Origin of the sequence: Clostridium sp. LS (genome assembly GCF_002760435.1) — a bacterium.
Taxonomy (GTDB): domain Bacteria; phylum Bacillota; class Clostridia; order Clostridiales; family Clostridiaceae; genus Clostridium.
The window spans coordinates 1-40,731 of record NZ_AUUU01000030.1 but is presented as its reverse complement, the minus strand read 5'-3'; the positions used below and the strand labels follow the sequence as shown (position 1 = coordinate 40,731).

37 protein-coding genes and 2 riboswitches are annotated in these 40,731 nt (G+C 28.9%); of the genes, 8 read left to right on the top strand and 29 right to left on the bottom strand.

Annotated elements, in window-relative coordinates; genetic code table 11:
• Window positions 1–204 precede the first annotated feature (204 nt).
• Window positions 205–756, bottom strand: a complete 552-nt coding sequence (locus tag COL3_RS07945; protein ID WP_008425661.1) for a hypothetical protein — start codon at window positions 754–756, stop codon at window positions 205–207.
• A 256-nt stretch (window positions 757–1,012) separates the two neighbouring features.
• On the opposite strand from COL3_RS07945, the gene COL3_RS07940 reads away from it, so the two are divergent.
• Complete coding sequence (locus COL3_RS07940) at window positions 1,013–1,816, top strand: MBL fold metallo-hydrolase (RefSeq protein ID WP_008425659.1); 804 nt, start codon at window positions 1,013–1,015, stop codon at window positions 1,814–1,816.
• Between the two features lie 230 nt (window positions 1,817–2,046).
• Here COL3_RS07940 and COL3_RS07935 read toward each other — a convergent pair whose 3' ends face one another.
• From COL3_RS07935 to COL3_RS07910, 6 genes are all read right to left on the bottom strand, one after another.
• Entirely contained in the window at window positions 2,047–4,455 is a 2,409-nt protein-coding gene (locus COL3_RS07935; protein WP_035283749.1) for a homocysteine S-methyltransferase family protein, read from the bottom strand.
• Entirely contained in the window at window positions 4,445–5,119 is a 675-nt protein-coding gene (locus COL3_RS07930; protein ID WP_035283739.1) for a methionine synthase, read from the bottom strand. The genes COL3_RS07935 and COL3_RS07930 overlap by 11 nt, the downstream gene beginning before the upstream one ends.
• A gap of 76 nt (window positions 5,120–5,195) precedes the next feature.
• A riboswitch (SAM riboswitch) is annotated at window positions 5,196–5,308 on the bottom strand.
• A gap of 136 nt (window positions 5,309–5,444) precedes the next feature.
• On the bottom strand, window positions 5,445–6,395 hold the full coding sequence (locus COL3_RS07925) for an MraY family glycosyltransferase (RefSeq protein ID WP_008425652.1): 951 nt from the start codon (window positions 6,393–6,395) through the stop codon (window positions 5,445–5,447).
• 183 nt (window positions 6,396–6,578) lie between these two features.
• Window positions 6,579–7,601: a DUF1646 family protein gene (locus COL3_RS07920; protein WP_008425650.1), complete on the bottom strand. Its 1,023-nt coding sequence runs from the start codon at window positions 7,599–7,601 to the stop codon at window positions 6,579–6,581.
• Window positions 7,602–7,978: 377 nt separating this feature from the next.
• Window positions 7,979–8,404, bottom strand: coding sequence for a GNAT family N-acetyltransferase (locus COL3_RS07915; RefSeq protein ID WP_008425647.1), 426 nt, complete (start codon window positions 8,402–8,404; stop codon window positions 7,979–7,981).
• Window positions 8,405–8,553: 149 nt separating this feature from the next.
• On the bottom strand, window positions 8,554–8,709 hold the full coding sequence (locus COL3_RS07910) for a zinc-ribbon domain-containing protein (RefSeq protein WP_008425645.1): 156 nt from the start codon (window positions 8,707–8,709) through the stop codon (window positions 8,554–8,556).
• A 461-nt stretch (window positions 8,710–9,170) separates the two neighbouring features.
• On the opposite strand from COL3_RS07910, the gene COL3_RS07905 reads away from it, so the two are divergent.
• Complete coding sequence (locus COL3_RS07905; protein ID WP_008425638.1) at window positions 9,171–9,977, top strand: hypothetical protein; 807 nt, start codon at window positions 9,171–9,173, stop codon at window positions 9,975–9,977.
• A 98-nt stretch (window positions 9,978–10,075) separates the two neighbouring features.
• On the opposite strand, the gene COL3_RS07900 is transcribed toward COL3_RS07905, so the two are convergent.
• From COL3_RS07900 to COL3_RS07890, 3 genes are all read right to left on the bottom strand, one after another.
• Window positions 10,076–11,734: a B12-binding domain-containing radical SAM protein gene (locus tag COL3_RS07900; protein WP_008425637.1), complete on the bottom strand. Its 1,659-nt coding sequence runs from the start codon at window positions 11,732–11,734 to the stop codon at window positions 10,076–10,078.
• Window positions 11,709–12,263, bottom strand: coding sequence for a hypothetical protein (locus COL3_RS07895; RefSeq protein ID WP_008425636.1), 555 nt, complete (start codon window positions 12,261–12,263; stop codon window positions 11,709–11,711). Before COL3_RS07895 ends, COL3_RS07900 begins: the two co-directional genes overlap by 26 nt.
• Before the next feature lie 132 nt (window positions 12,264–12,395).
• Entirely contained in the window at window positions 12,396–13,703 is a 1,308-nt protein-coding gene (locus COL3_RS07890; protein ID WP_008425635.1) for a PQQ-dependent sugar dehydrogenase, read from the bottom strand.
• 227 nt (window positions 13,704–13,930) lie between these two features.
• Here COL3_RS07890 and spoVB point away from each other — a divergent pair, with 227 nt between their 5' ends.
• A complete protein-coding gene (gene spoVB / locus COL3_RS07885) occupies window positions 13,931–15,430 on the top strand; it encodes a stage V sporulation protein B (protein ID WP_008425634.1) in 1,500 nt (499 codons plus the stop codon).
• 111 nt (window positions 15,431–15,541) lie between these two features.
• Here spoVB and COL3_RS07880 read toward each other — a convergent pair whose 3' ends face one another.
• From COL3_RS07880 to COL3_RS07865, 4 genes are all read right to left on the bottom strand, one after another.
• A complete protein-coding gene (locus COL3_RS07880) occupies window positions 15,542–17,161 on the bottom strand; it encodes a polysaccharide biosynthesis protein (RefSeq protein WP_008425633.1) in 1,620 nt (539 codons plus the stop codon).
• A 9-nt stretch (window positions 17,162–17,170) separates the two neighbouring features.
• Window positions 17,171–18,145, bottom strand: coding sequence for an RluA family pseudouridine synthase (locus COL3_RS07875; protein WP_008425632.1), 975 nt, complete (start codon window positions 18,143–18,145; stop codon window positions 17,171–17,173).
• A gap of 91 nt (window positions 18,146–18,236) precedes the next feature.
• Window positions 18,237–19,418, bottom strand: coding sequence for an amidohydrolase (locus tag COL3_RS07870; RefSeq protein ID WP_008425631.1), 1,182 nt, complete (start codon window positions 19,416–19,418; stop codon window positions 18,237–18,239).
• Between the two features lie 53 nt (window positions 19,419–19,471).
• The gene (locus tag COL3_RS07865) at window positions 19,472–21,580 is read right to left on the bottom strand and encodes a cell division protein FtsA (RefSeq protein ID WP_035283735.1); all 2,109 of its coding nucleotides are present in this window, start codon (window positions 21,578–21,580) and stop codon (window positions 19,472–19,474) included.
• Between the two features lie 360 nt (window positions 21,581–21,940).
• Between COL3_RS07865 and COL3_RS07860 the strand changes: the two genes are divergently transcribed.
• A complete protein-coding gene (locus COL3_RS07860) occupies window positions 21,941–22,570 on the top strand; it encodes a hypothetical protein (protein ID WP_008425626.1) in 630 nt (209 codons plus the stop codon).
• Window positions 22,571–22,656: 86 nt separating this feature from the next.
• On the opposite strand, the gene COL3_RS07855 is transcribed toward COL3_RS07860, so the two are convergent.
• Both COL3_RS07855 and COL3_RS07850 read right to left on the bottom strand, forming a co-directional pair.
• Window positions 22,657–23,190: a YbhB/YbcL family Raf kinase inhibitor-like protein gene (locus COL3_RS07855; protein WP_035283747.1), complete on the bottom strand. Its 534-nt coding sequence runs from the start codon at window positions 23,188–23,190 to the stop codon at window positions 22,657–22,659.
• A gap of 137 nt (window positions 23,191–23,327) precedes the next feature.
• Window positions 23,328–23,690 carry a helix-turn-helix domain-containing protein gene (locus tag COL3_RS07850; protein ID WP_008425622.1) on the bottom strand — a complete coding sequence of 121 codons (363 nt, stop codon included), beginning with the start codon at window positions 23,688–23,690 and terminating at the stop codon, window positions 23,328–23,330.
• A gap of 265 nt (window positions 23,691–23,955) precedes the next feature.
• On the opposite strand from COL3_RS07850, the gene COL3_RS07845 reads away from it, so the two are divergent.
• On the top strand, window positions 23,956–25,029 hold the full coding sequence (locus tag COL3_RS07845) for a glycoside hydrolase family 16 protein (RefSeq protein ID WP_008425621.1): 1,074 nt from the start codon (window positions 23,956–23,958) through the stop codon (window positions 25,027–25,029).
• Window positions 25,030–25,068: 39 nt separating this feature from the next.
• On the opposite strand, the gene COL3_RS07840 is transcribed toward COL3_RS07845, so the two are convergent.
• From COL3_RS07840 to COL3_RS07825, 6 genes are all read right to left on the bottom strand, one after another.
• Complete coding sequence (locus COL3_RS07840; protein ID WP_143327529.1) at window positions 25,069–25,356, bottom strand: hypothetical protein; 288 nt, start codon at window positions 25,354–25,356, stop codon at window positions 25,069–25,071.
• Window positions 25,357–25,691: 335 nt separating this feature from the next.
• Window positions 25,692–26,531, bottom strand: coding sequence for a L,D-transpeptidase family protein (locus tag COL3_RS07835; RefSeq protein ID WP_008425615.1), 840 nt, complete (start codon window positions 26,529–26,531; stop codon window positions 25,692–25,694).
• 225 nt (window positions 26,532–26,756) lie between these two features.
• Complete coding sequence (locus COL3_RS07830; RefSeq protein ID WP_008425613.1) at window positions 26,757–27,203, bottom strand: hypothetical protein; 447 nt, start codon at window positions 27,201–27,203, stop codon at window positions 26,757–26,759.
• Between the two features lie 551 nt (window positions 27,204–27,754).
• A complete protein-coding gene (locus COL3_RS28635) occupies window positions 27,755–27,925 on the bottom strand; it encodes a hypothetical protein (protein WP_008425611.1) in 171 nt (56 codons plus the stop codon).
• A 338-nt stretch (window positions 27,926–28,263) separates the two neighbouring features.
• Window positions 28,264–28,416, bottom strand: coding sequence for a hypothetical protein (locus tag COL3_RS28630; protein WP_180277924.1), 153 nt, complete (start codon window positions 28,414–28,416; stop codon window positions 28,264–28,266).
• Between the two features lie 31 nt (window positions 28,417–28,447).
• Window positions 28,448–28,531, bottom strand: a riboswitch (cyclic di-GMP riboswitch).
• A 413-nt stretch (window positions 28,532–28,944) separates the two neighbouring features.
• Window positions 28,945–30,975 (bottom strand): ATP-dependent helicase, encoded by a 2,031-nt coding sequence (locus COL3_RS07825; RefSeq protein ID WP_008425610.1) that lies wholly within the window; start codon window positions 30,973–30,975, stop codon window positions 28,945–28,947.
• 300 nt (window positions 30,976–31,275) lie between these two features.
• Between COL3_RS07825 and COL3_RS07820 the strand changes: the two genes are divergently transcribed.
• The gene (locus tag COL3_RS07820; RefSeq protein WP_008425608.1) at window positions 31,276–32,760 is read left to right on the top strand and encodes a nicotinate phosphoribosyltransferase; all 1,485 of its coding nucleotides are present in this window, start codon (window positions 31,276–31,278) and stop codon (window positions 32,758–32,760) included.
• Between the two features lie 274 nt (window positions 32,761–33,034).
• On the opposite strand, the gene COL3_RS07815 is transcribed toward COL3_RS07820, so the two are convergent.
• On the bottom strand, window positions 33,035–33,259 hold the full coding sequence (locus tag COL3_RS07815; protein ID WP_008425606.1) for a hypothetical protein: 225 nt from the start codon (window positions 33,257–33,259) through the stop codon (window positions 33,035–33,037).
• Window positions 33,260–33,450: 191 nt separating this feature from the next.
• Window positions 33,451–33,771 (bottom strand): hypothetical protein, encoded by a 321-nt coding sequence (locus COL3_RS07810; RefSeq protein WP_008425604.1) that lies wholly within the window; start codon window positions 33,769–33,771, stop codon window positions 33,451–33,453.
• A 380-nt stretch (window positions 33,772–34,151) separates the two neighbouring features.
• Here COL3_RS07810 and COL3_RS07805 point away from each other — a divergent pair, with 380 nt between their 5' ends.
• Window positions 34,152–34,559: a Fur family transcriptional regulator gene (locus COL3_RS07805; protein ID WP_008425602.1), complete on the top strand. Its 408-nt coding sequence runs from the start codon at window positions 34,152–34,154 to the stop codon at window positions 34,557–34,559.
• 143 nt (window positions 34,560–34,702) lie between these two features.
• Complete coding sequence (locus COL3_RS07800; protein ID WP_008425600.1) at window positions 34,703–35,629, top strand: hypothetical protein; 927 nt, start codon at window positions 34,703–34,705, stop codon at window positions 35,627–35,629.
• 168 nt (window positions 35,630–35,797) lie between these two features.
• Here COL3_RS07800 and COL3_RS07795 read toward each other — a convergent pair whose 3' ends face one another.
• From COL3_RS07795 to lon, 5 genes are all read right to left on the bottom strand, one after another.
• A complete protein-coding gene (locus COL3_RS07795; RefSeq protein ID WP_008425597.1) occupies window positions 35,798–36,343 on the bottom strand; it encodes a hypothetical protein in 546 nt (181 codons plus the stop codon).
• A 112-nt stretch (window positions 36,344–36,455) separates the two neighbouring features.
• Window positions 36,456–36,713 carry a hypothetical protein gene (locus tag COL3_RS07790; protein ID WP_008425596.1) on the bottom strand — a complete coding sequence of 86 codons (258 nt, stop codon included), beginning with the start codon at window positions 36,711–36,713 and terminating at the stop codon, window positions 36,456–36,458.
• A gap of 31 nt (window positions 36,714–36,744) precedes the next feature.
• The gene (locus tag COL3_RS07785; protein ID WP_008425594.1) at window positions 36,745–37,233 is read right to left on the bottom strand and encodes a hypothetical protein; all 489 of its coding nucleotides are present in this window, start codon (window positions 37,231–37,233) and stop codon (window positions 36,745–36,747) included.
• Between the two features lie 255 nt (window positions 37,234–37,488).
• The gene (gene yihA, locus COL3_RS07780; RefSeq protein WP_008425592.1) at window positions 37,489–38,085 is read right to left on the bottom strand and encodes a ribosome biogenesis GTP-binding protein YihA/YsxC; all 597 of its coding nucleotides are present in this window, start codon (window positions 38,083–38,085) and stop codon (window positions 37,489–37,491) included.
• Window positions 38,075–40,405 (bottom strand): endopeptidase La, encoded by a 2,331-nt coding sequence (lon, locus tag COL3_RS07775; protein ID WP_008425590.1) that lies wholly within the window; start codon window positions 40,403–40,405, stop codon window positions 38,075–38,077. The genes yihA and lon overlap by 11 nt, the downstream gene beginning before the upstream one ends.
• Window positions 40,406–40,731 lie beyond the last annotated feature (326 nt).

Genomic DNA, 40,731 nt, shown 5'->3' with positions numbered 1-40,731 from the left:
GGCAGGCGAATAAGATTTCTTTTTTATTCTTTTTCCATACAAAACCTAATTAAACATTCTTTTAAATAAGTTATGCCAGATTTTACTGCAGTATAAATCCCTAAAGAATAAAAAAGCCCACTACATATTTATATATGCAAATGAGCTTTTAGATAGAAAATTTTCAATTTATGGTTAATCATTATTATATTTTAATTGGAATCACTATTTCATACAACTATATTGCTGTTTTCTAAATTCTCCAAAAACATTATAAATGCTTTTGTTTCTTGCTTTTGCAACTGCCTTAACTATTGCATAGGCAATAATACTATCTGCTGAATGATGTAACATTGCACCAACAACTGTGGTTATTAATATTATATAAACACTAGGCCCAAATCCTACAAAAGGTATTGTTACTAAAGCTTCTAAAATTCCATGAATAGGCGCTGTAATTGCTACTGCTTTAACGTAGCTTTTACTTTTCATAATTATCAGCGCTCCAACACCTCCAACTACAATGTGTGTTGCCGCTCTTGCCACTACAGGTGCTGGTGTTCCTGCTATTAAAAAGCCGATTGTTGAACCTATTCCAACTACCACTGCTACAAACGGTGATATTAACATAGATAACATCATTGGAACATGTGCAGCCAATGTTGCTGTAAAGTATGGTGGAATAACTATCTTTAAAAATCCAAATTGAATAGGAATTATAATTGCTAATGCTGTGAGCAATCCTGCATATACCATTTGTCTTATCTTATTATTCATTTATCTTGTTCCCTCCTCGCTCAATTGTCTGTATATACACTAGTATATATCATGTATAGGCATAAGTAAATCCTTTTGATTAATTTTATGGACAAACTTTTAGAATGAAAAACCGTATATAGTACTTGTAATTATCCTATATAATTTTTATAATTATAACTAAATTAAATTAAATTAACAACTAATGATTTTAGATAAGAAATACCCTTAATTATATTATCTTTTATATTCTTATCTTTATGCGAGGAGATTGAAGATGGAAAAAATAAATATACTCGGTACAGGCTCTGCAATGGTTACAAAATGTTATAATACATGTTTTACTTTATCAAAGGATGATGAACACTTCCTTATTGATGCAGGCGGTGGTAACACTATACTTGCTAATTTAGAGAAATTAAATATCTCTATTAATCAAATTCATAATATGTTTATATCTCATAATCATAATGATCATATATTGGGCAGTGTTTGGGTTATTCGTGCTGCGGCTCAAAGTATTTTAAATGATAAATACACTGGAAACTTAAATATTTATTGTCATGAAACATCTATAGATGCTATAAAAACAATATGCTCATTTGTCCTTCAGAAAAAATTTTTAAAGCTATTTGACAATAGAATAGTATTTAATAAAATAGACGATAGTTATTCAACATCTATCTTAGATAGACCTATAACTTTTTTTGATATACATAGCACAAAGGATCTTCAATATGGATTTAAAACTTTACTTTTAAACGGTAAATCTTTAACCTTTTTAGGGGATGAACCTTACCGTGAAACTGTTAAAACTTATTGCGAGAATGTAGATTACTTACTTCATGAAGCATTTTGCCTTTATTCCCAAAGGGACATATTTAAACCTTACGAAAAACATCATGCTACCGCAAAAGATGCCTGCAAGAACGCTCAAGAATTGAATGTAAAAAATGTTATTCTATATCATACAGAGGATAAAGATTTAGAGAATAGAAAAAAATTATACATAGCAGAAGGTAAAGAAGAATTTCACGGAAACATATATATGCCAGATGATTTAGATGTGATTACGTTATAACAACTGATAATTTTGTTCTCTGCTTGTGATTTTTATTGCATGTGGATTGAGAAATTAGTGATAAGTTATAAGAGCTAAATTATAAGTTAAGGAAGAAAAGCCAAAGGCTTTTCATAAAATAACATTTCTTTAAGAAATTCCAGGGAATTTCCTCCTTAACTTATAACTTGCATCTTGCTTCTGCCTTTCGGCTGCTTAAGTTATAATTTAAATTAATCCTTACTTAAATATTATCCTAATACTTCTCTTGCTATTTCTACAGATTCTTTTGCATCTTTTGCATAGAAATCAGCTCCAATTCTCTCAGCTGTATCTTTAGTAAGTACTGCTCCTCCAACAAACACTTTTCCTACATACCCATCTTCTTTTAAGGCTTGTATTGTTTCTTCCATACTCTTAAGGGTTGTTGTCATAAGTGCACTTAGCCCAATTAAGGATACATTATGATTTTTAGCCTCTTCTACAACAGTTTTAATAGGAACATCTTTTCCTAAGTCTATCATCTCATATCCATAATTTTCCAAAATAACTTTAACTATATTCTTTCCTATATCATGGATATCACCTTTTACAGTTGCCACTATTATTTTTCCCTTTGAAATGGTCTTTGAATTATTCTTTACAATTTCAGCTTTTAAAATACCAAAAGAATTTTTTACTGTTTCAGCAGCTTGTATTAGTTGAGGTAAAAACAATTCACCTTTTTCATATTTAATTCCAACTTCATCTAGGGCTGGAATTAAATATTCATTAACTATTTCAAGCTCGTTCTTTTCTTTTAAAAGTTCAATTGTAGCCTGCTTGGCTTCTTCTTTTAAGCCTTTAACAACAATATATTTTAAATCATGTTCTTCGTTTGAAGTACTATTATTCTTAGCAGTCCCATTACCCTTAACAGTAACTTCTGTTGCTAACTCTACATTAGCATAATTATTAATGTATACTTCTGCACCTTTGTCATAGTTATATAAAACATTATAAGAATCAATAACTCTTGTCATTCCACTTACATTAGGATTGATTATAGGTAAATCTAGTCCATTTGCAAGAGCTAAAGCTAGGAAAGTTTCATTAATTAATTCTCTATTTGGAAGTCCAAAAGATATATTCGAAACTCCAAGTACTGTTTTGACTCCTAACTTTTCCTTAACCATCCTTACAGCTTTTAAGGTTTCTTGAACTTCTTCTTGCTGTGCTGATACAGTTAAAACTAAACAGTCAATAAATACATCTTCTTTCTTAATTCCATATTCTGCTGCTCTACTTATAATTTTCTTAGCAATTTCAAATCTTTCTTCTGCTTTCGCAGGTATACCTCTCTCATCTAAAGTTAACCCTACAACACTTGCACCATATTTTTTAACTAAAGGAAGAATTTTATCTAGCACTTCATCTTCGCCATTAACAGAATTTAATATAGGTTTTCCATTATAATATCTAAGTCCAGTTTCTATTGCTTTATGATCAGATGAATCTATTTGAAGCGGTGTATCCATTATACCTTGTATTTCTTTTATAACCTTATGCATCATGCTTGGTTCATCAATTTCAGGCAGTCCAACATTTACATCTAAAATATGTGCACCCGCTTCAATTTGAGAAACAGCTTGATTTAAAATATAATCTAAATCTCCATTTTTTAATGCTTCTTTAAATATTTTTTTACCTGTTGGATTAATTCTTTCACCTATTATTCTAACTCCATCTATTCTAACAACCTTTGATGGTGTGCAAACTGCAGAATAGTAGTTGTTTCTTTCTACTGGGGTAACTACTTTGTCTTTAACTATTTTACTTAATTCCTTTATATAATCTGGAGTTGTTCCGCAACAGCCTCCAATTACTCTAACACCTAAATCAATAAAGCTGCATACAGTATCTGCAAATTCCTCTTTAGTCACATCATATTTTGTTTCATTTCCTATTGATAAAGTTGGAAGTCCAGCATTTGGCTGAATCATTACTGGAATATGTGCTAAACTGCATATTTCCTCTATAACAGGTTTTAATTGTTTTGGACCAAGAGAACAATTAACACCAAGAGCGTCTACTCCTAATCCCTCTAATACAAGTACCATTGCCTCAGGTGAGCACCCGGTAAATGTTCTTAAGTTTTCTTCAAAAGTCATTGTGCAAAATACAGGCAGATCTGAATTTTCCTTTGCTGCAAGTATAGCTGCTTTAAGTTCATATAAATCAGTCATTGTTTCAATTAAAATTATATCTGCACCAGATTTAGTACCTTGAACTACTTGACGTTTAAAAATTTCATATGCTCTTTCAAAGCTTAGCGTTCCCATTGGCTCTAAAAGTTCTCCAATTGGTCCAATATCTAAAGCAATGTATGTGTTGCTGCTTCCCTTTGCCTTTTTTGCTATTTTAACTGCTGCATCTACTGCATCTTCAACTTCCAAATTGCAAAGTTTTAACTTAAGTTCATTTGCTCCAAAAGTATTAGTTGTTATTACATTTGCACCACTTTCTATATACTCTTTATGGATTTCTTCTATTATATCTGGTTCTTTAATATTTAGAAGTTCTGGATTTTCTCCAAGTTTTAATCCTTTCCTCTGAAGCATAGTTCCCATTGCTCCATCAAATATTAATATGTTATTTTTTATATATTCTTTAATCTCCACAACTTTCGCCCTCTCTTCTAAAGCTGCAATTTTCATAATTACTGCACTCTTTACAGCTTCTTTTATTTTTTTTATTTCTACTCTCTACAATTCCAATTATTGCAGTGACAGATTTTCTAGGGAATAATAAATTGTTTTCTGATGCTGTAAGCCCTATCTTTTTTTGTGCATCTAATGCTCTTAAAAAGTTACTTTGAATATCTAAAGATAAATCTCCATATCCTGGGCTATACCTATAGGTTATGTCCATGCCCTCTGCAAGAGCCTTTTCTTTAATTTCTTCTTCTACTGCATCACAAATTTCTTCAACTGCCGTTGTAGCACAAGCATCAAAAATAAGTGCTTTTGTTAAATTAATCTTTTCATATAATCTAGTTCTTTTTTCTACATCATTTCCTAAGGTTACGGCCATTAATACACATACCTTTGAATCTTTTAAGTGCTCTGTTATATCCTTACCTTTTAAAATTAGATTAGTAGAAATAACTTCTATACCCTCACTATTTGATTTTATTTCTTTATAGCTATAAATGACTCTGGGAGTTATAATTTTTTTAATTTCTTCCCTGCATTCATCAATTATTGTACTTAAATTTTCGTCTATGTGCTGTCCTTTATACCCTAGATATCTAAGTACTTCATCTTTATTTATCTCTATTTCTATCCCCCCATTTATTTATTGTTTTTAGCTAATAAAAAAAGCCTAAAGGCATTCCCTTAGGCTTAACATTCCCTAAAACACCTTATCTTTCAGCTCTTACGCTGCTGGATTTAGCACCAAGTATACTTTATACTAAAATACACCGGTTGCTGGGTTTCTTCGGGCCAGTCCCTCCACCGCTCTTGATAAGTTCTTATTATTAGTCATTATATATTATAAAATCTTCTTTGTAAAGATTTTATGTTTATAATAAAACTCAAAGTTGTTAAAAGATAGAAACATATACAATTACTTTTTAATATTACTTTTTCTTCAACTACCAATTGTATTACCGCTTTATTAATAACAAAATTATAGAAGCTATACTAAAGGTTAAACTTATTAACATTATGTAATTAATAACTTGAACTTTTGTAAAACCTCTTTCTTCTAATCTAAAGTGTATTTGACTTCTATCTGCTTGATATACAGGTTTTCCTTCAAGAAATCTTTTAAAGATCACAAACAAATTATCAAAAATAGGTACTGCTAAAGCTAATATAGGTATAAATAAGCTCATAACTGTTGCTTGCTTAAAGGCACCGTCCAAGGCAGTAATGCTTAAGATGAAGCCTAAAAAATTTGCTCCTGAATCTCCCATGAATACTTTTGCAGGAAACTTATTATAATATAAAAATCCCAGAATGGTTCCAATTAAAATTACTGATACTAATGCTGATTGATTTTGATTTAATATAATTGCTGCTAAAAAAAATGTAATTGCTGATATTAATGATAAACCTCCTGCTAATCCATCCATACCATCAGACCAGTTTATCACTGTTGTTACTCCAAATATCCATGTTATTGTAAGAATAAATTGTATAGTTGAATTTAGTTCTACATAATAACCTGTAAAAGGATTAGTAAACCCCACAAAAGCGATATTTGCTTTAAATACTAAAATTGCCGATAATAATTGAATAACTAATCTTGGAAATATAGCAAATTCTTTTCCTCTTGATTTATACCAATCATCTATTAATCCAATTAATACTATCATAGTTGCTGCTACAAATATTGTTATCTGCTGATTTGTATCATCTTTATAAAATATAAAATACGGGATAAAAAAACCAATATATAAAGCTACACCTCCACATAGTGGTGTTGGTGCCTTATGCTGCTTTCTTTTGTTAGGCTTATCTGTAAAATGCAATTTATTAGATAGTTTCATAAGAAATGGCATGGCAATTAGTGCAATTATAAGCGAAACTACCATTGCTAAAATATAATCCATATTTCCTACTCCTTAGTAAAGTATCTGGAAGTAAATTATATCCAAGTATGCCATATACGTTTACTTCCTATTTGATTATACTATTAAAGATATCTTATATCAATTACAAAATTATTAAGGTTACTTTATACTAAGCAAAATCAGAGATGCTTAGTATAAAGTAACCTTAATCTTAATCATGTTCTATATAACAAATAAAATTGCATAGTAAATAATCATAATAAAGAGCCCAAGTGGAACACCTAATTTAATCCATTCATTGCTCTTGATTTTTAATTTCCCAGCGGAAATAATATTAGGTATATTGCCTGGAATCATCATTCCCCCACTAATAAGCAGTCCCATCAGTACCGCTTTAATTTGTAATTCTGACATTTTAACACTTACCTCAGCAGCAGCTAATGTTGCATTATCTAAAACAGCAGAACACATATTAGCCCAATATAAATAGCGAGTGTCAAGAGCTATTATATATGTATCAATAATAGGTTTAAATCCTTCACCAAGTAAATCTAACGCTATTACAAATAATAAAATTTTAAGTGCTCTTACCACTATAGTTTTATTTGTTTCTTTGAAAATAACCTCTTCGCCTTTTTCTTCCTGAATTTTCTCTTCCTTAGCAAACAACATTCCTAGTATGCCCAAAATTAGTATTCCAGGAATAATATAAACACCAAACTCACTAAATAGAAACCAGAAATCTGCATTAAGCTTTGAAACTAGAATTGTTGCCAATGGTTCGCCTATAGGAGTTAATACTGCACCGAGACCAATTGAAAAACAAGAAATTATATTAATATTTATTTTATTTTTTTTGCTAATAGGAAGCATACTGATTATTTCCACTAGGAAAAGTGATGCTATAATTGCAGTTATTACACTTGATAGGATTCCCAAAAACACAATAACTAAAAAAACAAAAATTTTTAGTGGGATATATTTTAACACATTTGTTAATACCAGATTTATATGATCAGTAAGTTCTTTAAATAAAAATCCACCTATTAATACAGCTGCTACTATTGCGTACATAAATTTATTTTGAAAAATATTAATAAATAGATCTTTACTTAAAACTCCTGATGTGATAGCCGCAAAAATCCCTATCAAAAACAAAAAGGGTTCAAGATTCTCCTCAACCTTCTTTGATATAATTGGTAACACAAAAGTTATTAATAAAAGCAGAATCAACACGTACAACATTATTTTCTCTCCCCTATTTTAGACATACGCTACTTTATTCTGTTTATTGTACATGCTATAATTATTTTTTTCAATGGTTTTAAGTTCAAAGTTTTAATAAAGTTATTTTATTAAGATAAGTTCCTTATAAATACGTTAATCAAATTCCATCTTATTTACTTTTTTAATAATATTTACACATATTCCTATAAAACTATATTTCTAGAAAAATATAATTAAAGATTTCTATGTACATATTTAAATAGAAAAGTATTAAAATATATACATATATAAATATTTATAGTAAGCATCAAGGTTAAAGACCTCAACAGGTCAAAATTATATACCAATCTTATCCAAATGAACTAAATATTACACTGATTCTTAAAACTCCAATATCATACTTCAAATTGGAGTTTATTAGGAATTACAACCCAGCCTATAGAATTAAAAGTTTCATCCATATCATGGGTATTACTTTGTGTAAATATAAACCCCTTTTTTATACCGGCTTCTTTGAGTTTTGATAAAGAACGCTCTAACATTCTGTTAGTAATTTCATTAACCTTATATTCATCATGTACTGCAATATGATAGATAAATCCCCTTATCCCATCATGACCACATAATAAGACTCCAATTACTTTTCCATCATCTGCACATGCTACTGAGCTAACATCTGGATTTCTTTCAATATACTGTATCAACTCTTCTTTTGTAACAGAACTTTGTAAAAATGAAGAGTTCAATATTTTGTTCCATAACTCTATTACTTGATCTATATCTGACTCTTTCATTGCTTGAATTACTATCTCATCATTCATTTTCTCTCCCCCATCTCGTTTATTTACATATCATTTTTTCTAAAATACATCTGATAATTATATTGCGTATTTTTTATATATTTAATACTTTGAAATTATATGCAAAAAAGAGTTATAAGAAAATCTTATAACTCTTAAAATAACAAAAACTATCTTCTATTATTTTGTTGCTTTCTAGCTCTTCTACAATCAGGACATCTTACAGGTTCGTTATCGAAACCTTTTTCTTTGTAGAATTCTTGTTCTCCAGTTGTGAAAACAAATTCATTTCCGCAATCTTTACATACTAAAGTCTTATCTTGCATATTTAATTCCTCCTTTTAAAATTCAAAGATTAATATCGATTCATATAATTCTCTAAAAGGAGAAATGCATAATATCTATAAAAAACCTTTTTTATTACAATATTTATTGTATCAGCTTTTCTTTTAAATAGCAACCTTTTTTTATTAAAATTTATTTTATATTTCTTAGTTTCCTAATATTTGTAATTTATGAATGATTAAATTATAGAAAAAGATTGTAAGATAACTCTTAATATAATACATTATAAATAGTATTTTAAACATTCATAAATTTATTGTAGTATACACTATATTTTGCTTAAAGTATAGTATTTTTATATGGAAATCCTATATAAATTTCTGTCTTTAAAATTTTATAAGTAAGTAAGTTTAATTAATCTAACTTTTTTATTTATGCTCTGTCAAGTAATATAACAAGTCTTAATTTAACAAACTTGTATAAAGAAAGGATGTGCTTTAGCATGAAAGAAAAAATCACTAACATGATACGAAACTTTGTCAAAGAATACGAGGGTAAAAATGATATTTCAACTAAATGGGGTGAGCCATTAGTAGGCTTTGCTGATGCCAATCATCCTTACATTTTAAATTTAAAAGAACTCATTACACCAACTCATTGCCTACCTACCGATATAATATCTGATGCATCAATTGTAATAGCATATTTTGTCCCATTCACTAAGGAATTGGCTAATACAAATAAAACTCCTGGAGATATTGCCTCCCCTGAATGGGCTCTAGCCTATGAAGAAACTAATGCAATGTTTGTTAAGTTGAATGAACATGTAATTTCAGAACTGCGGAAACTTGGATATCATGCAAATGTTTCGCCAGAAGCTTCTACCTTTGACCAAAAGATATTAAAAAGTAATTGGTCTCATAGGCATTTTGCAAAAGTTGCTGGCCTCGGAACCTTTGGTATTAATAATATGCTTATAACTAAGGTTGGATGCTGTGGAAGATATAGTACCATTGTAACCAATCTAGATATTAAAGCAGATTCACCTTTAGAAGATAACCTTTGCTTATATAAAAAGAATGGAAGCTGCGGAGTATGTGTAAAACACTGTCCATCAGGCGCATTGAGCTTAGATGGATATGACAGGCATAAATGCTATGTGGTACTTTTGAAAAATGCAGAATTATATACAGAGTTCGGAAGCTCTTATACCGATGAATCTGGAGAAAAGCCAAATAGTGTAGGCAGTGATGTATGTGGAAAGTGTGTAGTAAATACACCATGTACATTTTTCCATAGAAAATTTTGATTATGAATTATATGATATATAAAAATACCTGATAATATCTTATTTAGCAACCATCAGGTATTTTACTTCTTATATTTTTAAACCTACACTCAAATTTATTAAATGCATCTAATATAATCAGCTTTATCATTAAATAGATAGTAAGTATTCTCTTCTAATATTTCTCCTGCCTCAATATATTTTTCTATGTCAATATTAAATTTCTCCAAATGATATTCTTTAAAAGAATATTGCTCTTTAAGGTTTTCCTTAATGCTCTTTTCCTCTTCTTTTTCCATATCACTTCTCAAAAAGTCAGGTAATCCACGCTTCTTATTAAATATTAAGTAATTAAATCTAATAATTTCTTTTAAATATTCATTGCTTTCTTCTAATACATTTTCATTAAAATCTAAAAATACTTTATAATATTCTGCATTTCCTATATTTTTGCTAAAGTATCCTTGCTTTTCAAAAAACATGCCTAAGCTATAATAAAAATCAAAGGGTTTCTCAAATTTATTTTCAAAATACTTAATTATAAGCTTAAACTTTTGAGAATTGTAATACTTATCAACCATTTCTTCTACTTTCTTAAGCTTTAATAGTTCCTCATAAGAAAGTTTATCAGTTCTTAAAATTTCATATGGAGGGTATGGTGAATATTCCATTCCATATTTATCTGCATCTTCTCTCATGGAAGACCCCTTTAATAACTTTAAGAAACCAAGTTGTATTTCTTCTGGTTTTATTTCATACATATCATTAAAAGACTTTTTAAAAGATTCATAATCTTCTCCTGGAAGTCCTGCTATTAAATCTAAATGTTGGTCTATATTTCTTAACGCTTCAATTTCTAAAACTTTTTCTTTTATATCACTAAAATTAACAAACCTATTTATATTTCTTAAAACTTCGTCATTAGTTGTTTGCACTCCAACTTCAAATCTAAATCTTCCTTTTGGAGCCTTTGATAAAAGTTCTATTTCCTGAGGCTTTAATATATCTGCTGATATCTCAAAATGAAATTGAGTATTTGTATCTTGATTTATTAAAAAGTCCCATATAGCCATAGCAAATTTAGAATTACAGTTAAATGTACGATCAACAAATTTAACCAATCTAACTTTCTTATTTATAAAGTACATTAAGTCATTTAATACTCTATTAATATCTAAAAATCTAACTCCATGACTTGTAGACGATAGGCAGTATTTGCAATTGAAGGGACATCCCCTTGAAGCCTCATAATAAACAATTTTATTGCTTAAATCTTCATCTTCCTCATATGGAAATACTATTTCATCCATAGACATAAGAGGACGCTTTTCATTTGAATAAACCTCATCATTAATTTTATAATGAATGCCTCTAACATCTTCTAACTTAATTTTACCTAATTTATATAAAATGAAGTCCCTATAAGTCTTTTCCCCTTCACCTTCAATAACATATTCTCCTACATTATTCTTTAGAAAGCTTCTTGAATCAAATGAAACTTCTGGCCCACCATATAAAATTTCTATATTAGAATCTACTCTTTTAATTAAATTAGCAACTCTTGAAATAAGTTCAACATTCCAAATGTAAGTTGAAAATGCTACTATATCTGGCTTTTCTTTAATTATTTCTTCTAATATTCTTCCTTCTCTATCATTTATAGTAAATTCTTTTATCTTTCCTTCATAGTCAAGATCCTTAGTAAAATTCTTTAAATATCTAACAGCTAAATTACTATGAATGAATTTAGAGTCAATTGCTGTAATTAATACCTTCATAATTAACTTTCTCCTCTACTTTAACTTTTGTCTTCAATTTCTTTCCTTTTATAAAAAAAACATCTTCCCATGCTTTAGTTTCTTCTATTTCGAAATATTTTTCAAGAATTTTTTTTATTTCTTCAATATTCGAACTTGAAAGTATGTTTAAATTTTTAAACATAAATTCTTTGACTTTTTCATTTGGTAATATAACCTTTATTTTATTGTTAAATACTTTTCCTCTTTCCTTATTTATATCCCAAATATATATTTCGCCATCTTCTTTCAAATATGAACTTATTTCTTTAATCAATTTTTCTTTTTCTAAACTGGTCCACATTTTGTTTAAATCAAAAAAGAATGTGCAAGCATCATATTCTCTGCTTTTTAATTCTATCTTAGTATCACTAGATACGTAGTCTAGTGATAATTCATCCTCCACTTCTTTTGATATGCTATATATAATCCCAAGATTTTTTTCCCCTACATCTAATACATCACCTTGTAAAACAACATCTTCTAAATTTATTACTAATGTTTTGCCCATAGTTATTCCTCCATACTTCTCAATATTGATAATTATATTTTACCACTATTTTCCATAACTTTAACTATGAAACCTTTTAAAATTTCAAATAAAGCTGCTCTAAAAATATATTTTTTAAAGCAGCTTTATAATTTATTTAGTTATTTTCATTTTTCGGGAATACAATTTATAAATAATCAAACAAGTTAATATAAATAGAAATACAAAAATAAATATCCAAATCGACATTGGTAAGTTAAACTTTAGATTCAAATTCTCTGATTGTAATTTATATATACAGCCAACTCCACTGTCTAATATATAAATATCCCCTTCTGAATATTTTATTCCTTTTATGTCGCTTATATCTTTTAATTTTAATAAGTTATATACAACATTATTTGTACCAATTGAAGCTATAACATTTTCCTTACTATCATAATATATTTTTGAATTTTTATCTAATATTCTGCCTTCTTTATCTATAGCCAAATATCTTATTATCCCTACATCTGAATATTGATAAACAGGTGCTTGAACAATCTTATTGGGAGGATTAGATATAAGATTAGAAACTAACTTATCACCTTTAAACCTAGGGGAAGTAATAGGATCTCCGCCGCTAAAATCCGGCCATCCATACCATTTACCTTTATCTATTCTATAAAGATAATCTGAGTCTCTATTAATAGGCCTTTCTCCAGTGTTCTCCATACCTCCTACAATACCATATAAAACTCCTTCACTGTCTAAATCCCAGCCTTTAATATTTCTTATTCCCGAAGAATATAATGCTGCCTTATTATTACTTAAATTTATTTCGACAATACAAGCATTGGCTAAACTTTGCGCTTTTATTCGTTGTCCCTGCTCACTGGAATTCCCGTATGGCATAAAAGCACCTGTTTTCTTTTCTCCATAATTAAATCCATTTAATGTAATATCTATTGAACTTTTATCATAAGGAATCTTATCAGGGGAATACTTGCTGTCATAGGTAGCCACACCTGAATTTGTAGCGCTTCCTATGGATAAAAGAAGTTTTGAATCTTTAATAATTAGGTTTCTATCCAGATATTTTCCTTCAGAAGGTATCTTATCCAAAATTGATTTTAAATTTTTACTTCCTAAATCATATTCATATAAGCTAGAATTTGAAATAAAGTATAACTTACTCTTATAATAAATTATATTTTCTATTTTTAAGGATTTATCTTGCAGTAAAGTTTCTTCTCTTCCGTCATCTCTAATGACCTTAATATAATTATCATAAGCTACATAGGTGTTTTTATTTTCATCCTTATCGAAAGCTACAGAATTTTTACAGTTTTTATATGCAACACTCCAACTAATGTTATTTTTTAATGTGTTCATTCTATATTCATTAGAAAATCTAAATACTCCAAATGCTACTACAACGATTATGACCGAAACACTTAAAAATTTTAGAAACCTTCTCACTTCACTCTCCCCTTACTGCTTTAATGTAATTATGTAATTTTGTAACAAATAAAAATTTCCTATTAAATTTATATTGTAAATCTATCAAAATAAGACCTCCCTTTTCTAATAACTTAAAAGATTTAATTATGAAAACTTAAGTAAATTAATTTATTTCGTAAAGGTCTCATATTTAACACATTATTTGAATATGTTTATAGTGGTTTAAAGGAAGGAGGGAGTGAGCCGTGGATAAAGATAATTTTGTTAAGAATTCTTTTTTATTAATATCATCAAATGTTACTACTGGTATATTGGGCTTTATTTTTTCAATATATCTATCTAAAGTCTTAGGTGCTGAAGGAATGGGACTTTATAATTTGGTCATGCCTATTTACAATTTATTTATATGTCTTATGACAGCAGGTATAGTTGCATCCATTTCTAAAATAACCGCTGTTTATTCTCAGAATGGTGACCATAATAATATAGTGAAAACTATTAGAGTTGTATCTTTATTTAACATATCTTGGGCATTTTTAATAGGAATTATAGTATTTCTTTGCGCTCCGTTACTTGGAAAATACGGTGTGAACGATGCAAGAACTATAAATGCCATAAAAGTTATCTGCCCAGCTATGGTTTGCATAGCAATTTCAAATATACTTAAGGGATATTTTTATGGAACCTCTAAAATCACAGTACCTGCCATAATTGATATTTGCGAAAAAGCCATGAGGATTTTAACTGTAAGTTTACTTATTTATTTAACTAATGCTCAAACCTTAGAGGGCATGGTAACCCTAGCTACTGTTGCACTATGCATAGGAGAATTTCAAAGCTTAATTTTTCTTTATATTTATTATAAGTATTCTATAAACAAAATGCCGAGTTCTCACGAAGTACCTGAAAGTGGTTTTCAGCTTCTCTTTGATGTTGTAATTATTGCAATACCACTTTGCTTAAATGGTTTCTTAACTAATATTTTAGGAACACTATCTACCTTAATTGTTCCCAGGCGATTACTAGTTGCTGGTTTTAATTATACTGAGGCTCTAAGTATGATAGGAAAATATACAGGTATGGCACTTAGCATAATAACCATACCATTAATTGTGGTTTCTACAATTAATACATTGCTAATTCCTGATCTCTCACAATCTCTAGTACTCGGAAAACAATACGAAGCTTCTGTCAGAATAAGAAAAGTACTCAAAGTCGCATTTTTACTTGGAATAGCAACTACAATTATTTGTAACGTAATTCCAAATTCTCTAGGTGAAATGTTTTATGGAAGAAATGATTTAGGTCAATATATTAGATTTGCTTCACTTACAGCACCAATATTTTTTCCAGCTGTAACTATGTTCGGGGTATTGAACGGTCTTAATAGGCAAAGTATAATTCTCAGGAACTCATTAATTGAAGCTGTGATTGAATTAATATGTTTATACATATTTACTGCTATTCATTCTATAAATATATTTGGATACAGCTTAACTATGCTGATTGCATGCACAATAGGCTTTATTCTTAATATGTATGAAGTAAATAAACATATTGAACTTAATTTAAGTCAGTCAAATATCGTAATCTATATACTGCTTGGCCTTCTTATCTTCTTAATTATAAATATATTTTCAAAGCACATGTTAACCCACTCGCTAATTATTAACAATTTTGTTATCATGGGTCTTGTGTTCTCGGCTTTTGCATATCTTGGAACTTTTGGAGAAAGCGGAGACTAAGCAAGTACCTGTTCCTCTACTATAAAAGAAATAATACTCTATTGCGTATCGTTGCAAAATAATTTACAACGACACACAATAGAGTACTATTTTCTTTCAATTATTAAATAATTATTTTAACTTTTTTCTTAAAAATCTAGGTAAGTAGGTAAAAATGCGAGATGACACACTAGCAATATCGCTCTTTATAATCCCCCCTAATAATACCATTAAGTATAAATATACGAATCCTCCAGCAGAAATCATTATTAAAGTCGAGATTCCCTTTATAATAATATTTTGATTGGTTATTATTAGTATTTCTGATACAGGTACTCTTATTGCTAATATTGTTCCAGCCATTACTATTGAAGCTGCAAGTGGTTTTATTATATTTCTTAACATTGGTATTTTTACTCTAAGTGCTTTTTTTAAAGCCCTTTGGTTTAAGATAAACGGTATAGCAAACCATAAGAAATTCCCTACTACTACTCCTAAAATATTTATATCTGGCATTCCTACTAATATATAATTAGCTACTATTTTAGCAATAATACCTATGCTAAATGTACCAAGAACAAAATAAAGTTTATTCATACTCTGAAGTATAACAGTTTGAATAGATACAACGGCCATAAGAATTAATACTACTGATCCCCATACCATCAATTCAAAGCCTTGGGTTGTTCCATATAATAATTCAAAAACTTCTTGAGCTAAACACGCAAGCCCTACTGCTGCAGGTATTGTAATTATAAACGTTATTCTAAAAGCAAAAGTAGTTTTTCTTCTTACTTCTTTTTTATCTTTTAATGCCATAGCAGCAGCTACAGCTGGCAACACGGTTGTCCCAAGGGCTGTCACTATTATTAGAGGTACAGAAAGTAAAGTTTTATATCTTCCTAAAACTCCATATAGGACATGAGATTGCTCTGCGGTGAATCCTGCAAATGCTAATCTGCTGTTAACATTCACCATATCTACTAAGCTACCGAAGTTCTGAAGCCCAGAACTCAAAGTAATCGGTAGTCCGTATTTTATTAATTTCCTAATTATATGCTTAGTCCTTACTCTCTTGGTATTATTATTATGTTGAGCTTCTATAGCTTCTTCTTCAAAATTATTCTTACCATAAATATAAACCATATAAAGACATGCAATAAGAGCGCCTATTGAAGTACCTACAGTACCTCCAGCACTGCCATATTCAACACTTACTTTCATTAAAATATAAGCGCATGCCAAACTAATTACAATATTTATAACTTGCTCTAATACTTGAGATACAGCGATAGCCGTCATACTATTTCTACCTTGGAAGTACCCCCTATAAGATGATAAAAGTGATGTAACAAATATGCTTGGAGCAAGCATTAAAATTCCATAAGATGCTGAAGGGTTGCCTATCGCTTTCCCAATAGGAAATGCAAATATCATTAAGAAAATTGTTAATATAGCACCAGCTAAAGCCAAAAGAGTTCTAGATATCTTAAGTGCCCTTATAGCATCATTAGGTTTTTCTAGAGCCGTAAGTTCTGCTACTACTTTTGCGATAGCTGGCTGAGTTCCTAAATTTGTAACTGCATATACAAATAAAAATACTTCATAACAATTTTGATATATACCATATCCATCAAGACCTATTATTCTTTGAAGGAGTGGTATATAAAATACTGATATTACTTTAGATAAAATCCCCGCTACTGAAAGAATTAAAAAGCCTCTATTACTACTGGCTGATCTTTCCTCCATAATTACCTCCTATCTAAGCGAAAACTTAAACACATCTTGTTTTATTTTTTTTAACATTGGAGGTAATGCAACTGCTATAGTCTTATTTTTTAGATATTCAAGCTTACCATTAATTTTTCTAAAATTTAATTTATAAGCATATAAATATTGATAATTTAGACCATATTTATTCTCAAAAAATGAATTTAATTTCTTATCTCCATATTTATTATCTCCAATTATCGGATTTCCTAAATGCGCCAAGTGCGCCCTAATTTGATGGCTTCGTCCTGTTATTAAATTAATATCTATAAGTGAATATGCACCATTTGTTTCTACTGTAGTTATTTCCATTGCTATTTTTTTAGAATTCTCAACTTCACTGTCATAAATCTTAGATACATTAGTTTCTGGATTTTTTACTATGTACGCTTCATAAAGTCCGTTTCTTATTTTGCCTTTTGCTAAAGTATAATAATACTTCTTTATTTCATCTTCTCTTATAGCTTCATTGATACATTTCAATCCTTCAAAAGTTTTTCCAAAAACAACAATACCAGCTGTATTTCTGTCTAACCTATTGCAAGCTGCTGGTGTAAAAGTCAATTCATTTTCTGGTACATAAGCTCCCTTATCATTCAAATATGATAGTACATAATCTGTAAGTGTTGGTTCCTCGCTTTCCTTGGTATCTGAATGAACCAAGATATTAGGCCATTTTTCAAGCACTAATATATTTTCATCTTCATATGCAATTTTAATTCCTTTTGCATTAACTTTGATAAACTTGTCAGTTTTATCTTCCTTTTTGCTTTGAATGTATCTAATTTCTACTATATCTCCTTCTTGCAAAAAGTATTTTTCATTTTCTTTTTTATCATTAACTCTTATATCTTTTTTTCTCAAAGCTTTAAAGATTGCACTCAATGGTACATCCTTTAATAATTTTCTTAAAAATTTATCTAATCTCTGACCTGCTTCATTTGGACCTATTTCTATCTTCAAATACAATCACTCCTAATTTTATTACCCTTAGCATTATCTAGTTTTTTAAGGATATTGTCAATTTTATTTACAACAATACCCTTAAATGTAACTAATCTGTCAAATAATTAAATGCTGCTAAGGCTTGAATAGAAGCTCCAATTGGAAGGCAATCTTCATCAATATCAAATAAATTACTGTGTGCAGGCTCTGTAGTTCCTTTATTTTTATTTCCACTACCTAAGAAATAAAACGCACTTGGCCTTTCATTAGCAAAATACGCAAAGCTTTCAACTCCCATTTTAGGTGCTTTTTGCTCTAAAACATTTTCTTTACCTAAAATCACACTTGCGCTATCACTAACTAAATCTACAAATTCATCACTATTATAAAGACAAGGATAGCTTTCCTCTATCTTAATTTCCGCCTTAGCTCTCGACATTGTTGCAATTCCATTCACAATTTCATTTAATCTTTGTATAGCAAATGCCCTATCCTCTTTTGTCATAGTCCTAATCATTCCGCTTAAAGCTGCTTCCCCTGGAATAATATTTTGAGCAGTCCCTGCATGTAACGTTCCAACAGTTATAACTATAGGATTTACGGGGGCTATTTCTCTACTTACTATTGTCTGAAGGGCCACTACAATATGACTTGCAATAACTATGGGGTCAACAGTTGTATGAGGTGATGCCCCATGACCTCCCTGACCTGTAATTTTTATACTAAATGGATTAGAAGCCGCATTAACAACACCTTTTTTTATTTTTATAGTTCCACATTCTGTTTCTTCATCTACGTGAAGACCAAGAATGCAATCAACTTTAGGATTTTCTAAAATCCCTTCATCTATCATTGGAGTTGCTCCACCTGTAGTTTCTTCTGCAGGTTCAAATAGTAATTTTACAGTTCCCGAAAACTTATCTTTATTATCATTTAATATCTTTCCAGCACCCATAAGTATTGTAGTATGAGCATCATGACCACAAGCATGCATCCTGCCATCTATCTTAGATTTAAATTCACAAGTTTTCATATCTTTAATAGGAAGACCATCTATATCCCCTCTTAATGCTATAGTTTTATTATTTCCTTCTTTTGTTCCTTTTATAATTCCACATACTCCTGTTTTTGCTACTTCAATATATGGAATATTATTAGCTTCCAAGAAATCTTTAATTACCTTCGATGTTCTTACTTCTTCAAATCCAAGTTCTGGATGTTCATGTAAGTCCCTTCTTATCTTTATAAGTTCCTCTTTTATTAAGTTAGCTTCTTTCTTAAAATCTATCACTTTCTTGGTTCCTCCATAATTACATTAATCTTTCAAACTAAAATTTGGGGTAATTAATTATCACTCCAAAAAACCTCAATAATATCTCCCTCTTTTATTATGGCAGTATAAGCTGCTTTTTCTCCATTTAGCTTTAAATTTATTATGCCTTTTGCCACAGTTAAATCAAAATCTATATAATTAAATATATCAACAATAAGATATTGTGTTTTATCTTTTAATGTTACATTATTTCCATTTACAACTACTGTTATACTAGGTAATTCTTCTTTTGTAACTGCAATCTCCTTTTGTCTTTCATCAATATTGTTGTCTGACTTATCTTCATTATTTAGATCAGCATATTCACTAGCATTTTCTTTATTTATTTCTTTTATAGTGTCCTCTTCAACTATAATTTTTTCATTAATCTTATTTTCTTCTTGTACCTTAGCTTCTTTTATTAAATAGCTCCCTTCTGATATTTCATAATCATCTTCAAGAAGGTTACCATCCATATAAATATTTACATCTTCATTTAAAATATATCTTTTGAAGTCGTGAGCTTTACATGGTAAAAATACATTTACTTCGTCACCATTTTTTATTATATAATCTAAATCTTCTCTTTCACCATTAACAAGTATAATTGGTTCAATATTAATTATTTCTTTATCTAAATATACTGATATAGAGTTTATATTCCTAATATTCTCTGATAATTTTGGAGCCGCATCTTTTCCATTTTGGGCATATTCTAGAATTATGTTATCATTTGCCTTAACTTCAGTTTCAAGTGTAGCCTCCTGCCCATTAATTGTAATCTTTGCATTAACTCCATATTCGCCAAAAACAATTCTTTTACATCCATTATAAGTAAACCTTACACTTTTCCCATTCTTGCTTATGAGTAAAGAAGGATTTATTCCAGCTTGAAGCAGTACATCCATTATAGTATGTTTGTGAGAGTTAAATAAACTAATTGGATCATTATTTAAATTTACATCAATAAAATCATTTCCTAAGCTTCTTATTGCAGCTAGTGCTATTCCAAGTACAGTAACTCCAGCAGAGCCCAATTTATTATCTGAAATGCATTCAGTCACTGATTGCCTATCTTTTATTGCAATTCTTTGTGCAGGAAGCTTTAGTTTCTCAGAAATTGCCTCCAATATTCCTGGTGTATGTGCTCCTCCCCCTACTAAAAATACAGCACTAGGTGCCTTGTCGCCATTTAATTCTAAGATCTTTTTAGATATTTCTTCTGCAGTTTTTGAAACAATATTGTTAATTAGTTTAAACACATTTTCTGAAGCTAATATATTTTCTAATCCTAAAACATCAATATATGTCACTTCTTTTTCTTTTACTATAGATCTTTTTATATTTTCAGCAGTATTAAAATCTACTAAATATTCTTGAACAATGGCTTCAGTAATCTCATCTCCTGCCATTGGCACCATTCCATAAGCAGAAATGCTTTCCTTTGAGCTTATGGCTATATCTGAAGTACCTGCACCAATATCTACTAAGGCAATATTTAATAAACGCAAGTTCTTTGGTATGGCAGCTTCCATTGCTGCTATTGGTTCTAGAGTTAAGTTTACCACCTTTAAATTTACCCTATTCATTACAGCATAAAGAGAGTCAATTACGGATCTTGGTAAAAATGTTGCTATTACTTCTGCACCAATATTCTCACCTTTGTGTCCTATTAGATTAGATATTAAGAAACCATTTAAATAGAAGTTCTTTACTGAATATCCTACGCAGTATAATTTACCTTCAGTTGTAGCAGATATTTCTTCCTCTGCTTTTTTCACAGCACTTAATTCCAAGCTTCTTACTATTTCTTTATTTACCTCTTCATCTTCATTAAGATCAATATCTGATCTTACGTCAATTGTTCTTAAGAATCTACCCGCAGCTGCAATAGATACTTCATTTAATTGTATTTGCAGTTCTTCTTCAAGATAGTTCTTAACTTTTTGAACAACAGAAGCAACTAACGTGATATCATGTATTTGACCGTCCACCATAGCTCTTTCTTCATGTTCTAAATATTTTTCGCACACTACTTGGAACTTCTTATCTTTTATAATGCCTACTGTTCCTATAATAGATCTTGTTCCTATATCTAATGCAAAAATTATATCTTTTTGATTAAATCTTTTTAATTCCATAATAAACACAACCTTTATTGTTTTATTTATCGGAAGTATGCACTCCATTTGAAAATTCTAAATTAATATTCTTAAACTTTTACATAAATATACTATAAATTATATATTATAAGCTAATTTCATACAATGTCTTAAAATATTTGTTTGGATTTTTTATTAAGATATAATTAAAAATAACAACAAGTTCATTTACCGAGCCTATCTTTAATTATGGCTTTTTGGACTTGTTATTTTCTTTATGTAACTAGAGTTAGCTTGTTTACTTATTCCCTTACCTCTGCTAAAATGATATGGGATATAATGTTTAACTACAAAATTATATAAATACTGCAAACATTACAAATTTAAGAGGTGGATAATATGCAAAGCAGACCTGATATATCTTTACTTAAAAATACTTATCTTGAAACTTACCGTTCAATAGAAGCTTGTTTAATACAAAATAACTTTAGCCTTCTGCTGCCAAAAAAAGTAGAATCTCAAGTTTTTGATATTGTATTTACAGCTCAAAAACAAAAGGTTCCACCAAAAAAACTCGAATGTAATAAAGACTTAAATAAATTCTGTAATAATTTAATTTATGAATATAATAAATCTGTTTCGGTACTCCAACAAATATTTGAAGGAATATTTATTTATTCCTTAATTATCTTCTTTTTTTCGTTATTGGATATATTTTTTGAGAAAGGCATATTAATAAATACTTTAATAATTTGTACTTTAATTTTTATAGGATATTTTGTGTCCTTTTCAGTTCTACGACATAAAAATACCTATAATCCTAAATTGCGTTCACTCTTAGTTTTTGGGCTTATATTAATGCCATTTGTATTGATGACTTTTCTAAAATCTAAAGTTGATTTTCTTAATTCTACTGTTCCTTTTACATACAGTTTATTATTAGTTTTATTAACTTGTGTAATAGCAGTAATTTCTTATACAATACTTTCGAAAAAATACGATTTATTTGTGTTCATCAAAAGTAGATAATTATATAATTTCTTATACTATGTAATCATTTAAATAAATAAAGGCTAGGGATTATTCTCTAGCCTTTGAAATATTCTTCTTTTTGCCTAATTAAAATAAGTTGCAGATACCGTTTCTACATCAATTACATGTCCCTCCATAGCTGTAAATAATTCATTTACAAAGAAACCATTTTGGAGTTCTAATGTTGTATCAAGAGCGTAAACACTAATGTGGTACTTATGAGGCTTATCAGGTGGCGTCATTCCTCCATAACCTATAGCAATTTCTCTATCAAATCCACCTGCCGCTCCATACCAGCTGTTTACTCCTTGAATAAAATCTTTAGCAACTACACTTTCATTTTCCTCAATTACATTTCTTGTAAGATTTGCGACAGACCAATGTATCCATGAAAATCCACATACTGGTATTGCATCTTTATCTTCTATAAAAATGCAATATGACACAGTATTATTAGGTGCTTCCTCAATTTTTATAGGAATAGACCTTACAGGCATACAGGCATCTTCATCAAATTGTTGTTTCATTTCACCTTGTTTATTTTTAAATTCTTGTCCTCTTTTACCGTACTTATCTTGGATAATTCCATTTACTATAGCTGAACTTGTTATTTTCATAATCATCTTTCCCTTCATAATTATTTGCTCTGGTTTATTAAATACTCCTTAGAATATCTAAATTATAAATTAGGGTCAGCTACTCGTAAATTACCCACTTTTTTGTATGTATTTAAGCATATTAAAAGTTTATGTTTCTATAGTTTAAACCACATTTCTCTAATGCTTTCTTTTTGCCCCTTTTCAACCATATAACTCATTCCTATTTCCTGCAAAATTTCTAAGCATTCTATCATCTTTGTTCCTTTTTCAGGTGTTAAAAAGTATTCTACTTTTAATGGATACCCCTCATACTTTACTTTATCAACTAGGCCATATTCCATTAATTCATTAATATGCTGAATCAACATTTTTTGAGTTATGCCTTTAATATCCTTTTCTAATTTAGCTAATGATGTCCTGCCAAGGCGCAGTCTCCATAAAATAATAGGCTTCCATTTTCCTTTTATCATGTCATGAGCTAATTCTAAAGGACATGTAAATTCTTCTCTTAATATCATATCTTTAATATCCTTTCTAAAAATATTAATTTGTTGTTATGATGCAATTTTACCATTTTTTATAAGCGCAAAAAATAGAAAAATAAATTTTTATCATTTAATATATTTATAAACATCAATTTCACCATCATTTTACTTTCAATAATATATTTGGTAAAATTGTATAAAGATAATATGTAAACCCAACTATAAATACAACTTAATTCCAAGCCTGTAAGTCTACACATTAAATTATTTATTATACCTAAAAATGAAAGGGGACATTATGAAATTATCTAAACTATCATTAATTGCAACTGCGTTATTTTTAATTAATAATATACAATTTAAATCTTTAGAGGCCTATGCCCAAACTACCCCTGATAAATGGGATCTTACTTGGAGCGATGAGTTTGATGGAAGTGAAATTAATTCTTCAAATTGGACCTATGATATTGATGGACATGGATGGGGAAATAACGAACTTGAATATTATACTAACAGGCCTGAAAATGCTAGAATTGAGGATGGAAACCTTGTTATTGAGGCAAGAAAAGAATCCTATAACGGCAGTCAATACACTTCAGCACGCTTAAAAAGTGAAGGTTTGCAGAATTTTCTTTATGGTAAAGTTGAAGCAAGAATGAAACTTCCAGAAGGTCAAGGTTTTTGGCCTGCATTTTGGATGTTAGGATCAAATATGGCCTCCGTAAAATGGCCCGATTGCGGTGAAATTGATATTATGGAACATATAAACGATGCAAAAAATGTTTTGGGAACTCTTCACTGGAATGCACATAATGGAAATATGTATGAGTCCCATGGCGGACAAACAAATATAGATGTGAGCCAATATCATAATTACTCAATTGAATGGAGCCCTAATTATATAAAATGGTTTGTTGATGATAATGAATATTTTGAATATGATATTACTAATAATGTTAACGGAACTGAATCACTTCATAAACCGTTTTTCATAGTTTTAAATTTGGCTGTAGGTGGAAACCTGCCTCAAAATCCAGATGCATCTACAAATTTCCCTGCAAAGATGTATGTTGATTATGTTAGAGTATATAACAGGCATTCGGATTCTATCTCAATTAGTAAACCAAGAAATGCATGGTATAAAGATAAAAGCAATGGCTATAATTATTACCTAGATGGTGATGGAAATCCTTATAAAGGTTGGCTATATCTCAAGGATTATTGGTACTATTTAGATTCGGATGGAAAAATGAAAACTGGCTGGCTAAATGATAGCGGAAATTGGTATTATCTTAATGAGCAAGGTATTATGCTAAAAAATACAACTATTGATGGCTATACTTTAGATTCAAATGGAGTTTGGATTTATTAAAATTATGAAGACTAAGATTACTCCTAGTCTTCATAATTTTTATTTTTTACTAAAAAAATTCTTTTTTAAAATTTCTGCTATAGTTACTTTCTTTACTTTCTCGCTATTGTCCTTAGCAATTGGATTTTCTTCTTTTTCTAATACTTTTGTTTTATTTATGATATCTTTATTATTAATATTTAATAGTTGATCAATAGTTTCTACAAAATCATTTAGTTCTTTTTGACTATTGATTTTTCCTTGTAATATTTCATTATCCTTCCTTAAAATTTCATTTTCTTTTTTCAATGAACCATTTTCCTTAGAAATCTCTATTATTTTATTCATAAGTTTAGTATTCATTTGAACTATATTTCTCCTTTTGCAATCTATTGGGTGAGAACTCGTTTGAATTCTATTTATCTACCCTAATAGTTGTTATATGCAATAGTATTTCTTATGGTTAATAAGAAAATGACTTAACAAATAGTTTGTCAGTTAATTATTATTTAAAAATTTATATTTTTGTAACACATTTGTAATATTTACGGTTTATAATAAAAATTGTAAAGTAGTTAAAGCATTATTATTTACCCTTATTAAAAAATACTTATAAACTAAAAAGAATGACTTATTCCCCTAAGTAAGTCATTCTTTTTAGTTTATTTACGAATCGATATTTTTTATTCAATTATTTTAATACTAGTTCCTGCTGGTATAGTATCATAGATATATTTAGCATCCTCTAAAGAAAGTCTAACACATCCGTGTGATACTTCTTCACCAAAACAATCATCAATAGCTTCTCCAATTTCATTATAAGGAACACTATGAAACAAATAATTACCACTTATTTGTGTGAAGTATTTTACGTAAGTTTCATTTATTCTTAGCTCTTTGCCTTTTAATCCACTATAAAAATCCCCTTCTATAGTTGGGCTTCCAGGCGCTCCTATATTACATGAAAATGCTTTTATATTTACCCATGAATCAATTTCTTTATGATAAATATATACTTCTCTTTGAGATTTACTTACAGCTATAAAATAATTAGTATCTGAATTTATTTCTTTTAAATTTAGTTTGGAATTTATTATTTCCTTTACGTTTGTTACCTTTACTTTTTCTAACCCGTTTCCTATTTTTGAATTTACAATATTTATTTCAGGTTTAGTATTAATGCTCAATAATTTATCTGCTGTTTGTTTACCTACAATACCATCCTGTTTTAATCCATTTTTTGCTTGAAATTTAGTTATAGCATTATATGTTTCAGCTCCATATATTCCATCTTCCTGAATATTATAACCTTCCAATGAATTCAGTAATCGCTGGATGCTTCTAACAATACTACCTTTGGAACCTATAGATATTATTTTTCCACTTCCTTGCAGTGTAGATATTGTAGCTATGCCATTAGAAGTATCATTAGTATTTGAAATGGTTACAGCATGTGCCTTTGATTGCATACTGCAGCTTATTATAACTTCTGCTACTGCTAAACTTAAAATTGTTTTTTTCATAATCATTTTTCCTTTTCTCTTTTGCTCTTTTATGTATTCTTGGAATCTTCCTTTGTATAATAAAACTTCACGTAAATAAATAATTAAGTAAGACTCAACATTAATATATTTCGTAACTTTATGAAAAAATCTGACAAAATAAATGGTAAATTAAGATAACTTTTTTGAGTAATAAAAAAAGAACTTTAAAAGTTCTTAGCTATTTTTCAATACTATATGCATTTATTATCTTCCCAAAATCAAATCTATATAAATCTTAATAAAACTTACCGGCTTATCCTCACCATAAATCCAATAAGTCAAATAGCTATCAAGGCTTATAATCATTGGTGTTATTATAAATGGCCACTCCAATGAAGTCTCTAAAGATATTTGGTGCATAAAGTTAATTCCAGTATAATGCCATATATTCATTTGAAATAAATATACATTAAATATTAACCCAAAGCACAATTCAGCAAAAGTTATTATACTTCCTCCTATCAATAACTTTTGCCATACTTTTAGTTCAAAATATTTATCGTTATCTAACAAATATGCTATTATCAATGATAATATTCCACTTAATATCCCCATATAAATAGAGGTATATCCCATTAAAGAATAATATTTAATCCCATCAAATCCAACCATACTTCCATGTACTGCCCTCATTAAAACTTCAATATTCATATATAGACTTCCGAATATAAAAAAATGAATTATTTTATTTTTTATATACTTCAACTTAGATCACTTCCTATTCCATATTCAAATATTTCAAAAAACTTATTATGTATCTATTGAAGTATATTTTAATTTCATGAATATATTCTTTTTCTTTTAAATTTTTTCTTTATATTTTGCCATAATATTGTCACGAATTTTATTTATAATAATATCATAAACATTTTTCATTAATTGTTCTCCTATTATAAATCAGTATCCGGATAACTTATTTGCGTATTATAAGTTATCCTTTTTATTTTTAGCTATTCTACAAAACTTATCAACTGCCTTAAATTTGCCACAGCTTTGTAATAATTCCGTTATAATTTTAAATTATAATATTATTGTAAAGTAGTTAAAGCATTATTATTTACTCTTATTAAAATGCTAACAAACCCCTAAGACAACCTATTCCCCTAAGTAGGTTGCCTTTTTTATGTACTAAATATATATTCAACAATAAAAGAAAAGAGTAATTAACATCATTTTGACTGTTAATTACTCTTTATAACCAATTATTTAGCTTGTAAAAACTTTTCATAACTTTCGATTTTATCCTCTCTGTGAGTCTTTTGTAACCAGTTATTATAATTTGAAATATTTGCTTCTAAATTTTTTAAATCTAGTATATATCCTTTTCTTTTATTTAAATCAGCATATATATTTATCTTTATTAAATTTCCCATTCTCATTCCCTCCTTTAAGTATCGTATTTAATACTATTTAATCTTAAGTAAATTATAACATTTTATTATATAATAATCAATATTAATTAATAAAAGTTTTATCGATAATTTTAATTGCTTTAATTTCTCTCATCTAACACCATATGAATTAATAACATAATATTTAATTCAACCAAAAATTAAAGGTAAATTAAGTATTTCTACCTAATCTACCTTTAATTTTGATTGAAACTTATGTTTTAATTATAACTCTTGTTGCAAGCGGATTGCTGTACATTAAATTTTTCTGTAGCACAACATTATAGACTTTAGATTATTTTGCTAAATTCTAACTTTTATTAACAATATCTTTTGAAATCTTTACTACTATTTTTATCCATACTGTTAACATAAAGAATATAATTATTAATGTTATCTTCCAACTTATTATCTTCTATCCATATCAAGTATCTAGTAAATAGCTCTAACACTTTAAACTCTATCTTTTCCAAAATAATACCTCCAATAATAATTAGTAACAAACTCATTATTGGCCGGTTGCACCACTAACTCCAAATTCCCCAGGTGCCCAAATAAAGAGAATTTTTCACAGTTTCCAATTTTAATTCTATTAATGTTACGAACATATGCATGACTTATATTTTTTACAACTTTATTATCATATGTATAATATTAACATCAATGTATTTATTATTCAACACACATCCACAACACAATTCCACATAATTTTTATTTTATTGTAAATAAATTACATATTCACACTTCCCAAAATATATACAATCCAATTTTCTCTTGAAATAATGGAAATTATATACAATACCAAAGCTATACTTTTAATCAAAGGTTTAATATTAATTTAAAATAAAGAATATTCCTTACAGTTTATTTTTTAACATAATTTGACAACAAAATATTATCTTAACATAACTTTAATACATTTTTTACATTTTTCAATTCTTCCTATTACCTACGTAAGGATTTGCTAAACGAAAAAAGGCACCTTTTTAAAAAGCGCTTTCTTAATATGCTCCCTGATTAGCTTTATGAATAAGGTTATTATCAATCAAAACCTTCAAAGAAAAGCTCCTAAAGGTTCCATCACCAAATTTAAGCTTAATCTTATCTTTATCCTTTTCATCAAATTCTTCTACCTCTGCTATACCATAAGCTTTATGATCAACCTTATTCCCAACCTCATACCCATAAGTATCTACAGGCATATCATTTAGCTTCCCCTCAACAATAAATCTGGAAACCTCTTTAAACTGTCCTTTACGGTTTCTTGGAGAAAATAAATAAAGATTATCTATTGCCCTTGTTATTCCAACATAGAACAATCTACGTTCCTCTTCTATGTTGTCTTTTATGCTAGATGCATGAGGTATAGTTTCTTCTACACAGTTTATGACATAGACGTTTTTGAACTCCATGCCTTTTACTCCATGTATAGTACTAAGTATAACCCCTTCTCTCTGAGTTTTTTTCTTACTAGCTTCTATTGTTTGTTTTATTTCCTCCACATGCTCTAAGAATTCAAATATGGTTTTAAAACCTTCTGCCGATAATTTAAATTCCTCAATTATGTCTTCTAAGTCTTCTAAACTTTGATTAACTTTTTGAGTATAACCTTTTAAGTGATCCAAATACCCTAAATCCATAACTATATATGCAATTGCAGATGATAATGATATTTTATTTAAATAGTTAATGTCTTTCCTTAAATTATCAAGATTTTTCTTTTGGAATGGTGGTATATCACTTTTATTCATAAGCATAGTAAATGGACTTTCTTCTTTAATGTAATTCTTTATATACGCAAAGTTACTTTTGCTTATATATCTAAAGGGCTTATTTATTATTTGCAGAAAACTATCTCTGTCAAATTCATTAACTGAAAGTTTTAAATAAGCAATTAAATCCTTACATATAAAATGTTCAAAGAAATTATATTCACGATCTAGTAATGTAAACGGAATTTTTCTTTTTGCTAGAGTCTCAACAAACATCATTGATTCTATATTAGTTCTATAAAGTACAGCATTGTCTTCATAAGGTATACCAATTTTTTTATTTTCGCAAATTATATCACTTATGCTTTCAACCTGCATTTTTTCATTGTACGGGCTAAACCACTTGATTATACCTTCACTATCTCTATTCCACTTAATTTCCTTATTGTTTCTCTTTTCATTAAAGCCTATTACTGCTTTTGACTTATCTACTATGTTCATCTTACTTCTGTAATTAATCGATAAGTAATACTTTTTTCCGCCTTTAAATATATTATCAAAACTGACCATATATTCTGGCTTTGAGCCTCTAAATGAGTAAATACATTGATCCTCATCTCCAACTGCAAAAAGATGATTATCTTCTCCTTCATTAATAAGTTTTAGGAAGTCAATCTGCATCTCATCACAATCTTGAAATTCATCTACTAATACATATTTAAACAACTTTCTATATGCCAAAAGCATACTTTCATCTTTTTTAAGTAATTCCAATACTTCTATAGCTAAATCATCAAAATCTCTTTTATTATTTAATTTTTTATACTCTTCATATTTCTCTAGAGCTTCTTCAAAAATCTCTTTGGAAAGAGACGGCTTAAATTCTTTTAAAGATACTCTTGAAGTTTTATATAATGAAATATTATTGATGGCTTCCTTTATTTTATCCTCATTAACCTCATCAAAATATTTACTTAATACACTGCTAACTATTTTGTGTACAATTGATCCATCAACTATATCTATACTTTCACCACATCTTAAAAGCATCTTATAGAACAAACCATGGAATGTCCCAAAAAACGGTGATCTATCTGCTTTAAACATTTTGGCATATCTATTTTTCATATTCTGAGCAGCTGCTTTTGTAAAAGTAATAACTATTATATTCCCATTAGGAATTTTTTTATTTTTAACCAAATGATTAACTTTATTTATTATAACAGTTGTCTTCCCGGAACCTGGTGCCGCAACAATTAATGTATTCTTTTCCTCTGCATTTACTGCATTCATTTGATATTTATCAAGGTTGTACCCCACTTTATAATTCCCTCTTTCTTCCTAGCCAAACAAAGTTTGTAATCATATCTTTACTAATTAAATTAGTTATTATAAATTTTATCCATATTTATAATATAAATTTCAAATTTATCTCAAAATCTTGAATATTATAATTTTTCTTTTAAAAAATATAGTATGTCTTAATTTAAGTTAATCGCAACTATATTGTAATCAAAGTCCTATAGATGTACAATAGTTTTATATATTTAAATTTATATTGAATAATATACCAATTATTAAACTGAATGTATTTTATGTTTTTATTTAAAGGAGATTATTATGAATAATAGACCTAATTTCAATGTAAAAGATGAAAGAAACTTAACAATGCTAGTTGATTTTTATGAATTAACTATGGGAAACGGTTATTTTGACAAAGGACTTAAAGACAAAATAGCTTACTTTGATATGTTTTTTAGAAGAGTTCCCGATGGTGGCGGATATTGTATAATGGCTGGTGTTGAACAACTAATTGATTACCTAAAATCTTTAGAGTTTACCCATGACGATATTACTTATTTAAGATCTAAGAACATGTTTTCCGAAGAATTTCTTGAATACTTAGAAAACTTTGATTTTAGTTGCGATGTTTGGGCAGTTCCAGAAGGAAATCCTGTCTTCCCAAATGAGCCTCTTGTGACTGTTCGCGGTCCTGTAATTCAAGCACAATTTCTTGAGACAATGATTCTTCTAACTATAAACCATCAAACATTAATTGCTACAAAAGCTAATAGAATTTGTAGAGCTGCTGAAGGCCGTCCTGTAATGGAATTTGGTTCAAGGAGGGCTCAAGGGTACGATGGTGCAATTTACGGCGCTAGAGCTTCCATAATAGGTGGCTGCAGTTCAACAGCTTGTACGATGTCAGATAGAATGTTCAATATTCCAGCTGTAGGTACAATGGCTCACAGCTGGGTTCAATTATATGATACTGAATATGATGCTTTTAAAGCTTGGGCTGAAATTTACCCTGATGACTGTGTATTACTTATTGATACCTATAATGTAATAAAATCCGGTATTCCAAATGCAATAAAAGTATTTGATGAAATTTTAAAGCCACAAGGTAAGAGACCTCGTGGAGTAAGAATTGATTCTGGTGATATTACTTATCTTACAACTAAGTGCAGAAAAATGTTGGATGAAGCAGGGTATGAAGATTGCGGTATTGTAGTCTCAAATTCCCTCGATGAGCATATTATAAAAGCTGTACTAGAACAAGGTGCATGTATAAATTCTTTTGGTGTTGGCGAACGTCTTATTACAGCAAAATCTGAACCAGTTTTTGGCGGCGTATATAAATTAGTGGCATTAGAAGGCAATGATGAAATTATACCTAAAATTAAAATAAGTGAAAATGAAGAAAAGATCACTAACCCAGGATTTAAAAAGATAGTGAGAATATTTGATAAGACATCTCATAAGGCATTAGCTGACTTAATTGCTTTAAGAGATGAAAATATTAATGAAAATGAACCTTTAGTTTTATTTGATCCTATTCATACATGGAAAAGGAAAAAAATCAAAAATTATTATACTAGAAATCTTCAAGTTCAAATTTTTAATTCTGGTAAATGTATATATGAATCTCCTAGTGTTTTAGATATAAAGGAATTCTCTAAAAATGAGACAGATAAGCTATGGCCTGAAGTATTAAGATTCGAAAATCCACACACTTATTATGTTGATTTATCGCAAAACTTATGGTCATTAAAACATTCTCTACTTCATAAGTATACAAATTCATATGAAGTACAGGATTAGTCATTATATATGTAAATTACTTTTATTTATATTTTTCCGAATATCCAAAGAAAGGTTTTTTGAAATTAAAGTAAAAGAGGATTAAAATGTATTATACATTCTAATCCTCTTTATTTTAAGGCACACGAAAATAAATAATAGACCAAAGATGCGCCGAATATTTTGTATCAGACAATGAAGTAAATTCTGCTCATAGTGGGCTATTAGTAGAATTTGCTGACGCATATAGTGCAAAATATGCAAGCATACTGGCCTGTTATTTTTTTGAATGTGCCTAATAATTCATTATACTAGTTTCTTCATTATATGCAGATAAATTTAAAAAGTTGTAATCTTCATTTACGATATCTTTAAAATGTAAATTATTTGCTTCTGTGCAATCATTAAATATACAATGTGAGCTATCTTTTTCACCATGAGATTCATTTGTTAATAGAGGGCACTCCTTATAACATTCGACTCTTTCTCTATTTGTTGACCAAAATGGACACCTACTCATAATATTCCCCGCCATCCTTTTCTCTTCCTCATAATTTAAAAATTTAATAAATATTAAAATTCATGAAACCATTATATTATAAATTGTATATAAAGTAAAGATTATGCAAATATTTTTCTGTAATATTCAATTTAAATAAAAAAATATAAAAAGAGACCTTTTAAATTAAAGAGGTCTCTTTCTTATTAATGTTAAAACTTATTCTTATTTACAGAAATATCAATTACTTCATTTTGGAACGCTCTAAGTAATGCTTTTTCTAAAACTTTTTCTTTATCAAAATTTTCTATATCTTTACATACTGCAAAAACTTTATTCTTTTCACCATTAACATTTTTATAAGTTAATGTTACATTTGGTTTATCATATTCTACCTCTAATATCTTAATTCCCCATGATATTTGAGCAAAATCACCATCAACAGTTAAAGTAGTTAGTTCCTTTAATTTTGCATTATCTTTGTTTGGATCATTGACAATAATTAACTCGTCTCCAACTTTATATTTTCCCACAACAATACGCCTCCTTATTAATTCTATTACTTTTATTTTTATCATAGGCTATAAATTTAAGTCTGTAATAAAAATTAGTATTTTCTCTGTGGAATATTTTAGATAATATACAATTACATTAGAATGTTAATAAATTAACATTCTTTATCTTATTTTTATTTTAACAGACTTTTCCTAACTATACAATAAATTTTTATCATTTTGTGTTTAATATATACTAAAATTAAGTTAACATTCTGTAAATCATATATTTATCAATAAAACAACAACTATTAATAATTATTATTTATAAATAGCATTAATTAATAACGTTGACTATTTATTTATTTATTTTTATGTTATAATTTGTTCATAAAATTATAATAAGTGAGGTAATAAATATGGATTATATAGCTTCTATTTTCAAAGAAAAAAAGCTAAAATTAACCCCTCAAAGACTTGCAGTATATAATTATTTAATTAATACAACTTCTCATCCTTCGGCTGATGTTATTTATACAGATATACATGTTCAATATCCAACTATGAGCTTAGCTACAGTTTATAAAGCACTAAAAACATTGGTTGATGTAGGATTGGTTCAAGAAATAAATGTTGGTGAAGGAAACTTTAGATATGATGGAAATGCATCTCCACACCCTCATTTGCAATGTCTAGGTTGCGGTAAGGTTGATGATTTCAAGGATTTATCTCTTGATAACCTCAACACTTTAGCTTCAGAACACACTGATTATCAAATTGTATCAAATAAAGTTTATTTTTATGGATACTGTGCAAATTGTCAGTAATTTTTTTATTCGACTATAACTTTAAATAAAAGTATATTAAGCGATATACTTTTATTTAAAGTTATAGTCTTTTTTTATAATGTGTCTCTGTATGATTAATATGAGCCCAATTATTAACATATAATTTATTGAGGTGATACATAATGAAAATCTTAATAATTAAGAAAAAACTTTTATTAAATGCAATATTATATATAGGCACATTCTTTGGAATTATTACTCTAGTCTATTTTATCTCAAATAATTTTGAGACTTTACAAACTATTTCTCCAGTAAATATCTCACAGGATACCTACTGTGATTTAACAGGTGATGGTATAAAAGATACTTTAGAACTATCAAATTCTCAAAATAAAGTTGATTTCAACATAAAATGTTCAACTGATAACTATTATCTTTCCGAACAATTAAAAGACAAAACACTTTTCACTAACAATACTCATTGGGAGCCCAAAGTATATCTTCATGATATCTCTAGAGATAATGTACCAGAAATAATACTAATAGGTTCTAAGAATAATAAGCCTATTTCTTACGTATTCCATTGGGATAAAAATAAATTTGATTTAGTTTCATCAAGTGAAAATAATATTTTTGGCATATTAGATTGTAAGAATTCTAAAACGCCTCAATGTTTTTCAATATCCTCCTCTGAAGGACTATCTTCTTTAAAAAGTTTTATGCTAATTAACAATAAAGTCTTAGATACTAGCAAAGATAATTCAAATATTCCTTCTTTAGATTCAGTAGTTAAATTTATAAACATAATTGAACTTCCATATGTGCTCGATGATCTTCCAGACATCTTTATTCCCGAAATAGATAGAAATAATTTATCTTTACTTTGGAATTTAGATAAAGATAACTATTCTTATGCTTTTCAAAATGCTTTCTTTTATGATTATAAATGGACTGATTCAGGAGAGCCTTCATCTATAAGATGGAGAATATCATTTGAAAAAAGTAAACTTAGAGGTGCAGATAGTAATAAAACTGAATTAATACTCCTATTAGATTTAGAAAAGGTTGATTCATACTATAAAATTAATAGTATACAAAAAGTATCATAAAAATATGAAGGCCGCATACTGCGGCCTAAAGGGGGATGAGGGGTTACTTAATGAAGTAAAAAATCTATAATTCATTAAGTTTGTAAGAGAATGCTTTCTCTATTACATTAATATTATTAACATGTTTTTCTTTTGTATACACATTTATAGAAATTATTTTGCTTTTTTTTAAGCATCTTTAAGTTCCCCTCTTTTATATGCTTCAATGATCTTATCGATAAACCTTATTCTATCTGGATGAACAAAATTTCTGAGTGCCATTAAAAATTCTAAATTAACATCATTGTCTTTAATATTTTTATTTACAACATTCTTTTTATTGTTCTTATCAGAGTTTTGATTTTCAGCACTCTTTGAATTAACAGGATTTGTGTTGATAGGATTTGATTGTTCTTTCATGTTTTGATTAAAATTTGGATATAAATTTTTATTGAAATCATTATTTTGATTATTCACATTCCCTTGGAAAAGATTATTATCTAAATTTAATCCCATCATTTGAGCAATTGAACTTAAATTGCCCATATTAAACCCATTAGTATTCATTGAAGCTAACATATTGCCCATATTATTCAAATCAATATTTCCACCTAACAACCCCATTAATTGCATAGGATCTATACCAAAAGGTATATTACTATTTCTACCAGCATTCATATTGTTGTTAGTTTCATTTCTTGCTGAATCTTGTTCTCTATGTTTATGCTTAGCCATTTTTAAATCCTTTCAATAATAATTGCCTCTTTTTAATATATGTACATTACTATAAAAATGTTTGCGTTTTTAGGCATTTTTTTAGAGGGCTATAAGCCCTCTATCCACTATCCTAGCAGCAAGTGTTATAGTCTTGGTTTCCAGCACCGAAAAAGTCTGAGAAACATCCACCACATAATAAGAATAGTAAAATAATTAAATATGATTTATTACAATTTAATAATCCTGAACCACATGCTATTAATAGAAATATGATTGGTGTGCAGCCATTTCCTCCGCCAAATAAGCCTGAGCCATAAGATCCAGATTCGTAACAGCAACACTCTTGATGTTTCTTTTCACAGCAGCATTTATTCTTCTTTCTAGACATATTTATCTCTCCTTCCTAAAAATTAAGAATTTTAGCAACCTATACCGCAGCCAAAATTGCTATTACAAGAATTAAATCCTCCACCGAAGCCTCCGCCAAAACCTGTATTGCATCCTCCGCCTATACCGCAACCATTGAAATTGTTATTGCAAAGGAATAAGATTACTAATATAAACAAGTATGGTGAGCAGTTGCTTAATAATCCACCTCTATGGCTTCCACCATCGCAACAGCATTCTTTTTTCTCACAGCAGCATTCTTTTCTTTCACAGCAACAATCATTTCTTCTTCTATTACTATTTCTTCCGCAACCACAATAAAACAATATTAATAAAATCCAAATCCAGCTACCAAATCCGCAACCACAATTATTGAATCCGCCACCACAACCTCCGAATCCTCCTGGAAATCCTCCGATTCCTGGTCCTACAAAGTTTGGTCCGCAACTACAATTGCTAGTAGATTCACTACAATCATCATCACATGAATTTAAACCATTTAGGATATCATTCATCTCCATATTTATTCCTCCTTGGAAATATTTTTTCTTTTTTATACTATATATTATTCGTACTAAAAACTTTTGACACAATTTTTTATAATATCCATTTTTATAAATTATTACTTATATTTAAATAATAATTCTATGAAATTACAATCTTAAATGCACAAAAAATAACCCTTCTACAAAACATTTATTGTAGAAGGGTTATTTTTATCTTTCTATTCCTTCAAGTAGACTTAATCATAAAAGGATATATTTCAAGATAAATAATTAATCTAAATCTGTTGCAAATTCTAGGAATAGATTATCAATTAATTCATCTCTCCCATTTCTATTTAAAGAGGAAAAGAAATATAATTTATCTTCTAGATTTAATTTTAGTGTATCTCGTATTACTTTTTCATTTTTATTAAGTTCATTTCTTGTAAGTTTATCACTTTTTGTAGCAATTACTATAACATCATAACCAAAATGCTTAATCCATTCATGCATCATTATATCGTCACCTGTTGGCTTATGCCTTGAGTCTACAAGTAAAACAACTCTTTTTAATTGCTCTCTATCATTTAAATACATCTCAACAGTCTTTCCCCAGCTATCCTTTTCTGCTTGTGAAACTTTCGCATATCCATATCCAGGTAAGTCAACCAAATAGAAATCATCATTAATAAGAAAAAAGTTAACCAATCTTGTTTTACCAGGAGTCTGACTTACCTTCGCTAATTTTTTTCTATTAGTTAAAGAGTTGATTAAAGAACTCTTTCCAACATTAGATCTTCCGACAAAAGCAATTTCTACTCTATTATCAATAGGATATTGATTTTTCTTTACAGCTGAGGTAATAAATTCTGATTTTTTAATTCTCATTAGTATCCTCTCCAATTAGTGCATTTTTCAATACCTCATTTACTTCTTTAGCAGAAATAATATTTAAACTATTTCTGATTGAATTCGGTATCTTATCTATATCTTTCTCATTTTCCTTTGGAATTATTATCGTATCTACTCCAGCTCTGAATGCTGCTAAAGATTTTTCTTTTAAACCACCAATTGGAAGTACTCTGCCTGTTAATGTTACTTCTCCAGTCATTGCTACGTTATGCTTAACTTTCTTACCTGATAAGGCTGATACAAGGGCTGTAACCATAGTAACTCCTGCTGAAGGACCATCTTTAGGAACTGCACCTTCAGGGGCATGGATATGAATATCTTTTTCCTTATAAAAAGTTTCGTTTATTCCATACTTTATAGCATTAGCTCTAACATAACTATAAGCAGTTTTTGCAGACTCTCTCATAACATCGCCAAGTTTACCAGTAAGCTCTAACTTACCTGAACCGGTCATTACCATGGCCTCTATAGGTAAAGTATCTCCACCATAAGCGGTCCACGCCATGCCAGTAACTACACCAACCTTGTCCACTTTGTCAATCTTATCAAAATCAAACGTTCTTTTTCCTAAAAGGTCTTGAACATCTTCATAATTTATTATGAATTCTTTTCTACCTTGTTTTAGCATTTCTGCCAGAGCCTTTCTTATTAAGGAACTTATTTTTCTTTCCAATCCCCGCACGCCTGATTCTCTTGTATATCCTTCTATAACTTCTCTAATAGACGAATCTTCAATCTTAATACTGTTTTCAGGTATATCTAATTCTTTAAACACCTTAGGAATTAAGTGATTTTTAGCTATATTAAATTTTTCTTCATAAGTATATCCTGATACTTCAATAACTTCCATTCTATCTAAAAGTGGTCTCGGAATAGTTTCTAAAGTATTTGCCGTTGCTATGAACATAACCTTTGATAAATCCATTGGAACTTCCAAATAGCTATCTCTAAAATCCTTATTTTGTTCACTATCTAATATCTCTAATAAGGCATCAGATGGGTCGCCTTTATAACTTGAATTAATTTTGTCAATTTCATCAAAAAGCATAAGAGGATTCATTGATTTTGCTTCTTTCATTGCATAGACTATTCTACCCGGAATAGCACCAATATATGTCTTTCTATGACCTCTAATTTCCGCTTCATCCTTCATTCCGCCAAGAGATATCCTTGTATACTTTCTATTGATAGCATTAGCTATAGATTTTGCTATAGATGTTTTTCCCACTCCCGGAGGACCTACTAAGCAAAGAATTGGTCCTTTTTGAGACTTACTAAATTGTTTTACTGCTAAATATTCAATAATTCTATCTTTAACATCTTCTAAGCCATAATGTTCTTTATCTAAAACTTCCCTTGCCTTGGTAACATTAATACTTTCTTTAGTATACTTGCCCCAAGGTACATCTAAAACCCAGTCCAAATAAGCTTTAACCACATTACCTTCTGATGAAGTAGGACTCATAGTTTTAAGTCTGGATAATTCGTAATTAACTTTATCCTTAACCTCTTTAGTAAGTTTTGCTTTCGAAATTCTTTCCTCATATTTTTCTATTTCTTTTTTATCTTGATCATCTTCGCCTAATTCCTCTTGAATGGCTCTTAACTGTTCTCTAAGGTAAAATTCCTTTTGCTCTTTAGCCACAGTATTTTTCACTTTATTAGCTATCTTACGCTGTATTTTTGCTATAGAGATTTCTATCTTAACTCGTTCTAAGACTTTTTCTATCCTTTTTGTCAAATCTATAGTTTCTAATATTTCTTGCTTTAACTTCTCATCAGTTATGGCATAAGAAGCAACCATATCTACAAATTGACTTGGCTTTTCTGAAAGATCCATCGTTTTAATAGATTCTCCATAATTATCTTCACTAAGCTTTAGCAGGCTTGTAAATTCCTTATTCAAATATTTTATATAAGCATCCAACTCTTCATTATTAACAACTTCATCATCTAATTTTTCCACTGAAACTTTTATATAATTTTCTTCTTCCTCTATATATTCAACTATTTTACCTCTTTCTTGTCCTTCAACAAGAACTCTAATAGTATTATCTGACATTTTTAATATTTGTTTTATTCTACATATAGTTCCAATTGAATAGATTTCATCTTGATTAGGTTCTTCTATAGCTGAATTTTTTTGGCCTACAAGAAATATTTCTTGCTCATCTAACATAGCTTGTTCAATAGCTGCTATAGATTTTTCTCTTCCCACATCAAAATGTACAACTACATTAGGAAAAACAGTCAATCCTCGTAAAGGAATTAGTGGAATTGTATATAACTTTTTCATAGTACTATTTCCCCCCACATCATAATCACATTATTTATTTGACTTATCTAGTATACACATAATATATAATTTTTTCAATGATTGCTCATATAAAAACTTACTATTATATTATGTTTATTACATAATAAGTAAAACAAAAAAAATTTCGTTTTTAATATTTTTGTCATGCGTTTCAATTTGAGTTTCTTAGGCACATGAAAATAAATAACAAGTCCAAAGTTGCCATGAAATGTTCTGTATATGCAGCATAGCTGCTTTTTACTAAGGTGTATATTTTTCATCAGGCAAGGAGGCGAATTGCCCTCATAGCGAGCCTATTAGGTCAA

Coding starts and splice junctions, on each gene's coding strand:
- COL3_RS07945 (WP_008425661.1), bottom strand. CDS start 756: ATGAATAATAAGATAAGACAAATGGTATATGCAGGATTGCTCACAGCA.
- COL3_RS07940 (WP_008425659.1), top strand. CDS start 1,013: ATGGAAAAAATAAATATACTCGGTACAGGCTCTGCAATGGTTACAAAA.
- COL3_RS07925 (WP_008425652.1), bottom strand. CDS start 6,395: ATGGATTATATTTTAGCAATGGTAGTTTCGCTTATAATTGCACTAATT.
- COL3_RS07920 (WP_008425650.1), bottom strand. CDS start 7,601: ATGTTGTACGTGTTGATTCTGCTTTTATTAATAACTTTTGTGTTACCA.
- COL3_RS07915 (WP_008425647.1), bottom strand. CDS start 8,404: ATGAATGATGAGATAGTAATTCAAGCAATGAAAGAGTCAGATATAGAT.
- COL3_RS07910 (WP_008425645.1), bottom strand. CDS start 8,709: ATGCAAGATAAGACTTTAGTATGTAAAGATTGCGGAAATGAATTTGTT.
- COL3_RS07905 (WP_008425638.1), top strand. CDS start 9,171: ATGAAAGAAAAAATCACTAACATGATACGAAACTTTGTCAAAGAATAC.
- COL3_RS07900 (WP_008425637.1), bottom strand. CDS start 11,734: ATGAAGGTATTAATTACAGCAATTGACTCTAAATTCATTCATAGTAAT.
- COL3_RS07895 (WP_008425636.1), bottom strand. CDS start 12,263: ATGGGCAAAACATTAGTAATAAATTTAGAAGATGTTGTTTTACAAGGT.
- COL3_RS07880 (WP_008425633.1), bottom strand. CDS start 17,161: ATGGAGGAAAGATCAGCCAGTAGTAATAGAGGCTTTTTAATTCTTTCA.
- COL3_RS07865 (WP_035283735.1), bottom strand. CDS start 21,580: ATGGAATTAAAAAGATTTAATCAAAAAGATATAATTTTTGCATTAGAT.
- COL3_RS07860 (WP_008425626.1), top strand. CDS start 21,941: ATGCAAAGCAGACCTGATATATCTTTACTTAAAAATACTTATCTTGAA.
- COL3_RS07855 (WP_035283747.1), bottom strand. CDS start 23,190: ATGAAAATAACAAGTTCAGCTATAGTAAATGGAATTATCCAAGATAAG.
- COL3_RS07850 (WP_008425622.1), bottom strand. CDS start 23,690: ATGATATTAAGAGAAGAATTTACATGTCCTTTAGAATTAGCTCATGAC.
- COL3_RS07845 (WP_008425621.1), top strand. CDS start 23,956: ATGAAATTATCTAAACTATCATTAATTGCAACTGCGTTATTTTTAATT.
- COL3_RS07840 (WP_143327529.1), bottom strand. CDS start 25,356: ATGAATAAAATAATAGAGATTTCTAAGGAAAATGGTTCATTGAAAAAA.
- COL3_RS07835 (WP_008425615.1), bottom strand. CDS start 26,531: ATGAAAAAAACAATTTTAAGTTTAGCAGTAGCAGAAGTTATAATAAGC.
- COL3_RS07830 (WP_008425613.1), bottom strand. CDS start 27,203: ATGAATATTGAAGTTTTAATGAGGGCAGTACATGGAAGTATGGTTGGA.
- COL3_RS28635 (WP_008425611.1), bottom strand. CDS start 27,925: ATGGGAAATTTAATAAAGATAAATATATATGCTGATTTAAATAAAAGA.
- COL3_RS07820 (WP_008425608.1), top strand. CDS start 31,276: ATGAATAATAGACCTAATTTCAATGTAAAAGATGAAAGAAACTTAACA.
- COL3_RS07815 (WP_008425606.1), bottom strand. CDS start 33,259: ATGAGTAGGTGTCCATTTTGGTCAACAAATAGAGAAAGAGTCGAATGT.
- COL3_RS07805 (WP_008425602.1), top strand. CDS start 34,152: ATGGATTATATAGCTTCTATTTTCAAAGAAAAAAAGCTAAAATTAACC.
- COL3_RS07800 (WP_008425600.1), top strand. CDS start 34,703: ATGAAAATCTTAATAATTAAGAAAAAACTTTTATTAAATGCAATATTA.
- COL3_RS07795 (WP_008425597.1), bottom strand. CDS start 36,343: ATGGCTAAGCATAAACATAGAGAACAAGATTCAGCAAGAAATGAAACT.
- COL3_RS07790 (WP_008425596.1), bottom strand. CDS start 36,713: ATGTCTAGAAAGAAGAATAAATGCTGCTGTGAAAAGAAACATCAAGAG.
- COL3_RS07785 (WP_008425594.1), bottom strand. CDS start 37,233: ATGGAGATGAATGATATCCTAAATGGTTTAAATTCATGTGATGATGAT.
- yihA (WP_008425592.1), bottom strand. CDS start 38,085: ATGAGAATTAAAAAATCAGAATTTATTACCTCAGCTGTAAAGAAAAAT.
- lon (WP_008425590.1), bottom strand. CDS start 40,405: ATGAAAAAGTTATATACAATTCCACTAATTCCTTTACGAGGATTGACT.